Source organism: Kitasatospora sp. NPDC024654 (genome assembly GCF_055559155.1).
The window spans coordinates 152,978-205,199 of record NZ_JBVHLF010000001.1 but is presented as its reverse complement, the minus strand read 5'-3'; the positions used below and the strand labels follow the sequence as shown (position 1 = coordinate 205,199).

Below are 52,222 nucleotides of genomic sequence, written 5' to 3'. Positions count from 1 at the left end.
TCACGACCACACCCACCCCCCCCCCCCCCCCCCCCCCCCCCCCCCCCCCCCCCCCCCCCCCCCCCCCCCCCCCCCCCGGGGCCGGCGCGGTTCCGGGGCCGGCCGGACTCGCCGGCCGGGCTACGCGCCGCCGTGGTGGACGCTGAAGGCCGAGCGACGGGCCGCGCGGGCCACCGCCGGGTCCGGGTGCACCCCGGCCACCGCGGTGAGCACCGAGGTCGCCCGGGCGTGCCCCGACTGCCGGGCGCGGGCGAACAGCCGCACCGGGTCCCCCGCGCTCGCCCCCTCGACGTGGCCGACCAGCAGCTCGGTCTCCCCGTGGTCGAGCACCGCCGCGGCCGTGTCCACCCAGAGCCAGGCGGCGTCCTCGGCACTCAGCACGTCGGACGGGACGACCCCGCCCTCGTCCAACTGCTCGGCCAGCCAGAGCAGCGCGTACGGCCGCAGCACGGGCTCGTCCACGGCCGCCCGGACCGCCTGCTCGGCCGTCCCGCCGGCCACCCGCAGCGCCTCGAAGGCGAGCCCGCGCAGCAGCGCGTCCTCGCCGCGGGCGGCCTCCAGCAGCTCGGCCACCGCGCGGTCCACCGGACGGGCGGCGACCCAGGCCCGGTACTCGGCGCGGGCGGGGCCCGGGGAGTAGTTGGCGCAGGCGTCCAGCAGCTCCGGCGCGCTCTGCTCGATGTGGCCGGCGGCGGTCTGCGCGACCGTGCAGATGTCCTCCAGCTTGCCGCGCACCGCCCAGTGGCCGAGCGGGGACAGCTCGGCCGCGTCGGCCGCGCGGACCACCGCGCCGACCGCGGTCAGCCCGTCCAGCATCCAGTCGAGCACCGCGGCGATGTCCGAGGGCGCGGGCGGGGTGTCGATCTGCGGCTCGCGGCAGGTACCGCGGACGGCCGAGACGGCGGAGGCCGCGTGCGGGACGGGCGACAGGGTCGCGAAGCCCGTACCGGCCCCGTGCCGGCGCTCGTCCAGGCCGCGCCGGAGCAGCTCCATCAGCTCGCTCTCGGCGACCGGGCCGTCCACCAGATGGAGGAAGGAGAGCAGCTGCGGCGCCTGGTCGACCGCCTGGCCGGCGAGCACCGCGAAGACGCCGCGCAGCGCGGCCGGCGGGACCGGGGCGAGCAGCGTCCAGGCGTCGAAGAGCGCGGACCAGCCGCGCAGCACGGCCTCGTCGTCGTGCTCCCAGGCGTGCAGCCGCCAGCCCGGGGCGGCGCCGCCGTCGCGTGGCTCGACCAGGCCGACCAGGAGCGCCTGGCCCCAGGCCTTGGCCGCCGCGCCGACCGTCATGGCCAGCGCCCGGCCCGCGGCGCGGGCGTCCTCGGGGAGCAGCTCGCCGCGCTTGTCGACCGCGTCGAGTTCGCCGGCCCAGCGGGCGATCCGCACCGCGTCGCCGAGCATCCGGCGGGCCAGCGGGGCCAGCTCGGCGGGGACCGGCAGGCCGGCGGGCACCGGGACCCGGCCCCGGCCGGGCGCCGGCCGCGGGGTACGGCGGCGGGGGGCCCCGGGGCCGCCCGGCTGCGCGCTGTCGGCGCGGCGGGCCGCACCGGGAAGACGGGTCACCGTCGCGCCGGTACCCGTGGTCGGCGGGAGCGGGGCATCACGGTCGCGCGGATTCCGAGACGTCACGCCGTGCAGTCTTCCCCGTGTACGGGGCTTCTGTCACATCGAGTTCGGCGCGTCTTTCGACGCGCGGCGGCGGCCGGTGGGTGGAGATGGGGCAAGAGAGCCCAAACCGGGCCGGCGCGGCTGGGGTGACCTGTCCACGACACTAGCGGGGGGCACGGTACGTGGTCAAGGGGTGACCCACCGCGTGCGGGCCCGGCCCCGGATCACAGGATCGGCGTCAGGAAGCGGCGCAGCGCCTCCTCGTAGCCGCGCGGATCGGCGTTCCAGAGCGCGGCGTGGCCGGCGTCGGGGACGGTCCGCAGGTTGACCAGCAGCGGGCGGTTGCGGGCCAGCCGCTGGGCGGCGCGGTACGGGGCGATCGGGTCCTGCGGGCTGTGCATCAGCAGGGTGGGCAGCCGCAGCTCGGCGCCCTCGGCGAGCTGGGCGAAGTCGCCGGTGTCCACCCCCGTCCGGCCGGCGGCCGCCCAGATGCCGAGCTCGGCCACCGCGGCGGGCTTGCCGGCCCGGGTCGCCCGGTTCCGCACCGAGGCCGCCAGGTCGAGCACCGGGGAGTCCAGCACCAGGCCGGCCAGGTCGTCGCGGAAGTCCGAGCGGGCGGCGGTCTGCAGGACCATCGAGGCCCCCAGCGACCAGCCGTACAGCACGATCCGCCCGGCGCCGGCCTGCTTGGCGAACCGGATGGCGGCCTCGACGTCGTGCCACTCGGTCTCGCCGAAGTGGCCCAGCCCGTCGGGCGAGGGCGGCGCGCCCTGGTCGCCGCGGTAGCTGATCACCAGGGCCGGCAGGTTCAGCCGGTGCACGACCGGCAGGACGGGCAGCGCCTGCCGCCGGTCGGCCCGCGGTCCGTGCACGGCGATCACCCAGGTGCCGCGGACGGCCGGCAGGTACCAGGCGGGCAGCGGGCCCAGCTCGCCGTCGACCACCACGTCCATGGAGTCCAGGCCGCAGGACGAGACCGGGTCGCCGCGCAGCACCCGCGGGGTCAGTTCGACGTCCGCGCTGTCGGCCGGGCCGCGGCCGGCGGTGAACTCCAGCCGGCGGGTCACGGTCCGCTGGTCGCCGCGCAGCACCGGGCCGACCACCGCGTGGCCGCCGGCCCACTCCAGCGCGTACCGGCCGCGGCGCAGGCTCTCGGTGGTCCGGGTGAGGGTGACCTCGTCGGCGCTGATCGACCGCACCCGCAGCGGCGGCTCCCCGGCCGCGGCGGGCTCGCCCCCGGCCCCCGGCTTCAGCGCGAGGTCGGACACCCGCCGCCCGAGCAGCAACACGGCGGCCCCCGCCGCGACGACGACAGCGGTGCCAGCGGCGACGACGGTTCCCCTACGCATGGCGCTCCCCGGGTGGTGAGTGGGTGACGCTCCCCAGTTCATCCCGTGAGCCGTGCGCCGGCCACCGCAACACCGCCGTACGGGCAGCCTCCGCTACACCGGGAGGTCGGGGGCGGTGGTGGCGAGGAGGGCCCAGAAGCGGTGGTCGGCGGGGGCGGCGGGGGGCCGGGGCTCCTCCGGGGCGGTGCCGCCCCAGTGGGAGGGGACCCGGTGTTCGGCCTGGAGGGCGGCCAGGACGCTGGCGAGGGTCTCGCGCGGGGCCGGGACCAGGCGGGCGACCGGCTTCAGCTGGGGCTGCCAGCGGCCGGCGACGCACTGGCGCAGGCACTGTTCCAGCTCCTCCTCGGCACCGGTGATCCGGACCAGGTCGCGCAGCGTCAGACCGAGGGTCTCGGCGAGGGCGCGGGTCTCGTCGGCGTCGCCGGTCCAGCGTCCGGTGAGTTCGGCGTCGGCGTACGTCCGCCCGCCGACGCCGATCCGGGTGGCGGCCTGGTCCCGGCTCAGTTCGCGGGCGAGCCGGAAGTCGCGCAGCGAGGTCGGACGGACCCCCATCAGCTGTGCCACCGGGCACCAGAGCGCCCGGGCGAGTGCGATGAGCTCGGTCTCGCTGGGCCGGATCTCGCCGCTCTCCCAGCCGAGGACGTGAGCCGGCAGCAGCCGGACGCCGTGCGCGGCCATCGCCTCCGCCACCTGTTCGGGGGTCAGCCCGAGCCCGGCGCGGTGCGCCCGGGCGGCCTGCGGGGAGAACGGGACCGGGGTGGGGGCCGGGGGGCTGCCGCGTCGCATGGGACGACGGTAGGGGTGCGGTCGAGCCCGCCCCCAGTCGCCGAACGCACGAAGCCGGGGAGCGACCCCCGGCGGCGCCTTGGACGTATCACCAGCGCCGAGGCGGCGTCAGTGTCCGTTACTCGGAGGTACCGACGGTTCCGTCCGGTGTGATCAACCACTCCGGGGGCCCGGTTGACGGCCGGAACGGGCGCGTGATGGGATCCTTGGGCCAAACGGAGGCAAGCAGAGGAAGCCGGTGCGAGTCCGGCGCGGTCCCGCCACTGTCACCGGGGAGCGCGTTCGAACGATGGTCACGGTGTCCCGCCACAGGGGCGTTGGAAGGCCCGGGCGCGCGTCCGTACCCGGGAGCCAGGAGACTCTCGCCCCCGCGACGTCGAGCCAGGGCGCGGACCCTGAGTGAGGACACGCACAGCATGCAGCCTGCTCCCCGGCCGGCGCCGAGCGCCGTGGGGGTGCCGCTCCGTCAACCTCCCCGCGCCCGACGCCCGTACGCCACCGCGGCCGGCGGCTACGCGCTCGGCGCGGTCGCCGGTTACGCGGCCGACCTGCGGTTCGCCGACCCGCGCCGGGGTCACCCGGTGGCCGCCTTCGGCCGGGCCGCCGGCCGGCTGGAGCGCGCCCTCTGGCGCGACCACCGCGGCGCGGGGGCGCTGTACACCGCGCTCTGCGTGGGCGGTGTCACGGCCGCCGCGGTGACGGTGGAACGGCTGGTGGGACGGCGGGGCATCGCGGCGAGCGCCGCCACGGCGGCCGCCACCTGGACCGTGCTCGGCGGCACCTCGCTCACCCGCGAGGCCCGTACGATCGGCGCCGCCCTGCGCGCGGGCGACCTGACGGCGGCTCGGGAGCGCCTGCCGCACCTGTGCGGGCGCGACCCGAGCGCCCTGGACGAGCCGCAGCTGGCCCGCGCGGTGGTCGAGTCGGTGGCCGAGAACACCGCGGACGCCGTGGTCAACGCGCTGGTCTGGGGTGCCCTGGCGGGCAGCCCGGGCCTGCTGGCGTTCCGCGCGGTCAACACCCTGGACGCGATGGTGGGTCACAGGTCACCCCGGCACCGGCGCTTCGGCTGGGCCTCGGCGCGGCTGGACGACCTGGCCGGCTGGCCGGGCGCCCGGCTGACCGCGCTGCTCACGGTGGCCGCCGCGCCGCACCCGCGGACCGCCTGGCGGGTCTGGCGGCGGGACGGCTCGGCGCACCCGAGCCCGAACGCCGGCCAGGCCGAGTCGGCCTTCGCGGGCGCGCTCGGGGTCCGGCTCGGCGGCTCGTTGCGGTACGGGGAGAGGGTGGAGAACCGGCCGGTGCTGGGGGCGGAGCTGCGCCCGGTGGCCGTGGACGACATCGAGCGCGCCTGCCGGCTGTCGCGCCGGGTGGGCCTGTTGGCGCTGGCCGTGACGGTGGCCGGCCGCTGCGCGGGGCACCGGGTACGGGCGAGGGCGGCACGCGCCGCCGGGACGGGAGGTGGCAGCCGATGAGCAACGCACTGCTGGTCGCGGGGACCACGTCGGACGCTGGCAAGAGCGTGGTCACCGCCGGGATCTGCCGCTGGCTGGCCCGGCAGGGGGTGAGGGTCGCGCCGTTCAAGGCGCAGAACATGTCGCTCAACTCGATGGTCACCGCCGACGGCGCGGAGATCGGCCGGGCCCAGGTGATGCAGGCCGCCGCGGCCCGGGTGGAGCCCGAGGCGGCGATGAACCCGGTGCTGCTGAAGCCGGGCGCCGACGGCCGCAGCCAGGTGGTCCTGCTCGGCCACCCGATCGCGGAGGTCGGCGCGCTCGACTACCGCGAACGCAAACCCTTTCTGCTGGAAAGGGCCCTGGACTGCCTGGCCGACCTGCGCCGCCGCTTCGACGTGGTGATCTGCGAGGGCGCCGGCTCGCCCGCCGAGATCAACCTGCGCGACCGCGACATCGCCAACATGGGCCTGGCCCGGGCCGCCGACCTGCCGGTCGTGGTGGTCGGCGACATCGACCGCGGCGGGGTCTTCGCCGCGATGTACGGGACGCTGGCGCTGCTCTCCGCCGAGGACCAGCGGCTGGTGGCCGGCTGGCTGGTGAACAAGTTCCGCGGCGACGCCCGGCTGCTCGGGCCCGGCCTGGACATGCTGCACGAGCTGACCGGCCGTCCGGTGCTGGGCACCCTGCCGATGCTGGCCGGTCTCTGGCTGGACGCCGAGGACTCGCTCGACCTGTCCACCGCCGTCGAGCGCGCCGACGCCGCGGGCCCGTACGGGGCCGACGTGCTGCGGGTCGCCGTGCTGCGCTTCCCCCGGCTGTCCAACTTCACCGACCTGGACGCGCTCGCCCAGGAGCCCGGCGTGCTGGTTCGCTGGGCCACCCGTCCCGAGGAGCTGGCCGACGCGGACCTGGTGGTGCTGCCCGGCACCCGGGCCACCGTCGCCGACCTGGCCTGGCTGCGCGAGCGCGGCCTGGCGGCACCGCTGCGCGAGCGGGCGGCGGCCGGGCGGCCGGTGCTCGGGGTCTGCGGCGGCTACCAGATGCTGGCCCGGCGGATATCGGACGAGGTCGAGTCGAGGGCGGGCCGGGTCGAGGGACTCGGGCTGCTGCCGACCACGGTCGAGTTCGGGCCGGAGAAGGTGCTCGGCCGGCCGGCCGGCGAGGCCTTCGGCGAGCGGGTCGAGGGCTACGAGATCCACCACGGGGTGGTGACCGTCGAGGGCGGCGAGGCCTTCCTGGACGGCTGCCGCGACGGCGCGGTCTGGGGCACCACCTGGCACGGCGCGCTGGAGAACGACGGGTTCCGCCGGGCGCTGCTGCGCGAGGTCGCGGCGCTGGCCGGGCGGGCCTTCGTGCCGGCACCGGACACCTCGTTCGCCGCCGCCCGGGAGGCCCGGCTGGACCGGCTGGGCGACCTGATCGAGGAGCACGCCGACACCGCCGCGCTGTGGCGGCTGATCGAGGGCGGGGCCGGCGCCGGGCTGCCGTTCGTCCCGCCGGGGGCTCCGGCCACCCGCGTCCTGGAAGGTGACCTCCTGTGAGTGACGTCCGATACCCGTTCACCGCCATCGTCGGCATGGCCGACCTCCGGCTCGGGCTGCTGCTCAACGCCGTCTCGCCGGCGGTCGGCGGGGTGCTGGTGCGTGGCGAGAAGGGCACCGCGAAGTCGACCATGGTCCGCGCGCTGGCCGGGCTGCTGCCGTCGATCGCGGTGGTGACGGACTGCCGGTTCGCCTGCGACCCGGTCGCGCCGGACCCGCAGTGCCCGGACGGGCCGCACGAGGCTCCCGGTGTCGACCGGCCGGCCCGGCTGGTCGAGCTGCCGGTCGGCGTCACCGAGGACCGCATCGTCGGCTCGCTCGACCTCGAGCGCGCGCTCGCCGAGGGCGTCAAGGCCTACGAACCGGGCCTGCTCGCCCAGGCGCACCGCGGGGTGCTCTACATCGACGAGGTGAACCTGCTCCAGGACCACGTGGTGGACCTGCTGCTGGACGCCGCCGCGATGGGCCGCTCCTACGTCGAGCGCGAGGGCGTCTCGGTGCGGCACGCGGCGCGGTTCCTGCTGGTCGGCACGATGAACCCGGAGGAGGGCGAGCTGCGGCCGCAGCTGCTCGACCGGTTCGGGCTGACCGTGGAGATCGCGGCCACCCGGGACCCGGCGGAGCGGGCCGAGGTGGTCCGCCGCCGGCTCGCCTACGACGCCGACCCGGCCGGCTTCGCCGCCCGGTTCGCCGCCGAGGAGCGGGAGCTGGCCGAGCGGATCGGCGCCGCCCGGGCGCTGCTGCCCGCGGTCGGGCTGGGCGACGCGGCGCTGCGCCAGATCACCGCGGTCTGCGCGGCCTTCGAGGTGGACGGGCTGCGTGCGGACATCGTGATGGCCCGGACCGCGGTGGCGCTGGCCGCCTGGGCCGGACGGACGGCGGTGACCGAGGAGGACGTCCGACAGGCCGCCCGGCTGGCGCTGCCGCACCGGCGGCGGCGCAACCCGTTCGACGCGCCGGGACTGGACGAGGAGCAGCTGGACCGGACACTGGCCGAGCACACCGAGCAGCCGGACGAACCCGAGCCCGACGGGGACGGCCCGGACGGCGACGGGCCCGACGGCGACGGACCGGGGGAGGACGGCCCAGGGGACGGCGGTCCCGACGGCGGGGGCGGCGCGCCCGAGCCCGCCGGTCCCACGGCCCCGGACGCGGCCACCCCGGCCCCCGACAGCCCGCGGGACGTCCCCGCACCCCCCGCGCCGCGCCCCGCACCCGCCCGCGAGTCCGCTCCCGTCGCGGCCGGCGAGCCCTACCGCACCAAGCTGTTCAAGGTCCCCGGCACCGGCCGCGGCGCCCAGGGCCGCCGCTCTCCCGCCGAGACCGACGGCGGCCACACCATCCGCGCCCGCCGCCCGACCGGGCCGCTGACCCGGCTGCACCTCGCCGCCACCCTACGGGCCGCCGCCCCGCACCAGGTCGCCCGCGGCCGCGCCGGACGGGCCCTGCTGCTGCGCCACGACGACTTCCGTGAGCAGGTCCGCCAGGGCCGGGAGGCCAATCTGGTGCTCTTCGTGGTGGACGCCTCCGGCTCGATGGCCGCCCGGCAGCGGATGACCGCCGTCAAGGGCGCCGTGCTGTCGCTGCTGATGGACGCCTACCAGCGCCGCGACAAGATCGGCATGATCACCTTCCGCGGCCGGTCCGCCGAGCTGGCGCTGCCGCCGACCTCCTCGGTCGAGGTGGGCGCGGCCCGGCTGGAGCGGCTGCCCACCGGCGGACGGACCCCGCTGGCGGCCGGACTGCTGCGGGCCCACGAGGTGCTGCGGGTGGAGCGGTTGCGCGATCCGCTGCGCCGTCCGCTGCTGGTCGTGGTCACCGACGGCCGGGCCACCGGGGGTTCCGCCGCGCTGGCCGAGGCCGGACGGGCCGCCGGGCTGCTGGCCGCCCAGGGCACCGCGGCCGTGGTGCTGGACTGCGAGTCGGGACCGGTCCGGCTCGGCCTGGCCCGCACCCTGGCGGGCCAGCTGAACGCCTCCGCGGTCACCCTGGACGAGTTGCGCGCCGACGGCGTGACCGCCCTGGTGCACGCGCACCGCTCCGCCACCACCCACCGAAAGGCAGCGTGACCCGATGCCGCAGGGCAAGCCGGACGTCATCCCCGACGACGGCCTGACGACCCGTCAGCGCCGCACCCAGCCGATCACCGCCGTGCACACCGGCCCCGGCAAGGGCAAGTCCACCGCCGCCTTCGGGCTGGCGCTGCGGGCCTGGAACCAGGGCTGGCCGATCGGGGTGTTCCAGTTCGTCAAGTCGGCCAAGTGGAAGGTGGGCGAGGAGAACGCGCTGCGGGTGCTGGGCGCCTCGGGCCAGGGCGGCACGGTCGCCTGGCACAAGATGGGCGAGGGCTGGTCCTGGGTGCAGCGCGACATCGAGTCCAGCGAGGAGGCCGCGCGCGAGGGTTGGGCGCAGGTCAGGCGCGATCTCGCCGCCGAGACCTACCGGCTGTACGTGCTGGACGAGTTCACCTATCCGCTGCACTGGGGGTGGATCGACCTGGACGAGGTGCTGGAGGTGCTGCGCGAGCGCCCGGGCAACCAGCACGTGGTGGTCACCGGCCGCAACGCGCCCGAGCGGCTGCTCGAACTCGCCGATCTGGTCACCGAGATGACCAAGGTGAAGCACCCGATGGACGCCGGCCGCAAGGGCCAGCGCGGGATCGAGTGGTAGCCCGGTAGTCCGATGCGCATCCCCCGTCTCGTCATCGCCGCGCCCTCCTCGGGCGCGGGCAAGACCACCGTGGCCACCGGGCTGATGGCGGCGCTGTCCGCCCGCGGCCTGACCGTCTCGCCGCACAAGGTCGGCCCGGACTACATCGACCCGGGCTACCACGGCCTGGCCACCGGGCGCCCCGGGCGCAACCTGGACGCCTTCCTGTGCGGGCCGGAACGGATCGGCCCGCTCTTCGCGCACGGCGCGGCGGGGGCGGACCTGGCGGTGGTCGAGGGCGTCATGGGGATGTTCGACGGCGCCTCCGGGAAGGGGGAGTTGGCGTCCACCGCGCACGTCGCGAAGCTGCTGCGGGCACCGGTGGTGCTGGTGGTGGACGGCTCCTCGCAGTCCCGCTCGGTGGCCGCGCTGGTGCACGGGTTCGCCTCCTGGGACCCCGAGGTGCGCCTCGCCGGGGTGATCCTCAACCGGGTGGCCTCCGACCGGCACGAGCAACTGCTGCGCGAGGCACTGGAGGAGGGCTCGGGCGTGCCGGTGCTGGGTGCGGTGCGGCGCACGGCGGCGGTCGCCACGCCCGCGCGGCACCTGGGGCTGGTGCCGGTGGTCGAGCGCTCGGCGGAGGCACTGCGGGCCGTTCGCGACATGGGCGAACTCATCGCCGCCTCGGTCGACCTGGACGCCGTGCTGGCACTGGCCCGGTCGGCGCCGGACCTCGCCGAGGGGGCCTGGGAGCCCGCGTCCGAGGTCACCCCGGCGGCCGGCCCCCGACCGCGGATCGCGCTGGCCGCGGGGGCGGCGTTCTCCTTCTCGTACGCGGAGAACGCCGAACTGCTGGCGGCGGCCGGGGCGGAGGTGGTTCCCTTCGACCCACTGCGGGACACCACACTGCCCGGCTCGACGGCAGCCCTGGTCATCGGCGGGGGATTTCCCGAGGTCTACGCCGCCGAACTCAGCGCCAACGCCGAACTGCGGTCGGCGGTCGCCTCGTTGGCCGCCTCGGGTGCGCCGATCGCCGCCGAGTGCGCCGGACTGCTCTACCTGGCGCGGGAGTTGGACGGCCGCCCGATGTGCGGCGTACTGCCGGCCGAGGCCCGGATGACCGAGCGGCTCACCCTCGGCTACCGCGAGGCGGTCGCCCTGCACGACAGCCCGCTGGCGGCGGCCGGCACCCGGGTGCGCGGCCACGAGTTCCACCGCACCACCTGCGCCCCGACCGCCGGCCCGCTCCCCGCCTGGGGCTGGCGCACCCCCGCCGGCGCTCCGCACACCGAGGGCTTCACCACCCCGGCCGTGCACGCCTCCTACCTGCACCTGCACTGGGCGGGCGCCCCGCAACTGGCCGAGCGCCTGGTCGCCCGGGCCGCCGCGGGCCCGGGCGGGGGCCGGGGGACGCCCTGAGCGGACCACCCGGCCCCGGCCGCCCCGCCGCCCGTTCCACCTCAACGGCCGGCCGGCGTACCGCCGTTGACGTGCAGGATCTGCCCGGTCAGATGGCCGGCGGCCGGGGAGGCGAGATAGAGCGCCGTCCCCGCGATGTCCGCCGGTGTACCGGCACGCTTGTTGAGCGCGCTGGCGATGTTCGAGGCACGCCGCTCGGGGTCGAGACCGGTCCAGAAGAACTCGGTGTCCTCGACATAGCCGGGGGCGATCACATTGGCCGCGATCAGGTCCGGCCCCAACCGCTGGGCCAGTGTGAGGTTCCAGGCCTCCACGGCGGCCTTGGCCGCGCCGTACGAGCCGGAGCCGCCGCGGTGGGCCGCGATCGAGCCGAGGTTGATCACCGCGCCGCCGGGCACCAGCCGGTCGCGCAGGGCGCTGGTGACCAGGACGGCGGGGAGCAGCACCACCACACGCAGGCCCGGTTCGGCCTGGACGTCGCCACGCTCGACCTGCTGCGCACGCTGCGCCGCGCGGGGAGCCCGTACCGGCTGACCACCCGCGAGCCGGCGGACCGTTCGCTGATCACCGGCGGTGCCGTGACCCAGCGCGTCGACCGCGCCTGACGGGACGGCGGCAGGCCTTTCCCGGCGGGACCTTGCCCCCCGGGGAGCCGTTGGTGCGCGACCCCTTGTCAGTGCAATGTGACACGGCTAACTTGTGGCGCATCTTGTTTGATTCTGGGCTGACCTGATGGTTTTTCTGGCCCGTCCGGACCCCCACCCTCAGGAGTAAACATGCTCCCGCTACGCCGTTCGGGCTCCCGGGCCACCCGCGCCCTGCTCGCCCTGGCGCTCGCCCTCCCCGGGCTCGGCGCCGTCACCGTCCTGGACGCACCCGCCGCGCACGCCCTGGACAACGGCCTCGCCCTCACCCCACCGATGGGCTGGGACGACTGGAACAGCTTCGGCTGCAACGGCACCGAGGCCCTGGTCGAGGAGACCGCCGACTTCATGGCCTCCTCCGGCCTGCGCGACGCCGGCTACCAGTACGTCACGGTCGACGACTGCTGGATGTCCCGCAGCCGCGACGCCAACGGCAACCTCGTCCCCGACCCGCAGAAGTTCCCCGACGGCATGGCCGCCACCGCCGCGTACGTGCACAGCAAGGGCCTCAAGTTCGGCCTCTACGAGAGCCCCACCCTGCACACCTGCCAGGGGTTCCCGGGCAGCCTGGACCACGAGCAGCAGGACGCCCGGACCTTCGCCACCTGGGGCGTGGACTTCCTCAAGTACGACAACTGCCTGGCCAGCGACCCGTCCCAGCGGGTCGGCGACGAGAAGCTGCCGCTGGAGACCCGGGACGGCTGGATGCGCGACGCGCTCGCCGCCACCGGGCGCCCGGTCGTGCTCAGCCTCTCGCTGCAACCGCAGGCGCAGGGCGAGACCCCGTGGGTGTGGGGTAGGAGCGTCGCCAACATGTGGCGGATCGACGGCGACCGGGACAACTCCTTCGCCGGCCTGCTCCGGCTGGTCCACGACGACCTGGACAAGGCCCAGTACGCCGGCCCCGGCGGCTGGAACGACATCGACATGCTCGCCACCGGCAACGAGTCGAACCCGAACCCCGGCGAGTCGCTGACGTACGACCAGTCGAAGTCCGAGCTGTCGCTGGCCGCGGTGCTGGCCGCGCCGCTGATCTCCGGCGCCGACCTGCGCTCCGCCGCCACCGCCGCCGACCCCGGCGACCCGATCTCCTCGCAGTTCCTCGGCCTCTACCTGGACAAGGACGTGATCGCGGTCGACCAGGACGCGCTGGGCGTCCAGGGCACCGAGGTGTCCGATGACGGCGGGCTGGACGTGCTGCGCCGGCCACTGGCCAACGGCGACGTCGCGGTGGTGCTCTTCAACGAGAACAGCGCGCCGGCCACCATCTCCACCACCGCCTCCGCCGTCGGCCTGCCCGCCGACGCGGCCGGCTACCAGCTCAGCGACCTCTGGGCGCACACCGTCTCCACCAGTTCCGACGGCACGATCAGCGCCCAGGTGCCGGCCGGCGGCTCGGTGATGTACCGGGTCTCGGCGGCGCCGCTGACCGTCGCCCCGTCGCACGCGCTGGTCTCGCAGTCCTCCGGGCGCTGCCTGGACGCCTACGACAACCAGACCGCGCCCGGCACCAAGCTGGAGATCTGGGACTGCGACGGCGGTGCCAACCAGGCCTGGTCCGCCACCTCGGCCGGCGACCTGCGCGCCTACCAGGGCACCGAGTGCCTCGGCGCGGCGGGCGGCAGCTTCGCCTGGGGGACGAAGGCGGAGCTGGAACCGTGCGACGGCAGCGCCGGCCAGAAGTGGACGCTCAACCCCGACGGGACGATCACCACACCGAGCCAGTACGGGGTCTGCCTGGACGTCACCGGCGGCAACCTGCCGTCGGGGGACGTGAACGGCACGCAGGTGGAGGTCTACGGCTGCAACGGCGGCGCCAACCAGCGCTGGTCGCAGGAGTAGTCGCACGAGCGTTGGCCGGCCGGACCGAAGGCCGGACCGAGCCGGACCGCTGGACCGCTGGACGGCTCCGAGGACGGGCCAGCGGCCCGGCCTCGGAGCCGATTGACTCCCCCGGACGGGCGTGGTGGGATTCCCGGGCGCGGAGGGAGGAACCACATGGTCAGCGCCGGGAGCGACGTGCGGGTCGTGGTGGGGGTGGGAGCGAGCGGCGGTGTCGGCGCCGACGAACTCCTCGCACTGATCACCGCCGCGCTGGAGGAGGCCCGCCTGCCACTCTCCGCCGTCGCCCAGCTGGCCACCGTCGAGGCCCGGCTCGGCGAGCCCGGCCTGGTGGCCGCGGCGCGCAGCCTGGCGGTGCCCCTGGTCGGGCACCCGGCCGCGGCGCTGGCCGAGGTCGCGGTGCCGCACCCGTCGGCGGCGGTGCTGGCGGCCACCGGGACGGCGAGCGTCGCGGAGGCGGCGGCGCTGCTCGGCGGGCGGCGGCTGGTGCTGCCCAAGCGGAAGTCGGCCCGGGCCACGGTCGCACTGGGCACCGCCGTGGAGCCCGATCTGCGGCACCACGGCGACGCCGAGGTCCGCGCCCCCGGCCTGGTCGACCTGGCGGTGAACGTCCGCACCGGCACCCCGCCTGGCTGGTTGCGCGAACGGCTCGCCGCCTCGCTCGCCGACCTCGCCGCCTACCCCGAGCAGGGCGCCGCCCGGGCCGCGGTGGCCGCCCGGCACGGCCGTCCGGTGGCCGAGGTGCTGCTCACCTCCGGTGCGGCCGAGGCCTTCGTGCTGCTCGCCCGCACCCTGCGCCCGCGCCACGCGGTGGTCGTGCACCCGCAGTTCACCGAGCCCGAGGCGGCGCTGCGGGACGCCGGGGTCGAAGTACGGCGGGTGCTGCTCTCCCCCGCCGACGGCTTCCGGCTGCGCCCGGGCGCGGTCCCCGAGGAGGCCGACCTGGTGGTGATCGGCAACCCCACCAACCCGACCTCCGTCCTGCACCCGGTCGGCTCGCTGGCCGCGCTGGCCCGGCCCGGGCGCACCCTGGTGGTCGACGAGGCCTTCATGGACACCGTGCCGGGCGAACCGGAGTCGCTCGCCGGGCTACGTGAACTCCCGGGCCACGTCGTGGTGTTGCGCAGCCTGACGAAGACCTGGGGGCTGGCCGGACTGCGCATCGGCTACGTCCTCGGGCCGGCCGACCTGATCGCCGGCCTCGCCCGCGCCCAGCCGCTCTGGCCGGTCTCCACCCCCGCCCTGACCGCCGCCGAACTCTGCAGCGCCCCCGCCGCGCTGGCCGAGGCCGAGCGGGCCGCACGCACCACCGCCGCCCACCGCGCCCACCTGCTGGGCGGGTTGGCCGCCCTGCCGGCGGTCCGGGTGCACGGTGAGCCCGCCGCGTCGTTCGTGCTGATCGAACTCCCGGGTGCCACCGAAGTCCGCGCCCGTCTGCGCGACGGCGGCTTCGCCGTCCGCCGGGGCGACACCTTCCCCGGTCTGGGCCCGGACTGGCTGCGGATCGCCGTCCGTGACCCGGAGACGACCGACCGCTTCCTCGCGGCGCTGGCGACGGTCCTGCCCGCTGCCCGGAACCGGACCTGAGCCGGGGTGGTACCCGCCCCTGGTCGGGGCGGGTACCACCGCCGTGCTCAGGCGAGGACGGTCTGGACCGTTCCCGCGGCCACCGTTCGGCCGCCCTCGCGAACGGCGAAGCCGAGGCCGGGCTCCAGCGGGACGGGCTGGCCGAGGGTGACGGTCAGCTCGACCCTCTCGCCCGGCAGCGCCAACCCGACGCCCCCGGGCAGCTCGACGTCGCCGACCACGTCGCCCGTCCGCAGGTAGAACTGCGGGCGGTAGCCGCTGGTTTTCCGAGCGGCCCGAGAGCGCACCGGCAGTGTCGGCCGCAGCTGCCGGTCCGATCGCCCGACCGCACTCGCCGGACTGGTCGGTGCGGTCGGTGTCACCGTTCGACGGTGCGGTGACCTCCACGACCAGCAGGGTCTGGTCGGGCAGCAGCGGGCCCTCGGTCTTCGCCGCCAGCTCCGCGGGGACGACCGCGAGGTCGGGGAGGTAGTGGTTCTCGCTGCCGGGCGGATCGGGGTCACCCGACCCGGAGCGGCAGCCGAGCTGGCGCATCCGGGGGCCGATCTGCTCGCGGATCAGGTCGATGGCGTTCTCGTGGGCCCAGGTGCGAGGGACGCGCGTGATCACCCCTTCGACGATCTCGACGCGGTCACCCGCGATTCGTTCGACGGCGTACTTGAGAGCCAGCTCGGGATCCTCGACGTGCCGATAGCGGCTGGGGTTCGGTGACGTCACTCGTGGCCCCCGCGGAGGGATCGATGGCAGGCCGGATGCTCGTAGGCGAACGCTCCCCCGGACCGGGCCCGGGCGAGCGGCGGAGGGGCGCGCGACGCAGCGCTGCCCGCCGCCCCCTGGCGGGGGTGGCGGGCAGCGCGGGGGTCAGTCGCGAGGTCAGACCTGGCCGGCCTTCTCCAGGGCGGAGCAGCAGGTGTTGACCAGCAGGCGGGTCACCACGTAGGGGTCGACGTTGGCGTTCGGGCGGCGGTCCTCGATGTAGCCCTTCTTCTCCACCTCGACCTGCCACGGGATGCGGACCGAGGCACCGCGGTCGGAGACGCCGTAGGAGTAGACGTTCCACGGGGCGGTCTCGTGCAGGCCGGTGAGGCGGGACTCGATGCCGAAGCCGTACTGCTTGACGTGCTCCAGGACCTTCTCCTGGCTCTCACCGAGCGCCTCGCAGGCGGTGATGATCGCGTCGTAGCCCTCGCGCATCGCCTTGGTGGAGAAGTTGGTGTGCGCGCCGGCGCCGTTCCAGTCGCCGCGGACCGGCTTGGCGTCCAGGGTCGCGTCGATGCCGAACTCCTCGGCGGTGCGGTAGAGCAGGTAGCGGGCGACCCAGAGGTGGTCGGCGACGGTCAGCGCGTCGACCGGGCCGATCTGGAACTCCCACTGGCCGGGCATGACCTCGGCGTTGATCCCGCAGATCGCCAGGCCGGCGGCGAGGCAGCGGTCGAGGTGCAGCTCGACGATCTCGCGGCCGAAGACCTCCTCGGCGCCGACGCCGCAGTAGTAGCCGCCCTGCGGGGCCGGGAAGCCGCCCTCGGGGAAGCCGAGCGGGCGGGAGCCCTTGAAGAAGGTGTACTCCTGCTCGATGCCGAAGATCGACTCCTGGGCGGCGTACTTCTCGGCGATCGGGCGCAGCAGGGCGCGGGTGTTGGAGACGTGCGGGGTGCCGTCGGTCTCGTTGACCTCGCAGAGCACCAGGACGTTGTCGCCGCCGCGGATCGGGTCCGGGAACGAGGCGACCGGCACGAGCACCCGGTCCGAGGCGTGGCCCTCGGCCTGGCCGGTGGAGGAACCGTCGAAGCCCCAGGTCGGCAGCGTGTCAGCGGTGGCCAGGATCCGAGTCTTGGAGCGGAGCTTGGCGGTCGGCTGGGTGCCGTCGATCCAGATGTACTCGGCCTTGATAGCCACTGCGGTTACCTCGCAACACTTTGGGTGGTGGGTGCCCGCGTAGCGTCGCAAGCTGCCGTTTCCCCGTTGTTCCTCTTATGTAACCAGCGTGTGAACCGACTGTCCGAAGTGGCACCTTCACGCTCCGAGAGTGCCGGGACAGCGCCGGGGCCCGGCGGACGGTGCCGACGGGCCCCGCGTGGTCAGTGCCGGTGGGCCGCCGCGCGGCGTCGGCGGGTGAGCCAGAGGGCGCCACCGCCCGCAGCGAGCAGGGCCGCTCCGCCGGCGGCCAGCGGGACGGTGCCGCTGCTGCCGGTGAAGGCGAGCGCCGAGGTGTTGGCCGGGTGGGCCGAGGCGGAGGGGTCGGCGGGGCTGGTGGAGGAGGCCCCGGCGGCGGGGGCGGAGGTGTCCGCGACGGGCTGGCCGCTCGCCCCGGCGCCACCGGTCGTGCCGATGCCGCCCGAGCCCGAGCCCGCGCCCGAGCCCGCACCCGTGCCGCCGCCCGAACCACCGCTGCCCGAACCACCGCTGCCCGAGGTGGGCAGGGACGGGTCCGTCGCGCCCGGCTTGGCGCAGCTCACCCCGGCGACCGTGATGGTGCCGTCCACCTTGGCGACGTTCAGGCTGAGCGGGTTGACCGCGATGCTGACCTGCAGGGCCGAGGCCGCGGCGGTGGTCGAGGTGGTGGTGCGCCTGGAGAACTCGACGTCCACCGTGCCGACGCCCGGGACGGCGACGTGCGTCGGCCCGTACACGCTGAGCGTGATCGGGCGGCCCAGCACGGTCGCCTTGATCGGCGAGGTGACCGTCGCGGTGGGCGCGCCGTTCACCGGGCAGTCGGCCTCGGCGCTGAGCGCGTCCAGGCCGAGCAGCGTGGTGAGCGGCAGGCCGGGCGCGTGCAGCTCGGCGTTGACCAGCTGGACGGAGGCCTCGGCGCCCTGGGAGTCGACGTGGGTGAGGGACTTGCCGACGTCCGCGTGCAGCAGGTTGACCGGGCCGGGCTGGGCCACTCCGGCCACGTTCGCGGTGAGCATCGAGCCGTCCTGCTCGGCCGGCGACTGCACCTTGTTCAGCGCGACGTCCACCGGGACGTCCACCGCGTTGTTCAACAGGCCCACGTCCAGGGCGAGTTCGGCCGTGACAGCACTGGCGGAGCCGGTCGCGCCGGGGCCGCTGTCGGCGTGCGCCACGGTCGGCAACGGCAGCCCGAGCGCCACCGCGGTGGCCGCCGCGGCGACGGCCACCGCGGTGCGCGCGGAGGGCCGGAACGTGAGCATGGATGGAACGGATGACATGACGGGAAAACCCCCACAGAGAAACTGATGGCAGAGCGCACCGCGAAGCACCCCGCACCGGGCGGGGGCGTGACCCTCTGTCGCGCGCGGCGCAGGGCCGGGGAAGTGGCCTGCGCTCTCAACTGCCTTTATTCTCTTCGTACTTCTCTAGTCCCATGGGCAACTCCGGCCTCCTGTTCACTCGTTGGAGTGATAAGAGGCCGGAATCACTCTCAGTCGCTGCTCGGATGGGTGACCGCGCTGGTGTTCACGAAGAGCCCGGCGAAGGCGGCGACCGAGGAGGTCAGCGCGGGCACGGCGTCGACGTGCCGCGGATAGCAGAGGATCGCCACCCCGGCCGAGGCGGCGGCGAGCAGCGCGGCCACCCCGCAGGCGGTCCAGGCCCACGGGGAGAGCCGCGGACCGGGGTTGACCACCGCGCCGAGCATCGCGGCCACCAGTGCGGAGACGACCTGGGTGAGGTTGGGCAGGCCGCCGTCGCCGTCCCAGGCCAGCACGCCGAGGAAGACCATCAGCAGTGCGAAGCCGACCGCGGCCAGGACGGGGGCGGAGGTCGGGTGGGCGGCCGGTGCGGCGGCACCGACGGGGGCCACCGGAACTGCGGAAGGCGCCGAAGGTACGGGTGCCGCGGGTGCCGCGGGTGCCGTGCGGGCGCCGGGTTTCGGTGCCTGTTCGTCCGCCATCGTGGATGTCCCCTCGGTCAGGGCAGTCGCCAGTCCACCGGCTGGCCGCCCTGACGCGCCAGCAGCTCGTTCGCCCGGCTGAACGGCCGGGAGCCGAAGAACCCGCGGTCCGCGGACATCGGGCTCGGGTGCGCCGACTCGATCGCCGGCACCTGGCCGAGCAGCGGGCGCAGGTTGCGCGCGTCGCGCCCCCAGAGGATCGCCACCAGCGGCCCACCACGCGCCACCAGCGCCCGGATCGCCTGCTCGGTGACCTCCTCCCAGCCCTTGCCGCGGTGGGCGGCGGGCTTGCCGGGGGCGGTGGTCAGCGCGCGGTTGAGCAGCAGCACGCCCTGCCCGGTCCACGGCGTCAGATCGCCGTTGCCGGGCGGCGGGTAGCCGAGGTCCTGGCCGTACTCGCGGTAGATGTTGATCAGACTGCCGGGGATCGGCCGCACCTCGGGTGCGACCGAGAAGCTCAGGCCGACCGCGTGCCCGGGTGTCGGGTACGGGTCCTGACCCACGATCAGCACCCTGACCTCGTCGAACGGCTGCTGGAAGGCCCGCAGCACGTTGGGACCGGACGGCAGGTAGGTCCGGCCGGCGGCCAGCTCGGCCCGCAGGAAGTCGCCCATGGCGGCGATCCGCCCGGCGACCGGTTCCAGGGCCTTGGCCCAGCCGGGTTCGACGATCTCATGCAGGGGACGCGGTGCCATGCCGCCCAGCCTAGCGGCCCGGGCTCACCCGATCGGCCCCACCCGATCACCGACCACGGCTCACCCGATCGGCCGACCCCGGAGCACCACCAGCTTCGGATCGGCCAGCACCCGGACGTCGGCCCGCGGGTCCTCGGCGTACACCACCAGGTCGGCGGCGGCGCCCTCGGTCAGCCCGTCCCGGCCGAGCCACGCCCGGGCGCCCCAACTCGCCGCCGAAAGCGCCTCGTTGGGCGACAGGCCGGCCTTGACCAGCTCGGCCACCTCCTCGGCGACCAGCCCGTGCGGGAGGGAGCCGCCGGCGTCGGTGCCGACGAAGATCGGCACGCCGGCGTCGTGCGCGGCGCCCACGGTGTCGTAGCGGCGCTCGTGCAGCCGGCGCATGTGGGCCGACCAGGCCGGGAACCTGACCTCACCGCCGTCGGCCAGCTTCGGGAAGGTGGCGATGTTGACCAGGGTCGGCACGATCGCCACCCCGCGCTCGGCGAAGGTCGGGATCAGCTCCTCGGTGAGGCCGGTGGCGTGCTCGACGCAGTCGATCCCGGCGGCCAGCAGGTCGGGCAGCGAGGTGGTGGCGAAGCAGTGCGCGGTGACCCGGGCCCCTTCGGCGTGCGCGGCGGCGATCGCCCCGCGCAGCGCGTCGGCGGGCCAGCAGGAGGCCAGGTCACCGAGGTCGCGGTCGATCCAGTCACCGACCAGCTTGACCCAGCCGTCACCGCGCCGGGCCTCCTGGACCACGTACCGGGTCAGCGCGTCCGGCTCGATCTCGTGCGCGTAGTTGCGGATGTAGCGGCGGGTGCGTGCGATGTGCCGGCCGGCCCGGATGATCCGCGGCAGGTCCTCGCGCTCGTCGATCCAGCGGGTGTCGGCGGGCGAGCCGGCGTCCCGGATCAGCAGGGTGCCGGCGTCGCGGTCGGTGACCGCCTGCTTCTCGCTGGTGGCCGGGTCCACCGCGCCGTGCGCGTCCAGGCCGACGTGGCAGTGCGCGTCGACCAGGCCGGGCAGCACCCAGCCGGCGACGGTCCGCACGTCCCGCGCGCCGGCGGGCCGCTCGAAGGTCACCCGGCCGTCGACCACCCAGAGTTCGTCCCGGACGTCCTCGGGTCCGACCAGCACCCGACCCGTGATGTGCAGCACCGCGCCATCGCTCATGCCAGAAACTGTACCGACGCGCGGCACCCCGCCCGGCGCTGGTCCGTGGTCCGCTGTTCGCTCGCCCGCCAGCTGTGGGTCGGGCGCTGGCCACCGGGCTTCGGCAGGGTCCCTGGTGAGCAAAGTTGGCTATACAACTCTCCCTCCAGACCTACTCAGAAGGGCGATCACATGGAGCTGTCCCCGTACTGGCTGCGTGACAACTGCCCCTGCCCGGACTGCCGCGACCCGCGCAACGGCCAGAAGCTGTTCCAGATCACCGACCTGCCCGAGGGACTCGCGATCAGCGCGAGCACCGAGCGGGAGGAGCACCTGGAGGTGCTCTGGAACGACGGCCACCGCTCCCGCTACCCGCTGGCCTGGCTGGCCGCCCCGGCCGAGGGCGACCACCGCACCGAGGCGGACAAGCGGCTCTGGGTCGCGGCCGACTTCGCCTCCGGGATCCCGGAGGCCGACTGGGCCGACTACCTCGCCGACCTGGCCGAACGGGCCGCCGTGCTGCGCGCGGTGCGCCGGTTCGGCTTCGCGGTGCTGCGCGCGGTGCCCACCGAGGAGCGCCAGGTGCTGCGGGTCGCGGAGACCTTCGGCTACGTCCGGCGGACCAACTACGGCGAGCTCTTCGACGTCCGGGTCGAACCCGACCCCAACAACCTGGCCTTCACCAGCGTCGCGATCGCCCCGCACACCGACAACCCGTACCGCGACCCGGTGCCCACCCTGCAGCTGCTGCACTGCCTGGAGAACGCGGCGGTCGGCGGCGACTCCGGCCTGGTGGACGGCTTCCGCGCGGCGGACCTGCTGCGCGCCGAGGCGCCGGACGCCTTCGCCGTGCTCACCCGGACCCCGGTGCCGTTCGGCTTCCGCGACCGCGGCACCGAGCTGCGCGCCGACCGGCCGCTGATCGACGTCGACCCGCTCGGCCGGATCCGCGAGGTGCGGTTCAACAACCGCTCGACCGGGACCCTGCGGCTGCCCGCCGCCGAACTCGACGCCTTCTACGCCGCCTACCGGCGGTTCGCCGCCCTCACCCTGCGCCCGGAGCTCCAGCTGGAGTTCCGGCTCGACCCGGGCGACTGCCTGGTCTTCGACAACACCCGCCTGCTGCACGCCCGGACCGCCTTCGAACAGGACGGCCACCGCCATCTCCAGGGCTGCTACGCCGACCTGGACTCGCTGGCCTCCACGCTCGCCGTGCTGGAGCGCCGGGTCACCGTGCTGGACACCCTGCAGGACCTCTTCGAGGGCGAGGGCGCCGGCGAGTACCTGGGCGAGGCGGTCAGCATGGCCGAGCACATGCTGCAGGCCGGCGTGCTGGCCGAACGGGCCGGCGCCCCGGACGAGTTGGTCGCTGCCGCGCTGCTGCACGACGTCGGCCACTTCCACGGCGCGGTCACCGGACGGGAGTTGATGACCGGAACGGACAACCGGCACAGCCACACCGGTGCGGACTGGCTGACCCAGTGGTTCGGGCCGGAGGTCACCGAGCCGATCCGGCAACACGTCGCCGCCAAGCGCTACCTCTGCGCGGTGGAACCCGGTTACCGGGAGAGCCTGTCGGAGGCCTCCGCGTACACCCTCCAGGTGCAGGGCGGCCCGATGACCGCCCAGCAGGCCGCCGACTTCGCCCAACTTCGGGGTTCCGCCGAGGCGGTGGCGGTCCGGCGGTGGGACGAGCAGGCCAAGGCGGCCGACGTCCGCACCCCGGACTTCGCCCACTTCCGGCCGCTGCTGGCCCGACTGCTGGCCCGGTGAACCCGACGGTCGTCAGTCCTCTTCCCGCGCGTGCCGCGAGAGCGCCGAGGTGGCGAGCGAGTTGTGCACGCTGAAGGCCACCGTGCCGGGGAGGTAGCGGTCCTGCGACCACTCCACCGGGCGGCCGGTCGGGTCGGTGGTGCGCCGCCGCTCACGCAGCAGCGGCGCACCGCGCCGGCAGCCCAGCAGCTTGGCGTCCTCGGCGTTGGCGCTCACCACGTCGATGGTGTGGTCGGCGTCGGTGAACAGGATGCCGTGCTCCCGCAGCTGCTCGGTGTGCGAGACCACGTCCGGCGGCAACTGGGCCACCAGCGCGCCGACGTGGAACGGGTAGACGGTCCGCTCGACCATCACCGGGGTGCCCGAGAGGGTGCGCAGCCGGAGCGTCACGTACACCTCGGCGCCCGGCTCCAGTCGCAGCTGCTCGCACTCGGCGGCGTCGGCCGGGCGGCGGACCAGCGACTCCAGTCGGCCGCCCGGTTCCTCGCCCATCGAGCGCGCCCAGTGGGTGAAGCTCAGCAGCTCGGAGAAGCTCTGCACCCGGGCGTTGCCCAGCACCACCCGGCGGGTGCCGCGGCGCGAGGTGACCAGGCCGTCCGCGCGCAGCACGGCCAGCGCCTGCCGCACGGTGCCGCGTGACACGCCGTAGCGCTCGGCCAGCGCGCCCTCGGCGGGCAGCCGGCCGGCCTCGCCGTACGCGCCGGTCGTGATCGCCTCGCGCAGGTCGGCGGCGACCCGCCGGTACAGCGCACCGCCGTCCGCCGCGGCACCGGCGGGCGTGGCACCGCCCGCCCCGGGGGCGTCGTTCTCCGTCAAGGTGGTTCCCACCGGTCCCTCCCACGTCGGGTGTCCTGCGCGCGGATCGGAGCCGAGGACGCTCCGACCATAGCGGCTCCCCGCGAACGGTTCGCGCACCACATGGGCCGGTTTCCACCATCCGGACTCGACCGTTCCCGCAGCCGACCCCTGTTCTGGGCCGCCCGTTAACCTCCGCGTCACCAAGGTCCGGCGTACTTGCACCCGTCGGACGAAGTTGGCTGACCAACTTGGCCAATCCGCTCCGACCACACCCCACCTCAGACGGTTCCCCCGCACCTTGCCCGTGCGACCCTGCCGCACCTCGATCCAGGAGATCCTCCCGTGACCGTGCACCGTGCCCGCACTGCCGCCATGGCGGCCGTGCTGACCGCCGCCGCGCTCTCCCTCACCGCCTGCGGTTCCGCAAGCTCCTCCTCCAGCTCCAGCGGCTCGGGCGGCAGCAGCGCCGCCACCGCCACCTCCGCGGCCGCCTTCGGCGGCATGGACGCGCTGGTCGCCGCCGCGAAGAAGGAGGGGAACCTGCACGTCATCACCCTCCCCCGGGACTGGGCCAACTACGGCGCCCTGATGGACGGCTTCACGGCGAAGTACGGCATCAAGATCGAGGACGAGAACCCGGACGGTTCCAGCCAGGACGAGATCAACGCGATCACCTCGCGCAAGGGCCAGGACCGCGCCCCCGACGTGGTGGACCTCGGCAGCGCCTTCGCGATCAGCGCCTCCGCGCAGGGCCTGCTGGCCCCCTACAAGGTCGCCGACTTCGACCAGATCCCGGCCTCCATGAAGGACGCCACCAACGCCACGTACTACAACGACTACGGCGGCTACATGTCGATCGGCTGCGACGCCAAGAAGGTCGCGGTCTGCCCGAAGACCTTCGCCGACCTGCTGAACCCCATGTACAAGGGCATGGTCGCGCTGAACGGCGACCCGACCAAGGCCGGTGCCGCCTTCGGCGCCGTCTACGCGGCCGCGCTCGCCAACGGCGGTTCGCTGGACAACATCCAGCCCGGCATCGACTTCTTCGGCAAGCTGAAGCAGATCGGCAACTTCAACCCGGTCGAGACCACCCCGGCGACCATCCAGAAGGGCGAGACCCCGATCTCGGTCGACTGGTCCTACCTGAACGCCGGCTACACCGACCAGTTCGCCTCGCAGGGCATCCAGTGGCAGGTGTCGATCCCCTCGGACGGCAGCTACGCCCAGTACTACAACCAGGCGATCAACAAGTACGCGCCGCACCCGGCCGCCGCCCGGCTGTGGGAGGAGTACCTCTACAGCGCCGAGGGCCAGAACGGCTTCCTCAAGGGCTACGCCACCCCGGCCCTGTACGACAGCATGAAGACCGCCGGCACCCTGGACCCGACCCTGGTCGCCAAGCTGCCGGTCGTCACCAAGCCGTTCACCACCTTCCCGACCGAGGCCCAGACGGACGCGGCGAAGAAGGTCGTGACCGAGAACTGGGCCAAGGCGATCGGCGGCTGACGAACACCATGAACGACGCGGCTCCCACCCCGGTGCCGTCCCCCGTCGCCACTGGGACCCTCAGTGGCGGCGCGGGGGCCGTCAGCACCGCGCTCCCCTCCCCCACTCCGGCCGGTCCGGCCGGCCAGACCGGCCGGAGCGCCGCCAAGCGGCCCGGCCGCGGCCGGCGCGGCGGTGCCTGGCTGGCCACCGTCCCGCTGCTGGTCTTCTTCGCGATCGGCTTCGGTCTGCCGGCCATCGCGATCGCCATCGGCGCGTTCACCACCTCCAGCGACGCGCCCGGCGGCGGTGGCGCCTTCACCACCGCCAACCTCACCGACTCGCTCCAGGGTGCCTACCTGACGGCCCTGCTCGGCAGCGTCAAGCTCTCCGCGCTGACCGCCCTGATCGGCACCGTGATCGGCCTGCCGCTCGCCCAGGCGGTGGTCACCTCCCGCTTCCGGCTGTTCCGCGAGGCGGTGCTCTCCGGCTCCGGCGTGCTGGCCAACTTCGGCGGCGTGCCGCTGGCCTTCATGTTCGTCGCCACCCTCGGCAACGCCGGTGAGGTGACCCAGAAGTTCCACCTCACCCAGCACGGCTGGAGCCTGTACACCTTCACCGGGCTCTCGGTGGTCTACCTGTACTTCCTGGTCCCGCTGATGATCCTGACCATCACCCCGGCCCTGGAGGGCCTGCGGGTGCAGTGGCGCGAGGCCGCCGCCAACAACGGCGCCACCACGCTGCAGTACTGGCGCCACGTCGCGCTGCCGATCCTGCTGCCCTCGCTGCTGGGCGGCTTCGTGCTGCTGTTCGGCTCGGCCTTCGCCGCCTACGCCACCGCCGCCGCGATGGTGGGCGCCTCGGTGCCGCTGATCAGCATGCAGATCGCCAACGCGCTCTCCGGCAACGTGCTGGTCGGCCAGGGCAACCTGGCCCTCGCGCTCGGTCTCGACATGATCGTGGTCGCCTGCCTGGTCATGGCGATCTACCTCCCCCTCCAGCGCCGGAGTGCCAAGTGGCTCAGCTGACCTCCCGCCCGACCACCCGGTCCCGGTTCGGCCGGCCGCGCCTGGGGCGCGGCGCGGTCCTGCTGGTCGGCGCCGTCTACTTCCTGGTGCCGCTGGCCGCCTCGGTGCTGTTCAGCGTCGACAACCCGATGACGCACACGATCAGCCTGCGCGCCTACACCCAGCTGCTGGGTGCCCCGGGCTTCCTGCCCGCGCTGCAGCTCAGCCTGGAGCTGGCCGTCGCCACCGTGGCGGTGCTGCTGCTCCTGCTGGTGCCGGCGATGATCGCGGTCAAGCTCGGTGCGCCCCGGCTGGGCCCGGTGATCGAGTTCGTCTGCTCGATGCCGCTGGTCGTCCCGGTGGTCGCGCTGACCACCGGCATCATCGGGGTGCTTCGCTGGGGTCCGGACTACCTGATGAACACGCCGTTCTTCCAGACCCTGAACGCGATCCAGAACCCCAGCTTCCCGATCGTGCTGGTGATCGCCTACGTGCTGATGGCGCTGCCGTTCGCCTACCGGTCGATCGACGCCGGGCTGCGCGGGGTGGACGTCAAGACGCTCGTCGAGGCCGCCCGCAGCTGCGGCGCGAGCTTCCCGCGCGCGGTCTTCTCGGTGGTCGTGCCCAACCTGCGCACCGCGCTGCTGAACGCCTCGGTGCTCACCGTCGCCCTGGTGCTCGGCGAGTTCACCACCGCCTCGATCCTCGGCTTCACGCCGTTCTCGGTGTGGATCAGCTCCAACGGCAAGAACGACGGCCAGATGTCGGTCGCGGTCTCTATCCTGAGCCTGCTGATCGTCTGGATCGTCCTGCTGCTCATGTCGGCCGCCGGCCGCGAGCGGCACAGCCGCAAGACCGGCTGATCCCCCAACGTTTCACCCCCATCCAGGAGTTCACCGCCATGACCACCTCCCAGCTCACCGCCCCGGCCGGCGGCTCGCCGCTCCACCCGGGCAGCGCGACCGTCGAATTCCGTTCGCTGCGGCGGACGTTCGGCAGCACCACGGCGCTCGACGGCCTCGACCTGACCGTGCGACCGGGCGAGCTGCTCGCCCTGCTCGGCCCGTCCGGCTGCGGCAAGACCACCGCGCTGCGGATCCTGGCCGGCTTCGAGACGCACGACTCGGGTGAGGTCCTGGTCGACGGGGAGGACGTCACCCGGACCCCGGCGCACAAGCGCGACGCGGGCATGGTGTTCCAGTCCTACAGCCTCTTCCCGCACCTCAGCGCCGTCGACAATGTCGCGTTCGGGCTGCGGATGCGCGGCCAGGGCAAGGCCGAACGGCGCACCCGCGCGCTGGAGTTGCTGGAGCTGGTCGGCCTCGGACAGCGCGCCGAGCACTTCCCGCACCAGATGTCCGGCGGCCAGCAGCAGCGCGTCGCGCTGGCCCGCGCGCTGGCCCTGCAGCCGCGGGTGCTGCTGCTCGACGAGCCGCTCTCCGCGCTGGACGCCAAGGTCCGGCTCACCCTGCGCGAGGAGATCCGGCGACTGCAGCAGGAGCTCGGCATCACCACCCTGTTCGTGACGCACGACCAGGAGGAGGCGCTGTCGATGGCCGACCGGGTCGCGGTGCTGCGGGCCGGGCGCCTGGAGCAGTGCGCCACGCCGTCCGAGCTCTACGCCCGCCCGGCCACCGCGTTCGTCGCGGAGTTCGTCGGCACGATGAGCCGGATCCCGGCCGTCCGCGCCGCCGAGGGCGTCGAGGTGCTCGGCCGCCGGCACGCGGTGGACGGCGAGCTGCCGGCCGACGGCGCGCTGGACGTGCTGGTCCGCCCGGAGAACGTCGGCCTGACCCCCGGCGGCTCCGCCGTGGTCACCGGCGCCAGCTTCCTCGGCGCGGTGACCCGGCTCACCGTCACCCTCCCCGACGGCACCCAGGTCAAGGCCGACCTGCCGACCGACGAGGCCGCCCTGCTGCCGGTCGGCGGCACGGCCGAGGTCACCCTGCCCGACCGTCCGGTCCTGGTGGACCGCCGCGTCACGGCCGGGCAGTGATACGGCTGATGACCTTTCCCATCCTCCCCTCCGCCGTCCTGTTCGACATGGACGGCACCCTGGTCGACACCGAGCACCTGTGGTGGCAGGCCACCGCCGAGGTGGCGGCCGAACTCGGCTACCAGCTGGGCGAGTCGGACCTCCCCGAGGTGCTCGGGCAGGCCGTCGAACACACCGCGGCGCACCTGGACCGGGTGGTGCCGGGCTCCCCGGGCACCGGCGAACTCGCCGACCGGCTGGGCGAGTTGTTCCTCTCCCGGGTCGCCACCCAGGTGGTGCCGCGACCCGGCGCGCTCGACCTGCTGAGCGCGCTGCGGGACGCCGCGGTGCCCACCGCGCTGGTCTCCGCCTCGCCGCGCGAGGTGGTCGACCTGGTGCTGGGCACCCTGGGCCGCGAGTGGTTCACGGTGACGCTGGCCGCCGAGGACACCGCACGCACCAAGCCCGAGCCCGACCCGTACCTGGCCGCCGCCGCCCGCCTCGGCCTGGACCCGGCGGTGTGCGTCGCGGTCGAGGACACCCCGACCGGCGTCGCCTCCGCCCACGCGGCCGGGTGCGCCGTGCTCGCGGTGCCGTCCACCGTGCCGATCGCCGCGGCGCCGCGGGTGACGCTGCTGGACAGCCTGGTCCACGCGGACCTGACGCTGCTGGGCAGCCTCACCCTCGCCGACCCGACCCTCGCCGGCCCAGCAGAATAGCCACCATGCCCTATCTCCTGCTCGCCCTCGCCATCGCAAGTGAGGTCTGCGCCACCAGCTGCCTCAAACTGACCGACGGATTCAGCCGGCTGTGGCCGAGCGTGGGGGTGGGGATCGGCTACGTGCTGTCCTTCCTGCTGCTCGGCCAGGCCCTGAAGCACATCCCGGTCTCGGTCGCCTACGCGGTCTGGTCCGGCGCGGGCACGGCGGCGGTCGCCGCGATAGGCGTCGCCGCGTTCGGCGAGCACCTGGGCAAACCGCAGCTGATCGGGATAGCGCTGATCATCGCGGGCGTGATCCTGCTGAACCTGCGCTCCTCGCACTGAGACCCCGTTGCCCGGTGAGCCGGCCCCCGCACGCCCGCGGGGGCCGGCTCACGGCGTCGTACCGGCTCACCGCGGTGCACCAGCCGATGACGCGGGCCACCGGTTCGGGCCGCCAATCGACGCACGCCACCTCGGCGCCACCGGGGTGCCGGGCGTAGCGGTAGCGCCCGGATCGCCCGCGGGCCCGGGACCGGTCGCTCAGGCGAAGCGGGAGCTGGGGACCGGGCCGGCGGAGCGGACGCGGTCGCGGGGGCCGGTGAGCCAGCTGCCACGGACCCGGGCGGCGAACGAGGTGAGCAGCTCGTCGGGGTCGGCGGGGGTACCGCCGTCGCCGGGATCCGGCTCGACGGAGGCGGTGGAGATCGCCTCGGCGAGGTCCTCGGGAGAGCGGTCGTCCGCCGGCTTCGGGTCGGCGGTGAAGGGCGGGCCGGGCTCCCACGGCGCGATCACGGTCTGCACCAACAGGGTGGAGACGTCGGCCGGGACGACCGGGGGCGCGGTCCAGCACGTCGCGTGCTCGTACAGGACCTCGCCCGGGGCGCGGTCGCGCAGCCGGCCGACCAGCTCCTGGTCGCAGGCGTTGAGGTCGTAGGCGACGACCAGCGCGTCCGGGGTACCGGGACGGTAGGGCACGGCGGGCAGGCCGAGCAGCCGGGCCGCGGCCAGGCCCAGGGCCCGGCTGCCGCGGTCCGGGAGCAGCCCGACCGAGGTGGGCCGGCGGCCGGCGGCCGTCAGCACCGCGCGCAGCCGCTCCAGGCCGTACCGGCACGAGTCGAAGCTGTCCTGGAGGAAGGCCCAGCGACCGGTCATGCCCTGCTGGAAGCCGAACGGCGACAGGGTGGTGAGCAGGCCACCGGTGAGCGTGAAGTGCCAGCCGCGCAAGTCGGTCCGGTCGACCGGGGCGGCGTCCGTCGCGCGCGCGAGGATGCGGCGGATCCGGTCGGCGGCCGGCGCCCAGTTCTCGTCGGGTGCGGTGAGGGTGCCGAAGACCTGCCGGGCGAGGTCCAGCCGGCCGTTCATCAGCGCGTTGTGGACCAGGAGATAGCGGTCCGGCCAGTCGGCCGTCCGGCTCTCGTGCTCCTGGAGGAGGTCGACGGCGTCGGCGTGCCGTTCCCCGTCCTCCAGCGCGACGGCCAGCTCCAGCAGCGTCTGCCGCCCGGGGCGCAGCGCGAGGGACGCCCGGAGGGCCGGGACGGCAAGGTAGGGGACGCCGCGCTCGACGCAGGCGTACCCGAACTCGTAGAGCCGCGTGGCGTCCTCGGGGTGGGCGGCGAGCGCGGCCGAGGCCTCGGCCAGGTCGTCGAAGCCGGCTCCCCGGGCGAGCTTCTCCACCAGCGGCGCGACCTCGGCGGACGGCAGGGCGTCCGCCGCGATCCGCAGGGTCCGCATCGCGCCCTGCGGATCGCCGGCGTCGAAGAGCTCCCAGGCCCTGGCCAGCTCGGTGTTCATGGTTTCCCCCTCCTGGGACGGTCGCGAGCACCGCGTGTCAGGTGATCATGGAGGGCCGTCCGGGGCGCCGGCAAGCCGGTTTCCCGGGGAGGACCGACCGGTCCATGGACGCCGCCCACCATCCGCCGGTCGGTCCGAGCACTACTCCCGTTCCGCCGCGCTGCGTTCGACGCGGAACTCGTTGCCCTCGGGGTCGAGGAGCAGGGCCCAGCCGGTGCCGTCGGGGCGGCGGTGGTCGGTGTGGAGGGTGGCGCCGAGGGTGAGCAGGCGGTCGACCTCGGCCTCGCGGGGGGTGGTCGGTGGGCTGGAGGTCGAGGTGGAGGCGGTTCTTGACGGCCTTGCCCTCGGGGACGGGGATGAAGAGCAGTCGTGGGCCGCCGCTGCCGGGTGGTGGGGTGACGGCGAACTCGGGGGTGGTGGGGTCGTCGTCGTCCACGTCGACCGGCCAGCCGGTGACCTCGGACCAGAAGCCGGCCAGGGCGCGCGGGTCGTGGCAGTCGAAGGTGATGCTGCGGAGGAGGGAGGTCATGGTGGGCTCCAGGGTTACCTGGGGGTGAAGGTCCTTGACCATCCTGGCGGCCGTCACCCACCGGCGGCCCGGTTTGGCCGATTTCCGCCCTTCCGTCATATCGAGTTCATGTGCGATCCGTCGCGGAAGTTGGCCAGTCCATTGCAGAGTTGTCCAGCCAACTGACCCTCACTCAGCCCCACCGGCGGACAGGACACCCGTGGCCACAGGCAGCTCGATCTCCCTGAGCACCCCGACCACTCCCACCGAAGGCGACAAGCTCACCTTCCAGTGGACCACCGACGCACCGGACCCCAAGAACTGGATCGGCATCTACGACGGCACCCGCCAGCCGGGCAACGGGTCCTCCCTCCTCTGGCAGTACACCCCGGGCACCTCCGGCAGCCTCACCCTGGACACCTCGGCGCTCACCGGCGGCCCGTACACCGCGTACCTGCTGGCCAAGGACGGCTACGGCATCCTCGCCCAGACCGCGCCGTTCAGCTTCACCCCCAGGCCCGCGATCGTCCCGCCGCACAGCGCGGTGGACGCGCTGACCGCCACCCCGGTCGCGCCCGGCGCTGCGGTCAGCGTGAAGCTCGCCGGCCTGTGGTGCCGCCCGGCCGGCAACCCGGCGGGCAGCCCGAGCTTCCGCCGGGCGCCGGGCATCGGCGACTCCTGGCTGTCGGTCAGCGCGGACGGCACGGTCACGGGCACCGCGCCGGGACGCCCGCTGAACCGCCCGGCGCTGATCGCGGTCGCCGTCAAGGACAGCACCGGCGCCACCGACACCGTCACGGTCCAGATCCCGGTGGTCGACCCGGCGAAGGCCAAGCCGCGCCTCAAGGTGGCGAGTTGGAACCTCTGGGACGCCGGCACCCACACCACCGACGGCTTCGAGAAGCAGCTGCGGGTGATCCTCACCCAGGGCTGGGACGTGGTCGGTCTGCAGGAGACGGCCGGCACCAACGCCCAGGCGCTGGCCACCGCGCTCGGCTGGTACGCCTACCAGAGCCCGGGCAGCGTCGGCCTGCTGAGCCGCTACCCGCTCACGGACGTGACGCCGGCGACGGCCGCGCTGCCCGCCGCCGGAGCCACCGTGCAGCTGCCGGGCGGCCACCCGGTCCGGGTCTGGACGGCCCACCTGGACGAGAACTCCTACGGCCCGTACGCCGTCCAGGACGGCCAGAGCGCCGCCCAGGTGACCGCCGGCGAGACCGCCTCGGTCCGTTACCAGCAGGCACGGCGGCTGCTCTCGGCGATGGCGGCCGACCTGGTCGGCGTCGTCCCGGTGGTGCTGGCCGCCGAGCTCTCCTCCCCCTCGCACCTGGACTGGACGCCCGCCACCGCCGCCTCGCACGACGGCGCCGTGCTCGCCTGGCCGGTCACGGTGGCCGTGGAGGCCGCCGGCCTGACCGACGCGTTCCGCGAGGACCACCCGGATCCGGCCGAGCTCCCGGGCAACACCTGGTCGCCGACCCGCAAACAGCGCGGTGCCAAGCCCGAGCCACAGGACCGGATCGACTACGTCCAGTACGCCGGCCGCCTCTCGATGCAGGAGGCGCACACCATCGCCACCGGCTGGCCCGCGCCCGATCCGAACACCGCCGGCAACGGCTGGCCCTCGGACACCGCCGCCGCCGTCGCCACCTTCGCGCTCTGAAAGGTCCCGCCATGTCCGAGCTCAACCGCCGTACCCTGATGGGCGCCGCGGCCGCGGTCGGTGCCGCCGCCGTGGTCGGCCTGCCCACCGCGGCCCAGGCCGCCGCCCCCGCCACCGCGCAGCCCGACAGCCGGTCCAGGACCAAGCACAAGGGCGACATATCCGACGTCAAGCACGTGGTGATCCTGATGCAGGAGAACCGCAGCTTCGACCACTACTTCGGCACCCTCAACGGCGTCCGCGGCTTCGACGACAAGCAGGCGCTGCGGTTCCCGGGCGGCGACAGCGTGTTCCGCCAGCCGGACGCCGGCCGCAGCGACGGTGGCGTGATGCTGCCGTACCGGATGGACACCAGCAGGTACAACGCGCAGAACGCCGCCGGCCTGGCCCACGACTGGGCGACCAGCCACCAGGCGATCAACGACGGCGCGCTGAACAAGTGGGTGGCCGCCAAGGGCGAGCGCACCATGGGCTACTTCACCCGCGACGACATCCCCTACCAGTACGCGCTGGCCGACGCGTTCACCCTGTGCGACGCGTACTTCTGCTCACTGGCCGGCCCCACCGACCCCAACCGGCTCTACCTGTGGACCGGCACCTCCGGCCCGGGCGTGGACGGCACCACCGGCCCGTGGATCGACAACACCCCGGTCACCCAGAACCCGGTGGCCGACTGGACCACCTACGCCGAGCGGCTGGAGGCGGCCGGGATCAGCTGGCGGGTCTACCACAACCCGAGCGAGGACGACCGCACCGGCGACTACGACGACAACGCCCTGTCGTACTTCAAGCAGTTCCACGAGTTCCCCACCGACGACCCGCGTTACGTCAACGCGATGACCAAGTTCGACCTCACCGCCTTCGACCAGCACTGCAAGGACGGCAGCCTGCCCACGGTCTCCTGGCTGGTCGCTCCCTACCTGTTCTGCGAACACCCCAACGCCAGCCCGGACTACGGCGCCTGGTGGGTCAACTCCGCGCTGCAGTCGCTGATGTCGAACCCGGACGTCTGGGAGCACACCGTGTTCCTGGTGATGTACGACGAGAACGACGGCTACTTCGACCACGTGGTCCCGCCCACCCCGGAGCCGGGCACCGCCCACGAGTTCACCCAGGGCCGGGCGATCGGCCTGGGCAACCGGGTACCGCTCTGGGTGGCCTCGCCCTGGTCGCGCGGCGGCTGGGTCAACTCGCAGGTGTTCGACCACACCTCGGTGCTGCGCTTCCTGGAGGTGGTGACCGGCGTGCACGAGCCCAACATCTCCGACTGGCGGCGCACCGTCTGCGGCGACCTCACCAGCTGCTTCGACTTCCGCAAGCCGGACTACTCGATTCCCCGACTGCCTGACACCAACGCGCTGATGGCCAAGGCGGACGCGGCCGCCTCGCTGCCGCCGGTCGCGCTGCCGGCGCTCGGCGCCCAGTCGATGCCGAGCCAGGAGCGCGGCACCCGCCCGCACCGCCCGCTGCCGTACCGCCCGTGGGCCGACGTCGACGTGGACCGGGAGACCGGGAAGGTCACCTGCACGATGACCAACTTCGGCACGGTGGGCTTCAGCTTCACCGTCTACCCGAACATCGTGCAGCCGTTCGCGGGCACCCCGTTCACCGTCGCGGCGGGGAAGAGCGCGAGCTACGTCTGGGACGCCTCGACCACCGACGGCCGGTACGACTTCACCGTGCACGGCGCGGACGGCTTCGTGACCCGGTTCGCCGGGACGGTGATCCGCGCGGAGCAGGAGGACGTGCCCGTCCCGATCGTCTCCGCCGACCTGCGCGACCCCAAGCTGATCCGCCTGGAGTGCACCAACGACGGTGAGGGGGCGGTGAGTTTCACCGCCACCGCGAACGACTTCGGCGGCGGCCCGAAGACCGTCTGGGTGGACGCCGGCCGGACCGCGACCATCGACTGGCCGCTCGACGGCGACGGACGCTACGACGTCACGGTCACCGCCGGCACCGGGACGCGGTTCGCCCAGCGGTACGCGGGGACCGCGCACCAGGTCTGACATCGCACGTCGGGCACCCGTGAGAGCTCGGACGACCGGGCTCTCACGGGTTCGTGGTGCCCCCCGGCACCACGTGTCACGTGGACGCGCTACGAGACCTGGCCCGCCGCCGCCCGGTCCGCGGCGGCCTGGGCGTGCGCGGTGTACTTGCCCGTGAAGACGAACGGGACCACGAAGGCGAGCACCTGCACGGCGGTGAGCGCCGTGGCGTTGGAGTGGGCGCAGCCGACGATCAGGGCGCAACCGGTCGCCGAGGCGGCGAAGGCGGCGGCCCACACGCTGGTCAGGACCTTGTTGACGTGGATGAAGCGCGGCGCGTTCCAGAACTCCTCGGGAACCTGGGTGCGCGCGATGGCGAGCGTGAAGGGCCGGCCGACGGCGAGCGAGCCGAACGCCACGACCGCCAGCGTCCCGTTGGACAGGGCGCAGAGCCACCGGTGCAGACCCGACGTCGGATCGGCCACCGCGATCACGGCCATCACCACGAAGAAGACGCAGGTGGCGCTGGACAGCAGGTCGGCGCCGTGTTGGCGCACCTGGTTGACGAGCAGGACGACGGCGATGGCCGCCGCCGCGCACATCCCCAGCCGCCAGTTGAAGGCGCTCAGCGCCGCGTAGCAGATCCAGGGCGCGAAGCCGCGGACGTAGTTCACCTGAGTGATCTCCTTCGGAGACGTACGACATTCCAAACTTGGACGGTCATAGAATGACCGGTCAGAGCGAATCTGTCCAGGCTGACCTGTCGACTTGGTAGTAGAGTGAACGCATGAGCCTGCGCCACGCCGTCCTGGGCCTACTGGCCGAGACCCCCAGCAGCGGATACGACCTGCTCAAGCGGTTCGAGACCTCGCTCGCCATGGTCTGGCCCGCGAAACAGAGCCAGGTCTACGGCGAGCTCGCCAGACTCAGCGAGGCCGGCCTGATCGAGGTCACCGGCACCGGCGCCCGCAACCGCCGCGAGTACGGCATCACCGACACCGGGCGGGCCGAGCTGCAACGGTGGCTGACCGAGTCCGGCGGCGACAGCGCCTACCGCAGCGCCGCCCTCCTGCGCGTCTTCTTCCTGTGGACACTGCCTCGCGAGGAAGGTGCCGCCTACCTGAAGGAGTTCGCCCGCCGCAACCAGGACCGGCACACCTTCCTGGAGAGCCTGCGCGACGGGGCGGAGTGGGCCGGCGACCCGGCCCAGGTCTGCGAGTGGCTGGCCCTGGAGTTCGGGATCCGCAGCTCCCAGACGGCCGGGCAGTGGGCGGACTGGGCGGCCGGGAAGCTGACCGAGCACCTGTAGGCCGAGCGGGATCGTCGACGAGCACGGCCGCCCCGCCGCGGGACCGGCCGGCGGGGGTTTGCGGTGCCGGGCCGGAAACAAAACCCGCGACACCTCGGACGATCGTCTGTAGGCTCCCCGCCGTGATCCAGGACGGTGAGTCGATGCGGGGCGGCCTCTCGGTGGTGCGCCGTGAAGGCGAGACCATCCGCCGGCCCTGGCGCGTGTGGACCCCCGCGGTGCACGAACTGCTCCGCCACCTGGAACGGGTCGGATTCCCCGGCGCGCCGCGCGTCCTGGGCACCGGCCCCGACGGGGGCGAGGAGGTGGTGTCGCTGTTGCACGGCGAGGTCGGGCTGTACCCGTGGCCGCGAGCACTCCTCGCGGACGAGGGCGTGACCGCGCTCGGACGGTGGCTGCGCGACTACCACGAGGCGGTACGCGACTTCCGGCCCTCGCCGCGGGCCGTGTGGTGCGACGGCGGCGCCCACTGGCGTCCCGGTCTGATCATGCGTCATGGAGACCTCACCAGCTGGAACTCGGTCTGGGCGGACGACCGGCTGGTGGGTTTCATCGACTGGGATCTGGCCGTTCCCGGCGAGGCCCTGGAGGATCTCGCGCAACTGGCCTGGTACGGCGTGCCGCTACGGCTTCCCGAGCGCCAGCGCAGGGTCGGCTACGGCGAGGCCGGCGCACCGCTCGCGCGACGGCTCCAACTGCTGTGCGCCGCCTACGGCGCGGACCCGGCCGACGTCCTCGACGCGCTGGCGCGGCTGCAACGTGACGAGGCCGAGCGGATCGCGCGCCTGGGCGTACTCGGCGAGGACCCCTGGGCCTCGTTCCTGCGGCAGGACTTCGTCCCGGAGATCGAGGAGGAACGCGCCTGGGCACTGGCGCGGCGCGAGGAGCTCCTCGGCCACGTGTAGCGGTCCGTCGAGTCACGAGTTCGTGGTCCGACAGCGCACGGCGACCGGACGCGACGCCCTCGACCCACGACGCCCGCTGACCGTCCTCGGCCTCACGTGATCACGAACCGGACGTCACGCGACTCCACCGAAGCCTTGGCTGCGGGGGCTTGGAGCATCTCTTGATCACGGAAGTGGCACCTGATGAGAGGGGGCGGGATCAGCCGTCGTAGTCCGCGTCGGTGTTGTTGGAGAGACTGCCTTGAAGCAGCGGGGCGGGGCTCAGCTGCCAGGCGCCGGTCTGCGGGTTCCGGCGGTACTCCTGGACCAGGTAGCTCAGTGCGTCCGGTACGTCTTCGAATCCGAACTGATCGCCGTTGCCCAGCATCTGCACCTCGAACCGCAGGACCCTCCCCTCTTCGAGCACCATGCGCTTGACGTGGCTCTCGACGTCCCGCTCGAACCGCTGGTTGAGGCTGTTGCTCATGGGGACGAGATTGCGCGGTTCAGCGGGGCCGTGGAGATGGTGGTTGAGGAGGTGGCCGCGAATGGCGCCGAGTCCCCAGGCACCGCCCTCCGGTTCGAAGCCTGTCTGCCCGGCTGGTGGCAGCAGGGTGAGCGGGTTGGCGACCATCGAGCTGCCCATCTCGACGGCGACTGTGCGGCCGTCCTCGTCGACGTCGTAGAAGGCGCCGGTCGTGAACGTGACGGCCGTGCGGGGCAGATCGGCGAGTGAGGAGGCGCCGTGATGCTGGGTTTCGTACGTGCTGACGGCCCGGTGTGCCGTCTCCAGTACTTCGCTGACCACCTGTCCGTACTCTCTGGTCCAGGGGAACCTCAACTGGTTCCACAGGGTGGCGAGTCCGGGGTCGTGATTTTTCTCATCGGCGTGGTCGAAGTCGAGTGGATCGTTCGGTGCGGGAGCGTCCCCCGTCTGGTCGATCAGGTAATTCACGTTTCCGTTCTGATCGATCTCAACCTTCTGCTCGTAGCCGTCGAGCCTCCTCGTGCCGTCGTCCTCGAGCTCGATGACGTGACAAGTGATCCCCGCAGGAAGGGGATTCGCGGGGTCGCCTTCCACCTTGACCGAGTAGTGGAAGGTGCCACGATCGTTGTAGACCATTTTCTTGAGGGGTTCCTCGACCACACGGCTGTGCATGGTGTTGAGCCGCTTCGAGAATGGCGCGAGGTTCTGCGGGCTGGCCGGGCCGTGGAGGTGTGCGTTGAGGAGGTGCCCTTCCACCGCTCCACCGAGTCCGGCATAGGTGCCGGCGGTCGCGTCGGAACCAGCGGCGCCTCTCAATGTCAGTGGGTGGGCCACCACAGACGTGCCGCGGGGCACTCCCCCCGCCATCACAACTGGGCCGAACTGAACCTGGGTCTCCGGAACGTTCTCGATCTCCCCGAACCTGTTGCTGAGTGCCTGCTGCACCTCGCCCATGCCACTGCTCCAGCCGTTCGACAGCTTCTGGTAGGTCAGCAGGATCTGGTGGACGTCCACCGCGGTGAGCTGCTGCGGCTGCTGCACGGAGCTGCGCAGGGTGGCCCAGTCCCGCAGCGGAGTGGTGTCGTTGGGGGCGGGGTCGTGGCCTCGCAGGAGCTCGATGCCTGGGGCTCGTTGCACCGCGGCTGTACCGGTGCTGGGGGCACGCTGGACGTGGCTGGCGTGCCCCGCGTCCTCGGCCTGCTCGGAGATGGGGCCGGAGGGGGCGGTCACGGGACCGGACATGACCCGCTGGGCGTTCGCTTCGGCTGCGCGTTCGAAGCTGTCGGAGGGGTCGGAGACCTGAAGCCCGTCGCCGTTGTCGGTTCCGGTGACGGGGCCTTGGCGTTGTTGGATGACGTGGGTGAGTTCGTGGGCGAGGGTGTGCTTGTCGCCTCCGCCGTTGCCGATGACGACGTGATTGCCGGAAGTGTAGGCCCGGGCACCGAGTTCAGCGGCGGAGCGCTGGGCGGTGGCGCCGGTGTGGAGGCGGACGTCGGAGAAGTCCGCGCCGAGGCGGGCTTCCATCTCGTGGCGGAGCGGTGTGTCCAGGGGCTTGCCCGAGCCGCGCAGGACGTCGTGGGCGGCGGAGCGTTGGACGGGGGCCGGCTGGGCCTGGTCATGGCCGCAGCCGGAGCCGTGCTGGTGCTGGGCCTGCTGGATCAGGTGGGTCACCGCGGTGTTCCCGACGGTGCGTTGCAGGGACAGGAGCATCGCGGGTGTCAGGTGCCCCGCCGGAGCGGGGTTTTGGGCCGCTGGTGCGGCGACACGACCAGGTGGTGAGACCGGCTGCTGTTCGGCGGGGCGGTCCGGGTCGTGCGCGCGCATGGTGGGCCTTTCTCGGCCGGCAAGGGGATAAGGTTCACGTCTACCGCCGGGCACGAGTGTGCGAGAAGGTCCGCCAGGACAGGCGAAAGGGCAGAAACCGGTGTCGTCGTCTTCTGGTTGCCCTTGACGATCACGATGTAGTGGGCCTTGCGACCGAGGAGGTACTCGGCGTGCTTTCCCACGTCACGCCCAGCCGCACCGGGCGAGGACGCCTGACGGGTCGTATCCATCCGCGTAGACGATGCTTGACCAGCCAGGTTCATCACACTTACGGTTCGGGGCACCACGAAGCCGCCGCACCGGCCGACGGCGATCCACGCCGTCCCGGACCGGCAGAAGGAGAGCCATCACCCCATGCCTACGCGCACTCTGACGCCCGGTTGGCGACAACTGGCCACCCTCACCGCCGGCGTGGTCGCCGGTGCGGTGGTGGCCGGAGGGGGATTCGCGGCGGCGGACGCCTCCGCGCCCCGGACCGACCGTCAGATCACCAACATGACCGACGAGGTGGCCAAGATCAAGGCGTACTACGGTGACACCGTCGACGCCAACGGCGAGCACTGGCCTTCCGCGACCAGCAACTACGCCCTTCAGGTCCGGGGCATCGAGTCCCAGGCCGAGAAGTACCTGACCCAGCAGAGTCGGCACAACCACGCCGAGAAGAAGGCGATCGTCCTCGACGTGGACGACACCTCGCTGTCCACGTACAACTACGAGTTGGAGACGACCTTCGTCTACAACCCGGTCAGCAACGCGCAGTACATCGCCACCAAGACCATGCCCGCCGTCTTCGGCATGAACCAGATGGCGACCTGGGCCCAGCAGCAGGGCTACACGATCTTCTACATCACCGGGCGTTCCGAGTCCCAGCGGGCCGCCACGGAGGCCAACCTCGCGGCGGTCGGCTTCCCCACCGCGGGCGACGCGAACCTCTTCATGAAGAACCCGACCACGCCCCCGCCGTACCTGAGCTGCGGCGCGACCTGCACCACCGACGAGTACAAGGCCGGTACCCGGGCCCATATCGAGAGCCTCGGCTACCACATCGTGGCCAACTTCGGCGACCAGTACAGCGACCTGTCCGGCGGCCACGCGCAGAAGGGCTTCAAGCTGCCCAACCCGATGTACTACCTGCCGTAACCGTCCCCGACGATCCGCGCCCGCCGTCAACCCGTGGCGGGCGCGGGCGCGGCCCGGGGGACGTCGCGCATGCGGCGGAGCTGATCGACGAGGGGCGTGGACCATGACCGACCACTGCTGCGAGGCGATGACGAACCGGGTGAACTGGTCCTGCGACCAGCACGACGACCCCTTCACCTGCCCGGACGCACTGATCCGCTTCAGCGCCAGGTTCCAGGAGTACGGGCTGATCATCCATGACGGCGGCGCGTCGAGCGTCGGGATCGACTTCTGCCCCTGGTGCGGACAGCGGCTCCCCGCGTCCCAGCGGGACCGCTGGTTCGACGAGCTGGAGCGTCGCGGGATCGATCCGTGGGGGGACGAGGTCCCTGCCGAGTTCCAGGACGGGGGCTGGCTCAATCCGCCACGCCGGGGGTGATGGCAGCCGTTGATCCACTTCTGCGGCCGGCTCCGGAAGCTGTCGTCGAAGTCCCACGCTCGCGACGGGGGTGGGACGAATGCGGGTCAGTCGCCCTGACCGGCGCTTCCCATCGGGCCGACCTTCACCGGGGAGCCGGAGCCGTCCGTGACGGGCGGCGTGCTGGCGCCCGGCCGGCTGAGGGTGACCGACTTCGTCTCGTCCGGCGGGGTCACCACCAGCCCGGTGACACCGACGCCCGAGCCGCCCGACGTGTTGGCCGTCATGCCCCCAGTGTGCTCACCCCGCCGAGCGGGCCGGCTGCCTCAGCGGGCCGCTCGCCATCGCTGTGCCTGTGCCATGAAGGCGGCGACGATCTCGGACTTCTCGGCGACGTAGCGGGCACGCTCGGTGGAGTACCGGCTGGCCGGAGCTTGCTTGATGCGGCCGTAACGACCGGCGGCGTCGCTGTCGGACACGAGGTAGTCACGAAACAGTCGGTACCGCTCGGGAACGGGGGAACTGGCCGCCAGGACGTGCAGATGGTGGGTCCGCTTGCCGCCCTCGACCTTTCGGAAGAAGAGGTGCTGCTCGTCATCGGCGAACGAGCCGGGACGGTACTCGTAGCCGAGCCGACTCAGAGCAGCCTGCCGGTCGAGTACCACGCCGACGTCGTCGACGACCACGAGCACGTCGATGGTCGGTTTGGCGCACAGACCAGGCACGCTGGTTGAACCGACGTGTTCGATGGCAAGCGCTTCGGGTAGCACCTGGGCCAGCAGAGCCCGCTCCGCGGCGAACTGCTCGGGCCATGCCGGGTTGTAGTCGACCACCTCGACCGTCCTGACCGCACCCGCGCTGTTCTCCACTCCGCCACCCTCTCACCTCGACCTGGACGCACCGGCGGTCCCAGCCCACTCACGCGATCGGACCGACCGCCGCTGAGGCATGTGAGACCACGGCAGCTTCACCCGAGTCGGGACGGTAGCAGTCCGGGACGGGCCGGATCACCTGAGACGACGAGCGGGTGCTCACCCGTCAGAGGGTCGGGAACGCGCCCGCCTTGACCCCGGCGACGAACGACGCCCAGGCGCCCGCCGGGAGCACCAGGGCGGGTCCCTCGGGGTCCTTCGAGTCACGGACGGGGACGACACCGGAGAAGTTGGGGGCCACCTCAACGCAGGAGCCGCCGTTGGTGCTGTAGCTCGACTTCACCCAGCTTGCGGCGCTCAACTCGACATCCATGCTGGAGATCCTTTCGGTGAAGCCCGCCGGCTTGCCGACTCTGTGAAACCCACCATCGTCCGGTCTCGCGTCGTCAGCAAGACCGCGCACATGGCGACCGCAACGGCCCGCCTGCGGATGGGCAGTGAACAGCCCCGGAAGACGAGAGCCTTACCGGGGCTGCAAGTTGGACTTCACAGGCTCGTCAGAGGGTCGAGAACGCGCCCGCCTTGACCCCGGCGACGAACGACGCCCAAGCACCCGCCGGGAGCACCAGGGCAGGCCCCTCGGGGTCCTTCGAGTCACGGACGGGGACGACACCGGGGAAGTTGGGGGCGACCTCAACGCACGTTCCGCCGTTACCGCTGTAGCTCGACTTGAACCAGGAAGCGCCGGACAGGTCTAGATTGGTCATGGGCTCAGTTCCTTTCTTGCGTTGCAAATCAGGTCAAGGGATGCAGCCTTCGATGGCGCTTCCACCTGTAGCTGATGGTAGGCCCTCTCCCATGCCCTAACAGTCTCGTCCTCCCTCACCACGTAGCCCTGTTGAACCGATTCGGTGTACCCGATCACTGACCGGTCGGCGAAGGTGAGCAGCGTCATGACAGCTCTGAACGGAACGTCCTCTGTCAGGCCATGCGGCACGATTTGAATGATCACATGGGGCCGACTCACCATGTCGGCCAAGTGATCAAGCTGAGTCCGCATGACAGCCGCACCCCCGATCGGCCGACGGATGCAGCTCTCATCCATGATCGCGTGAACGAGGGGCGGCACCCTCTTCCTGAGTAGCCGTTGCCGCGTGGCGAGGAACCTCACTCGCTCTTCTGCCTGTTGGGGTGTAGTACGCCCTCGTTCAACCGCCGCCGCTTCGAGTGCGGTGGCGTACTCCGGCGCCTGAAGAAGTCCCGGGATCACGTTCGGTTCGAAGATCCTGATCTCAGTGGCGCGTGCCTCCTGGGCAGCGTGCTCGGGGAAGCCTTCGAGAAACCCTTTGCGCCTGAGCCCCAACCACATCAGTTCGAGCGTCTGTCCTGTCCCTAAGGCAGCGTCAGCTGACTTTGCGAACTTCAGTGATGGAGACTTGCGCGCGACTTCCACGTTCGAGATGTAGCTACCCGAGTACTCCATAACGTCACCAAGCTCATCCTGTGACCATCCCCGAGCCTCACGTGACGTGCGGAGTTGTGAGCCGAAGCCGGCCAGCGGTGACGACTGAGGATCAAGCTTCTTGCGGTTCAATGATCAACTCCAACTATGCTTTTTCCATAGCGTAGTTGCATGGTTTCCCAATCGTACGGGACTCTGAACCCCCCTCCGGCAGCTCACCAGCCACCGAAGGGCGAGAGAACCTCGTACTGGCATCCATGAGGAGGTGAACTCCACCATTGGAAGGTCGAATTGAGACCGAAGATCAGCGCATGGCACGCGAGCTGCGCGCCCTGGCCCGATCCGCAATCCGGCAGCTCGAAGACGCATTCGAGCTGGCCGAACTGCCGCCGCTCCCGGGCCTCGGACGAATCACCCTGCTTCCCGAAGGCATTCACGTCGAACTGGGCGGTTGCAACGTTCGGACGGTTCAGGCGCTCACTGACTTCGTCCTGGAGCACGCCCGCTGCCTGGGCCGCATCCAACGCGGCCGGACCGTGCCCTCTGGGCTGGCCCAACTGCCCCATCTGTCAAGCAACATGAGGTCGATCAGTGGCCAAGAGCATGCTGACCATCCGGGTCTACCGGATCACCGCCGAGGGCGAGCAGCGCGAACTGACCAGTGACCGCGTCCGCCTGGCCGAACCGTACCGGAGCCGGCACAGCCACCAGGACACCCCGTGCGCATGCCTGCGCTGCGTCGCCCATCTGGGCACCGACGCTCCCGAACACCCCCCAGCTGACGAGGAGTTGCCCGATGCCCGCTAAACCCCTGCCGCCGCCCGGCAGCAGCCTCGGCCGCCCGTACGACCGCGCGGAGGCGCTGGCCAACCTTCGCGCCCTCGGTCGACAGCTCAGTCACCAGGTGAGCACCGGAACGGGTGCGGGCGCCACCGAACTGGACGCCACGCTGAGCGTGATGCGGGCCGTGCACGACCGGATCACGGCCGAGCTGGGCCACAGATCCGCACCCGCCCCGGCACCGCGCACCACCCGGGACCGTGCGCACTCCAGGAGGCCGCCCGCCCGCCGGATCGCCGGGCAGGCCGTCCTCGTCCACCCCGACGGCGAGCACTTCGTCCTCCTCGACATGGCGCACCGGCCGTGCCGTTGGCTCCCCGGTGGCCACGCCGCCCCGGACGAGCCGCCACACCGGGCCGCCCGCCGGCTGGTGGGCGCGCAGCTCGGCCTCTCGCTCCCGATCACGGGGACGGACCTCGCGTTGGTCGACTACTCGGCGGCCGACCCCGCCAAGGATGCCCGCGAGGGGTACAACTTCGTCTTTGTCCGGCAACTCACCCGGAACCAGGCGGACTTGGCGCGCCCGCTGCGGGACGCCGGCCCCGACCTGCGCGGCTTCGACTGGGTCACCCCGAAGGACCTCTCCAGCGTCTGCGAGGGGTACCACGTCCGCCGGGTCACGAAGGCCCTCGGCTGGTTCACCGACGGCGGCCCGGCGCCCCTCCTGACAGCGGGCGTACCGGCCGAGTGACGCCGTGCCACCGGTTCACTCGGTTCCCACGAGGGTCCAGCCGCGCAGGCTCTCGCGGGCCCGCCGCAGCTCCGGGTGGTCGGCGGGCAGCGTCTCCGCCAGATCGGCCAGCAGCGGGCCGAGCAGCTCCAGGCAGGCCTGCCGGCCCGCCGCCTCGCCGACCACCCAGGCGTGCGCGTGCCGCAGCCGCAGGGTGTCCGGATCGGTCGGGCCCAGCGCCCGCCGGGCGTCCACGACGATCGCGGCGAGCAGCTCGGCGGCCTGCGCCTTGCGCCCGTCCCGCGCCGCGTCGGCCACCCGGTAGGCGAACCGGGCGCGCTCCAGCAGCCCGCCCCGGGTCAGCGCGGTGCCGTGCGCCACGTTCCGGGCGATCGCCAACTCGCCACCACTGTCCACCAGGCGGTGGCACGGGTTGGGCGGCTGGGTGTGCCGGGACATCCCCTCCGGGACGCTCTCCAGGGCCAGTGCGACCCACCGGTGCAGCAGCGGCAGGTCCAGGTACTCCGGGCCGTCGGGCACCCCGTGACGCAACAGGCCGGTGAGTTCGGCGGTGAAGGCCGTGGTCCGGCTCCCGGGCGGGACCAGCGCCTTGCGGGTCCGGCTGGCGGCGGTGAGCAGGTTGACGTCCGCCGCCGCCGGGAGGTCCAGCGCCAGCCCGCCGAAGCAGCAGTCCAGCCAGGCGGCCCGGTGCCGGGCCGTGGTCGCGGTGCCGCCGACCAGCTCCAGCACGGCCTGCGCGGAGAGCGCGGTGCGCGGCACGTGGTCGGGGTGGGCGTCGGTGCCGGGCAGCGCCAGGTGCAGCCGGCCGGCGCCGTCCTTCACGCCGTGCCCGACGTAATGGAAGAGCAGCAGGCCGGCGGTGTCGGCGGCGGCCACGGCGAGCGGGCGCAGCACGTCCGCCGGGGAGCGCGGGTCCACGATCCGGGTCACCCGGTCCCGGCGCAGCGGCCCGGTCGGGCCGGTCAGCGCGTCCGCCAGCTCGTCGACGGACGGCTGTGCCTCCGGCAGGCCGGGCAGGCCCGGGTCGGTGAAGCTGCCGACGCCGACCAGCACCGCCCGGGACAGCTCCGGATCGGGTCGCAGCGGTGGCCAGTTCACCGGCTGCCCGCAGGTGTCACGTGGTGGTGCGCGCGGGTCGCTCTGCCGTTGCTCACGATCTCCCCCAATGATGATCAGTCAGCTTCGGTGAGCATCGTGGCACAGTCGGTCACCGGCCGCCAGCGGTCGGCCAGGCGTCCTCGTACGGCCGTTCGTCACGAGTTCGTACGCCATCCGGACTACCCTGGACTGCATATGCAAGTCACCGATATATGTAGGACCATGACTGATCGTTCGATGCAGGAGCCCACCCTGCTCCTGCTCACCGCACTGGCCGATGCGCCCCGGCACGGGTACGCACTGCTCCAGGAGGTCGCCACGATCTCCGGGGGCCGAGTGAAACTGCGTACCGGGACGCTCTACGGAGCGCTGGACCGCCTGCTCAAACAGGGACTGGTCCGGGTGGACAGCGAGGAGGTGGTGGACGGCCGAGCCCGCCGGACCTACGCGCTCAGCGACAGCGGGCGCGAGGTGCTGACCGCCGAGGCGGACCGGCTGCGAGCGATCGCCGCCGAAGCCGAGCGCCGGCTCTCCACCCCCGCCCGCAGCCCGAAGCTGCGCACCGGGTTCGCCTCGTGAGCGGGCGCGGGTTGAAGCTGGCGCTGCTGCTCCACCCGGCCGCCTATCGGCGGGAGCGGGGTTGAGGAGTTGGCCGCGGTGTTCGCGGACACCACCGCCGACGTGGGGCGCTGGGCCACCGCGCGCGAGGTGGTCGACCTGGCCGGGCACGGAGTGCGGCTGCGGCTCGGGACCAGCTCCGACGGGGTGCTCGCGCAGTTGGCGGCACTGGCCGCACCGTTCGCGGCGACGGCGGCGGTGGCCGGCGGACTCGCGTCGCAGCTGAGAGACCTGGCGAGCTGGCAGCGACACGGGATGCTGACCCAGGTCCTGGGGGCGGAGTACGGCAGCTTCGACATCGCCTTCCTGGCCGGCCAGTGTGGCCTGCTGCTCTCACTGGTGGCCGCCGTCGCGGCCGTGTTCGGGCGCTGGGCGACTGCCCGGCTGTCCGGTCTGGTCGGCCTGCTGCTGACGCTGACCTGCGTGATCAACCAGGAGATGGCCGCTGTGGGGTGGGCTGACCTGTGGGCCTTTCGGCTGGTCCACGAGGTCGCCCTCCCGTGCGGGCCGCAGGCACTGTGGGTGCTGATCCTGCTGGCCGCACCGCGCGACCTGCTCGGGCCGGCTACCCGCCGGCGCACCTGGAGCGCCTTGGCGGGAGCGCTGGTGGGCGGCCTCCTGCTCAACACCGCGCTCGGGCTGGGGCCGGTGACGTCGCTGAACTACGGCACCGCCAGCATGGCGCTGGCTCTGGCGCTCGGCGCGGCGGAACTCGCGCTGCTCGCCGTGGCCGGGCCCGCCGGGCTGCGCGGCCGGTACGGTCCGGCCGCCGCAGCGCTGGCCGGGTCTCCCGTCGCCTTCCTGATGCTCTTCATGACCATCGGCCAGGTGTGGAAGGTCGGCGGCCACGCCACGGCCGTGGCGCTGCTCGGCGCGGCCGTCCTGCTCGCGGTGGCACTGTGCCGCTGGCTGCCGAGGATCCGCGACCGTCAGCCGCCCACGTCCGGCTGACGCCCCTCGGCGCCATCTCCGCGGATCGCCGCCACTGCCACGGCCTGCCCGTGTTCGTCGTCCTGAGCACCGCCGTGCCGTCCCACTTCCCGTTGCCACTCACCGGTGGGTGCGACAGCGGGAAGTGGGGGAGCGACAACCCGGGCGGAGCGAAGCGGGCGCGGCACCGCCGGTCGCCCGGAGGCCGATGCCCCACGGCCGGCTGGAGCAACGGCATCGCGGTCGCAACCGCCCGGGGCCCGCCCGGTGTCCGTGCCGTCAGCCGGCCAGCAGCGCCGGCAGCTCCGCGATCGAGCCCAGCACGTGGGTCGCGCCGTCCGCCCGCAGCCGCTCGGCGTCGTGCGCGCCGGTCAGCACGCCGGCCACCACCGAGGCGCCGGCCCGGGTGCCGGTCAGCATGTCGTAGCCGGTGTCGCCGGCGACGGCCATCTCGCGCACCGAGTCGGTCCCGGTGCGCAGCAGCGCGGTGAGCGCCAGGTCGGGGAACGGACGGCCGCGGCCCGCGTCGGCCGGGCAGAGCGTCAGGTCGGCGATGTCCTGCCAGCCCAGCGCCTTGAGGATCCGGTCCTGGGTGCCCCGCGAGAAGCCGGTGGTGAGCACCACCTTGCGGCCCTGGCCGCGGAGTTCGGCGATGGCCTCGGCCGCGCCCGGGATCGGCGCGCAGTGCCCGGCGTCCACCAGGTCGTGGTAGGCCTGCTCGAAGGCGATGTTGGCCCGCTGGGCCTTCTCCTCGGCGCCGAACAGGTGGCGGAAGACCGAGATCTTGGACTCGCCCATGGTGGCCCGGACGTGCTCCAGCATCCGCTGGTGCTCCGGGCTGCCGGCCTCGACCCCGAGCGCGCCGGCGGCGGCCTGGAAGGCCTGCTCGACCAGGCCGTCGTCGGCGACCGTGGTGCCGGCCATGTCCAGGACGACCAGGCGGATGTCAGTGCTCCGGAGATCAGTGCTGATGGCGTTCATTGCTCAGGGGTCCTTACAGGTTGAGAAGGTTCGCGGTGGTCTCGGCGATCGCCGGCGAGCAGGTCATGCCGCGTCCGCCCGGGCCGGTGACCAGCCAGACGCCGTCGCGCACCCGCTCGCGGTGCACCACCCGGGTGGTGTCGACGCACTGCGCGTACACCCCGGCCCAGCGGCGGCGGATCCGCGGCAGCGGGCGGCCGAGCAGCTCCTCGGCCACGCCGGCCAGGTGCTCGTACGGCTCCTCGACCACGTCGAAGGAGAACGGGTGCTCGTACTCGTGGGTGTCGCCGATGGTCAGCCCGCCGTCCTCGCGCTGGACCATCAGCAGCTGCATCTTGTGCTCGGCGGCCACCGGCGGCTGCGGCTGGGCGGCGCGCAGCGCGTCCAGCGCGGTGCCGGCGAAGGCGGGGTAGTAGCGGAAGCTGTCGCCGTCGGCCACCGCGGTGGTCAGCGGCTCGTCCAGCGGGTCGGTCTGCATCATCTGCAGCCGCACCCGGCGGACCGGGAGTTCGGGGGCCAGCTCGCGGACCAGGCCGCCCAGCCAGGCGCCGGTGCAGAGCACCACGACGTCGCCGGTGTGCACGTCGCCGTGATCGTCGCGCACCGCGTGCTCGCCGATCACCTCGCGCACCTCGCGGCCGGGCAGGAAGGTGTACCGGCCGCTCGCCAACAGCGCCTCGCGCAGCGCGGGCTGGGCGGTGCGCGGCTCGACGGCGCCGTCCCGCTCGCACCAGAGCGCGCCGAGCAGCTTGCCGCGCAGCGCCGGGTTGACCGTCCGGGTCTCCGCCGCGTCGAGCAGCCGGAAGCCGCGTGCCTCGGCGTCGTCCATCGTCAACGCCTGCTCGACGACGGCGAGTTCGGCCTCGGTGCGGATCACGGTCAGCGAGCCGGAGGGCCGGAAGCCGAGCGCCGGCACCCGGGCGCCGATGCCCTCCCACAGCTCCCGGGCGCGCAGCGCGGTGGCCAGCTCCTCGCCGCTCGACCGCCCGCTGACCCAGACCAGGCCGAAGTTGCGGACCGACGCCCCGCGCGCCTCCGCCTCGCGCTCGATGTGGACGACTTCGTGGCCGCGCTCGACGGCCTGCCAGGCGTGCATGGTGCCGAGCACGCCTGCTCCTACGACGATGACTCTCATGGCGACCAGACTGCTCGGCCGGGGTGTCGCGCAGGTGTCCGAGTGGCGACGACCGGGCCAACAATCGCCAAGTTGTACAGACAACATCTCGAAAAGACCTGGACAGGTCGGCCTACCTGCACACCCGAGCCCGCAGGTAGTTGCGACGGCCGAAGTGCGGCTCGTCCACCGCGGTCAGCTCCTCGACCTGGAACCGGTAGAGCGCCGCCGCACCCCCGCCGGCCAGGTACTGCGCCCTCGTGTCGGCGTCCCGGGCGAAGACCGGGTAGCGGCCCTGGTAGGCCGTCAGCGCCTCCCGCGCCTGCCGCCCCCGGGCCTCGCCGGCCCGGCCGAGCAGCTGGACCCCGCGCAGTTGCTCGCCGAAGACCGGCGGCGGCAGGAAGACGGTGGCCGCCGCCCGGGCCTCCTCGGCCAGGTGCAGGCTGTGCCGGGTGGAGCGCTCGCTGACGAAGTAGAGGCAGAGGTCGTCGTCGAAGGCGAAGAAGGCGAGGTTGGCGTGCGGGCCGTGCTCGGGCCCCGCGGTGGCCAGGGTGAGCACCATGGACTCGGCCAGCAGGCCTTCGACGCCCTTGCGGAGCTCCTCGGCGGGCCAGTCGCCCTGGATGATGTCGAGCCGGTACGGCATGTGCGTCCCTTCCACCGGCCGTGCGCGGCACGGCACACCTGCGGAACAACGGAGCAGGACCGCGGCGCGAGGCGGGGTGGCGCACACCCCCGACGGGCGGGGGCGCGGACGTGCCGCGGCGGAACAGCGGAGCCGGGCCCCGCCCGTGGGCCTTCGGGCCCAGGCGAAACCCGGCTCTCATGCTGCTCCCGTGCGGCCCGGCCGCACAAGGTCACCGCACCTGCGGTCGCACCGCCCCCACCGGCCCGGTGCCCAGGAACGGCGCCAGCGCCCCGGCGCGCGCCCTGGCCACCCAGGGCTCGGCCCGCCCGGCGGCGATCGCCAGCGGGATCCCGATCACCGTGCCGACCAGCGCGCCGACCAGCACGTCGTGCGGGTAGTGCACGCCGACCCAGACCCGCGAGGCGGCCATCAGCACCGCCGCGACCAGCACGCCCCAGCCCAGCCGGCGGTAAGCGAAGAGCAGCGCGACGGCCGCCGCGAAGGCGATCACCGAGTGGTTGCTCGGGAAGGACCAGTCGTTGGCCGCCGGGCACGGGTCCAGCGGCACGCTGCCGGCGATCTGCCGGCACGGCCGGACCTCGTCGACCATGCTCTTGAGCACCGAGTTGACGGCGTAGGCGGCGACCACGATCAGCGGCGAGGCCAGCACCCGGGCCATCACCACCGAGTCGTCCCGCCGGGCCCGCCACCAGGCCCACAGCATGAAGACCGCGAACAGGCCGAGCCCGAAGTTCGACCAGGCCTTCACCAGCTCGTCGAACCAGCTCGGCGCGCTGGCGGCCCAGTGCGTCACGGTGGTGTACAGGCCGCCGTCGATCTTGCTGCCGTCGTAGGCGAGCAGGGTGTTCGTCACGCCGCACCCCCGCCGACCCGGGCGGTCCTGCGGGCGCGGAGGATTTCCAGCGCAATCGGGATCATGGAGACAACTACTACCAGACCAATGATGGGCAACAGATAAGTGTCGATATCGGGAACACTCGACCCCAGGCCGTAGCCGGCCAGCACCACACCCACCGCCCAGGCCGTGCCGCCCAGCACCTGCCAGAGCGCGAAGGTCCGCGCCGGCACGTCCAGCGCCCCGGCCAGCGGGTTGAGCACGGTCCGCACCACCGGGACGAACCGGGCCAGCACGATCGCCCGGCCGTGCCCGTACTGCGCCAGCAGCTGCTCGGCCCGCTCGACGCCCCGCAACAGGCTCCTGCGCCTCGTTCGACGCAGCAGCGCCCGGCCACCGCGCCGGCCGATGAGGAAGCCGACCTGGGCGCCGGCCAACGCGCCGGCCAGGGCCGCCGCGATCACCTGCCAGAGCACCAGGTGCGGGCCGCTGTGCGCGCCGGAGACGCAGAGCAGGCCGGCGGTGAACAGCAGGGAGTCGCCGGGCAGGAAGAAGCCGACCAGCAGGCCGGTCTCGGCGAACATGACGACGGCGATCCCCAGGGCGCCGAAGGCGGCGAGCAGCGACGAGGCGTCGAGCACGTTCACGGCGAGCAGGGTGGACGGAGAAGGCAAGCTGGCGGACCTCCCATACTGTTCGAGGCAGCCCTGAGCGGACCGCCTCGACCGTCTACAGTAATGTAGACGGTCTACGACACTGTAGACGACGACTGGAGGCCACGTCGCATGCCCGAGTTGCCAGCCGCGCGCCGCCCGTCCGGAGAGCTGGAGGCCCAGGTGCTCGCCGCGCTCTGGGCCGCCGATCAGCCGCTCACCCCGCAGGACGTCCAGCTGGCCCTCGGCGACGGGCTGGCTCGCACCACGATCGCCACGATCCTGGCCCGGCTGCACGACAAGGGCACCGTCGAACGCACCAGAGCCGGCCGCGCCTACGCCTACACCCCCACCGTGCAGGACCCGGCCGGCCTGGCCGCCCGCCGGATGCGCACCGAGCTGGACCGCGAGCAGGACCGCTCCACCGTGCTCGCCCGGTTCGTCTCCGACCTCTCCGACGACGACGAGCGGCTGCTGCGCGAGCTGCTCGGCGACGGACCGGATCAGCAGCGCGGCGGCGGCAGCGGCCGATGATCCTCGCCGTCTGGGCCCCGCTGCTGGTTCCGCTGCTCGCCGCGCCGGCCGCCCGGCTGCTCGCCGACGCGCTGCCGCCGCGCGCCGCCGTCTGGGTGCTCGCCGCCACCGCGGTGACCCTGGCCGGCGCCACCACCGCCTCACTCGGCCTGCTCACCGCCGCCGGCCTGCTGCGCCTGCCACCGGTGGCCGCGCTCGGGCACCTCTCGCTGCCCTGGCTCGACCGCTCCACCCAGGGCGCCACGCTGCTCGCCGTGCCGGCCACGTTGGCGCTGGTCGCGATCTGCGTGCTGGCCGTGCGCACCGCGCGCCGCCAGCACGCCGACCTGCGCCGGGCCCGGACCGCTGCCGGGGTGCCCACGCCGCCCCCGCCGCGGCCGCGCGACTGGTTCGCGGGTCAGCGGCGCACGGGCCCGCCCGCCCACCCGCTCGCGGTGCTGGACGACGAGCACGCCGACGCCTACGCGCTGCCCGGCCGGCCCGGCCGGATCGTGGTCACCGCCGGGATGCTGCGGGCGCTCTCCGGCCCCGAGCGGGCCGCCCTGCTCGCCCACGAGCGGGCCCACCTGACCGGCCGGCACCACCTCTTCCTGGCCGTGGCCGAGTACGCCGGCGTGATCCACCCGGCGCTCCGCGGACTGCGCGCGCCGCTCGG

At 73.3% G+C, this 52,222-nt stretch carries 51 protein-coding genes, 4 pseudogenes and 1 riboswitch (1 of these 56 only partly in view); of the genes and pseudogenes, 27 read left to right on the top strand and 28 right to left on the bottom strand.

Features of this window, described 5'->3' with window-relative positions; genetic code table 11:
* Positions 1-120 precede the first annotated feature (120 nt).
* The 3 genes from ACZ38L_RS00905 to ACZ38L_RS00895 form a co-directional block, all read right to left on the bottom strand.
* Positions 121-1,560 carry a hypothetical protein gene (locus ACZ38L_RS00905; protein ID WP_465687903.1) on the bottom strand — a complete coding sequence of 480 codons (1,440 nt, stop codon included), beginning with the start codon at positions 1,558-1,560 and terminating at the stop codon, positions 121-123.
* Between the two features lie 269 nt (positions 1,561-1,829).
* The gene (locus ACZ38L_RS00900; protein WP_465687901.1) at positions 1,830-2,954 is read right to left on the bottom strand and encodes an alpha/beta hydrolase; all 1,125 of its coding nucleotides are present in this window, start codon (positions 2,952-2,954) and stop codon (positions 1,830-1,832) included.
* 93 nt (positions 2,955-3,047) lie between these two features.
* The gene (locus tag ACZ38L_RS00895) at positions 3,048-3,740 is read right to left on the bottom strand and encodes a helix-turn-helix domain-containing protein (RefSeq protein ID WP_465687899.1); all 693 of its coding nucleotides are present in this window, start codon (positions 3,738-3,740) and stop codon (positions 3,048-3,050) included.
* 229 nt (positions 3,741-3,969) lie between these two features.
* Positions 3,970-4,101, top strand: a riboswitch (cobalamin riboswitch).
* A gap of 55 nt (positions 4,102-4,156) precedes the next feature.
* Here ACZ38L_RS00895 and ACZ38L_RS00890 point away from each other — a divergent pair.
* The 5 genes from ACZ38L_RS00890 to ACZ38L_RS00870 are packed head-to-tail and all read left to right on the top strand — an operon-like array spanning position 4,157 to position 10,806.
* Positions 4,157-5,215 carry a cobalamin biosynthesis protein gene (locus ACZ38L_RS00890; protein WP_465687897.1) on the top strand — a complete coding sequence of 353 codons (1,059 nt, stop codon included), beginning with the start codon at positions 4,157-4,159 and terminating at the stop codon, positions 5,213-5,215.
* Positions 5,212-6,738 carry a cobyric acid synthase gene (locus tag ACZ38L_RS00885; RefSeq protein ID WP_465687895.1) on the top strand — a complete coding sequence of 509 codons (1,527 nt, stop codon included), beginning with the start codon at positions 5,212-5,214 and terminating at the stop codon, positions 6,736-6,738. Before ACZ38L_RS00890 ends, ACZ38L_RS00885 begins: the two co-directional genes overlap by 4 nt.
* Positions 6,739-6,773: 35 nt before the next feature.
* A complete protein-coding gene (locus ACZ38L_RS00880; RefSeq protein ID WP_465688021.1) occupies positions 6,774-8,807 on the top strand; it encodes a putative cobaltochelatase in 2,034 nt (677 codons plus the stop codon).
* Between the two features lie 4 nt (positions 8,808-8,811).
* Entirely contained in the window at positions 8,812-9,408 is a 597-nt protein-coding gene (gene cobO / locus ACZ38L_RS00875; protein WP_465687893.1) for a cob(I)yrinic acid a,c-diamide adenosyltransferase, read from the top strand.
* A 12-nt stretch (positions 9,409-9,420) separates the two neighbouring features.
* A complete protein-coding gene (locus ACZ38L_RS00870) occupies positions 9,421-10,806 on the top strand; it encodes a cobyrinate a,c-diamide synthase (RefSeq protein ID WP_465687891.1) in 1,386 nt (461 codons plus the stop codon).
* A gap of 41 nt (positions 10,807-10,847) precedes the next feature.
* On the opposite strand, the gene ACZ38L_RS00865 is transcribed toward ACZ38L_RS00870, so the two are convergent.
* Positions 10,848-11,189, bottom strand: a complete 342-nt coding sequence (locus tag ACZ38L_RS00865; RefSeq protein ID WP_465687889.1) for an SDR family NAD(P)-dependent oxidoreductase — start codon at positions 11,187-11,189, stop codon at positions 10,848-10,850.
* Between ACZ38L_RS00865 and ACZ38L_RS00860 the strand changes: the two genes are divergently transcribed.
* From ACZ38L_RS00860 to cobC, 3 genes are all read left to right on the top strand, one after another.
* A complete protein-coding gene (locus tag ACZ38L_RS00860) occupies positions 11,160-11,411 on the top strand; it encodes a hypothetical protein (protein ID WP_465687887.1) in 252 nt (83 codons plus the stop codon). The genes ACZ38L_RS00865 and ACZ38L_RS00860 overlap by 30 nt on opposite strands.
* 171 nt (positions 11,412-11,582) lie before the next feature.
* The gene (locus ACZ38L_RS00855) at positions 11,583-13,292 is read left to right on the top strand and encodes a glycoside hydrolase family 27 protein (RefSeq protein WP_465687885.1); all 1,710 of its coding nucleotides are present in this window, start codon (positions 11,583-11,585) and stop codon (positions 13,290-13,292) included.
* A gap of 156 nt (positions 13,293-13,448) precedes the next feature.
* Positions 13,449-14,879, top strand: a complete 1,431-nt coding sequence (cobC, locus tag ACZ38L_RS00850) for an Rv2231c family pyridoxal phosphate-dependent protein CobC (RefSeq protein ID WP_465687883.1) — start codon at positions 13,449-13,451, stop codon at positions 14,877-14,879.
* 47 nt (positions 14,880-14,926) lie between these two features.
* Here cobC and ACZ38L_RS00845 read toward each other — a convergent pair.
* The 7 genes and pseudogenes from ACZ38L_RS00845 to ACZ38L_RS00815 form a co-directional block, all read right to left on the bottom strand.
* Positions 14,927-15,139: pseudogene (locus ACZ38L_RS00845) on the bottom strand (EF-Tu C-terminal domain-related protein); the annotation flags it as partial.
* A 136-nt stretch (positions 15,140-15,275) separates the two neighbouring features.
* Positions 15,276-15,488: pseudogene (locus ACZ38L_RS00840) on the bottom strand (Uma2 family endonuclease); the annotation flags it as partial.
* Between the two features lie 264 nt (positions 15,489-15,752).
* Positions 15,753-16,775, bottom strand: coding sequence for a glutamine synthetase (gene glnII / locus ACZ38L_RS00835; protein ID WP_396560268.1), 1,023 nt, complete (start codon positions 16,773-16,775; stop codon positions 15,753-15,755).
* Between the two features lie 182 nt (positions 16,776-16,957).
* Complete coding sequence (locus ACZ38L_RS00830) at positions 16,958-18,031, bottom strand: SCO1860 family LAETG-anchored protein (protein ID WP_465687881.1); 1,074 nt, start codon at positions 18,029-18,031, stop codon at positions 16,958-16,960.
* 230 nt (positions 18,032-18,261) lie between these two features.
* Complete coding sequence (locus ACZ38L_RS00825) at positions 18,262-18,642, bottom strand: hypothetical protein (protein ID WP_465687879.1); 381 nt, start codon at positions 18,640-18,642, stop codon at positions 18,262-18,264.
* A 107-nt stretch (positions 18,643-18,749) separates the two neighbouring features.
* Positions 18,750-19,427 (bottom strand): uracil-DNA glycosylase, encoded by a 678-nt coding sequence (locus ACZ38L_RS00820; RefSeq protein ID WP_465687877.1) that lies wholly within the window; start codon positions 19,425-19,427, stop codon positions 18,750-18,752.
* 60 nt (positions 19,428-19,487) lie between these two features.
* Positions 19,488-20,579 carry an amidohydrolase family protein gene (locus ACZ38L_RS00815; RefSeq protein WP_465687875.1) on the bottom strand — a complete coding sequence of 364 codons (1,092 nt, stop codon included), beginning with the start codon at positions 20,577-20,579 and terminating at the stop codon, positions 19,488-19,490.
* Here ACZ38L_RS00815 and tmpA point away from each other — a divergent pair.
* On the top strand, positions 20,556-22,331 hold the full coding sequence (tmpA, locus tag ACZ38L_RS00810; RefSeq protein ID WP_465687873.1) for a 2-trimethylaminoethylphosphonate dioxygenase: 1,776 nt from the start codon (positions 20,556-20,558) through the stop codon (positions 22,329-22,331). The two genes, ACZ38L_RS00815 and tmpA, sit on opposite strands and share 24 nt — an antisense overlap.
* Positions 22,332-22,343: 12 nt before the next feature.
* Here the strand turns inward: tmpA and ACZ38L_RS00805 are convergent, their stop codons facing one another.
* Positions 22,344-23,078 (bottom strand): GntR family transcriptional regulator, encoded by a 735-nt coding sequence (locus ACZ38L_RS00805; RefSeq protein WP_396560707.1) that lies wholly within the window; start codon positions 23,076-23,078, stop codon positions 22,344-22,346.
* Positions 23,079-23,501: 423 nt separating this feature from the next.
* Here ACZ38L_RS00805 and ACZ38L_RS00800 point away from each other — a divergent pair, with 423 nt between their 5' ends.
* Genes ACZ38L_RS00800 through ACZ38L_RS00775 form a run of 6 tightly spaced genes read left to right on the top strand, consistent with a single transcriptional unit; the run spans position 23,502 to position 28,641 of the window.
* Complete coding sequence (locus ACZ38L_RS00800; RefSeq protein ID WP_465688019.1) at positions 23,502-24,635, top strand: ABC transporter substrate-binding protein; 1,134 nt, start codon at positions 23,502-23,504, stop codon at positions 24,633-24,635.
* 8 nt (positions 24,636-24,643) lie between these two features.
* Positions 24,644-25,642, top strand: coding sequence for an ABC transporter permease (locus tag ACZ38L_RS00795; RefSeq protein ID WP_465687871.1), 999 nt, complete (start codon positions 24,644-24,646; stop codon positions 25,640-25,642).
* Entirely contained in the window at positions 25,630-26,484 is an 855-nt protein-coding gene (locus tag ACZ38L_RS00790) for an ABC transporter permease (RefSeq protein WP_396560254.1), read from the top strand. Before ACZ38L_RS00795 ends, ACZ38L_RS00790 begins: the two co-directional genes overlap by 13 nt.
* 38 nt (positions 26,485-26,522) lie before the next feature.
* On the top strand, positions 26,523-27,617 hold the full coding sequence (locus ACZ38L_RS00785) for an ABC transporter ATP-binding protein (RefSeq protein ID WP_465687869.1): 1,095 nt from the start codon (positions 26,523-26,525) through the stop codon (positions 27,615-27,617).
* 8 nt (positions 27,618-27,625) lie between these two features.
* Positions 27,626-28,315 (top strand): HAD family hydrolase, encoded by a 690-nt coding sequence (locus ACZ38L_RS00780; RefSeq protein WP_465687868.1) that lies wholly within the window; start codon positions 27,626-27,628, stop codon positions 28,313-28,315.
* 5 nt (positions 28,316-28,320) lie between these two features.
* Positions 28,321-28,641, top strand: a complete 321-nt coding sequence (locus ACZ38L_RS00775) for a DMT family transporter (protein ID WP_465687867.1) — start codon at positions 28,321-28,323, stop codon at positions 28,639-28,641.
* Positions 28,642-28,839: 198 nt separating this feature from the next.
* Here ACZ38L_RS00775 and ACZ38L_RS00770 read toward each other — a convergent pair whose 3' ends face one another.
* Together ACZ38L_RS00770 and ACZ38L_RS00765 are read right to left on the bottom strand one after the other, a co-directional pair.
* Complete coding sequence (locus ACZ38L_RS00770) at positions 28,840-30,090, bottom strand: tetratricopeptide repeat protein (RefSeq protein WP_465687866.1); 1,251 nt, start codon at positions 30,088-30,090, stop codon at positions 28,840-28,842.
* 141 nt (positions 30,091-30,231) lie between these two features.
* Positions 30,232-30,619 (bottom strand): annotated as a pseudogene (locus ACZ38L_RS00765) (VOC family protein).
* A 199-nt stretch (positions 30,620-30,818) separates the two neighbouring features.
* Here ACZ38L_RS00765 and ACZ38L_RS00760 point away from each other — a divergent pair.
* The gene (locus ACZ38L_RS00760; RefSeq protein WP_465687864.1) at positions 30,819-32,261 is read left to right on the top strand and encodes an endonuclease/exonuclease/phosphatase family protein; all 1,443 of its coding nucleotides are present in this window, start codon (positions 30,819-30,821) and stop codon (positions 32,259-32,261) included.
* An 11-nt stretch (positions 32,262-32,272) separates the two neighbouring features.
* Complete coding sequence (locus tag ACZ38L_RS00755) at positions 32,273-34,270, top strand: phosphocholine-specific phospholipase C (RefSeq protein WP_465687862.1); 1,998 nt, start codon at positions 32,273-32,275, stop codon at positions 34,268-34,270.
* 89 nt (positions 34,271-34,359) lie between these two features.
* Here ACZ38L_RS00755 and ACZ38L_RS00750 read toward each other — a convergent pair whose 3' ends face one another.
* Positions 34,360-34,923 carry a hypothetical protein gene (locus ACZ38L_RS00750; protein WP_465687860.1) on the bottom strand — a complete coding sequence of 188 codons (564 nt, stop codon included), beginning with the start codon at positions 34,921-34,923 and terminating at the stop codon, positions 34,360-34,362.
* A gap of 113 nt (positions 34,924-35,036) precedes the next feature.
* On the opposite strand from ACZ38L_RS00750, the gene ACZ38L_RS00745 reads away from it, so the two are divergent.
* A complete protein-coding gene (locus ACZ38L_RS00745) occupies positions 35,037-35,558 on the top strand; it encodes a PadR family transcriptional regulator (protein ID WP_465687858.1) in 522 nt (173 codons plus the stop codon).
* 122 nt (positions 35,559-35,680) lie between these two features.
* Positions 35,681-36,463 (top strand): phosphotransferase, encoded by a 783-nt coding sequence (locus ACZ38L_RS00740; protein WP_465687856.1) that lies wholly within the window; start codon positions 35,681-35,683, stop codon positions 36,461-36,463.
* Between the two features lie 199 nt (positions 36,464-36,662).
* Here the strand turns inward: ACZ38L_RS00740 and ACZ38L_RS00735 are convergent, their stop codons facing one another.
* Entirely contained in the window at positions 36,663-38,639 is a 1,977-nt protein-coding gene (locus tag ACZ38L_RS00735) for an eCIS core domain-containing protein (RefSeq protein ID WP_465687854.1), read from the bottom strand.
* Positions 38,640-39,107: 468 nt separating this feature from the next.
* Here ACZ38L_RS00735 and ACZ38L_RS00730 point away from each other — a divergent pair, with 468 nt between their 5' ends.
* Both ACZ38L_RS00730 and ACZ38L_RS00725 read left to right on the top strand, forming a co-directional pair.
* Entirely contained in the window at positions 39,108-39,893 is a 786-nt protein-coding gene (locus ACZ38L_RS00730; RefSeq protein ID WP_465687852.1) for an HAD family acid phosphatase, read from the top strand.
* Positions 39,894-39,996: 103 nt separating this feature from the next.
* Positions 39,997-40,311 carry a DUF6980 family protein gene (locus ACZ38L_RS00725; protein WP_465687850.1) on the top strand — a complete coding sequence of 105 codons (315 nt, stop codon included), beginning with the start codon at positions 39,997-39,999 and terminating at the stop codon, positions 40,309-40,311.
* Between the two features lie 86 nt (positions 40,312-40,397).
* Here ACZ38L_RS00725 and ACZ38L_RS00720 read toward each other — a convergent pair.
* The 6 genes and pseudogenes from ACZ38L_RS00720 to ACZ38L_RS00695 all read right to left on the bottom strand — a co-directional run.
* Positions 40,398-40,568: pseudogene (locus ACZ38L_RS00720) on the bottom strand (DUF4232 domain-containing protein); the annotation flags it as partial.
* A 48-nt stretch (positions 40,569-40,616) separates the two neighbouring features.
* Positions 40,617-41,159 carry a GrpB family protein gene (locus tag ACZ38L_RS00715; protein WP_465687848.1) on the bottom strand — a complete coding sequence of 181 codons (543 nt, stop codon included), beginning with the start codon at positions 41,157-41,159 and terminating at the stop codon, positions 40,617-40,619.
* Between the two features lie 169 nt (positions 41,160-41,328).
* Entirely contained in the window at positions 41,329-41,535 is a 207-nt protein-coding gene (locus ACZ38L_RS00710; RefSeq protein ID WP_465687846.1) for a DUF397 domain-containing protein, read from the bottom strand.
* A 184-nt stretch (positions 41,536-41,719) separates the two neighbouring features.
* Positions 41,720-41,929 carry a DUF397 domain-containing protein gene (locus ACZ38L_RS00705; RefSeq protein ID WP_465687844.1) on the bottom strand — a complete coding sequence of 70 codons (210 nt, stop codon included), beginning with the start codon at positions 41,927-41,929 and terminating at the stop codon, positions 41,720-41,722.
* Entirely contained in the window at positions 41,926-42,756 is an 831-nt protein-coding gene (locus tag ACZ38L_RS00700) for a helix-turn-helix domain-containing protein (RefSeq protein WP_465687842.1), read from the bottom strand. The genes ACZ38L_RS00705 and ACZ38L_RS00700 overlap by 4 nt, the downstream gene beginning before the upstream one ends.
* Before the next feature lie 83 nt (positions 42,757-42,839).
* Positions 42,840-43,124, bottom strand: a complete 285-nt coding sequence (locus ACZ38L_RS00695) for a hypothetical protein (protein ID WP_465687840.1) — start codon at positions 43,122-43,124, stop codon at positions 42,840-42,842.
* A 91-nt stretch (positions 43,125-43,215) separates the two neighbouring features.
* Here ACZ38L_RS00695 and ACZ38L_RS00690 point away from each other — a divergent pair, with 91 nt between their 5' ends.
* Together ACZ38L_RS00690 and ACZ38L_RS00685 are read left to right on the top strand one after the other, a co-directional pair.
* Positions 43,216-43,431, top strand: coding sequence for a hypothetical protein (locus tag ACZ38L_RS00690; protein ID WP_465687838.1), 216 nt, complete (start codon positions 43,216-43,218; stop codon positions 43,429-43,431).
* Entirely contained in the window at positions 43,421-44,155 is a 735-nt protein-coding gene (locus ACZ38L_RS00685; protein WP_465687836.1) for an NUDIX domain-containing protein, read from the top strand. Before ACZ38L_RS00690 ends, ACZ38L_RS00685 begins: the two co-directional genes overlap by 11 nt.
* Positions 44,156-44,170: 15 nt before the next feature.
* Here the strand turns inward: ACZ38L_RS00685 and ACZ38L_RS00680 are convergent, their stop codons facing one another.
* The gene (locus ACZ38L_RS00680; RefSeq protein WP_465687834.1) at positions 44,171-45,253 is read right to left on the bottom strand and encodes a caspase, EACC1-associated type; all 1,083 of its coding nucleotides are present in this window, start codon (positions 45,251-45,253) and stop codon (positions 44,171-44,173) included.
* 222 nt (positions 45,254-45,475) lie between these two features.
* On the opposite strand from ACZ38L_RS00680, the gene ACZ38L_RS00675 reads away from it, so the two are divergent.
* Together ACZ38L_RS00675 and ACZ38L_RS00670 are read left to right on the top strand one after the other, a co-directional pair.
* Positions 45,476-45,832: a PadR family transcriptional regulator gene (locus tag ACZ38L_RS00675; RefSeq protein WP_465687832.1), complete on the top strand. Its 357-nt coding sequence runs from the start codon at positions 45,476-45,478 to the stop codon at positions 45,830-45,832.
* A gap of 78 nt (positions 45,833-45,910) precedes the next feature.
* Entirely contained in the window at positions 45,911-46,822 is a 912-nt protein-coding gene (locus tag ACZ38L_RS00670) for a hypothetical protein (RefSeq protein ID WP_465687830.1), read from the top strand.
* A gap of 258 nt (positions 46,823-47,080) precedes the next feature.
* Here the strand turns inward: ACZ38L_RS00670 and ACZ38L_RS00665 are convergent, their stop codons facing one another.
* From ACZ38L_RS00665 to ACZ38L_RS00645, 5 genes are all read right to left on the bottom strand, one after another.
* Positions 47,081-47,782: a phosphonatase-like hydrolase gene (locus ACZ38L_RS00665; RefSeq protein ID WP_465687828.1), complete on the bottom strand. Its 702-nt coding sequence runs from the start codon at positions 47,780-47,782 to the stop codon at positions 47,081-47,083.
* A gap of 13 nt (positions 47,783-47,795) precedes the next feature.
* The gene (locus ACZ38L_RS00660) at positions 47,796-48,917 is read right to left on the bottom strand and encodes a TIGR03364 family FAD-dependent oxidoreductase (protein ID WP_465687826.1); all 1,122 of its coding nucleotides are present in this window, start codon (positions 48,915-48,917) and stop codon (positions 47,796-47,798) included.
* 112 nt (positions 48,918-49,029) lie between these two features.
* Positions 49,030-49,542: a pyridoxamine 5'-phosphate oxidase family protein gene (locus ACZ38L_RS00655; RefSeq protein ID WP_465687824.1), complete on the bottom strand. Its 513-nt coding sequence runs from the start codon at positions 49,540-49,542 to the stop codon at positions 49,030-49,032.
* Positions 49,543-49,753: 211 nt separating this feature from the next.
* Positions 49,754-50,398 carry a phosphatase PAP2 family protein gene (locus tag ACZ38L_RS00650; RefSeq protein WP_465687822.1) on the bottom strand — a complete coding sequence of 215 codons (645 nt, stop codon included), beginning with the start codon at positions 50,396-50,398 and terminating at the stop codon, positions 49,754-49,756.
* A complete protein-coding gene (locus tag ACZ38L_RS00645) occupies positions 50,395-51,054 on the bottom strand; it encodes a DedA family protein (protein ID WP_465687820.1) in 660 nt (219 codons plus the stop codon). The genes ACZ38L_RS00650 and ACZ38L_RS00645 overlap by 4 nt, the downstream gene beginning before the upstream one ends.
* Before the next feature lie 111 nt (positions 51,055-51,165).
* Here ACZ38L_RS00645 and ACZ38L_RS00640 point away from each other — a divergent pair, with 111 nt between their 5' ends.
* Positions 51,166-51,567 carry a BlaI/MecI/CopY family transcriptional regulator gene (locus tag ACZ38L_RS00640; RefSeq protein WP_465687818.1) on the top strand — a complete coding sequence of 134 codons (402 nt, stop codon included), beginning with the start codon at positions 51,166-51,168 and terminating at the stop codon, positions 51,565-51,567.
* A protein-coding gene (locus ACZ38L_RS00635; RefSeq protein WP_465687816.1) for a M56 family metallopeptidase crosses the window boundary here: on the top strand, positions 51,564-52,222 show its 5' portion. It continues 328 nt past the right edge of the window; the window shows 659 of its 987 coding nt (coding positions 1-659); it begins with the start codon at positions 51,564-51,566; its stop codon lies off the right edge, out of view. The genes ACZ38L_RS00640 and ACZ38L_RS00635 overlap by 4 nt, the downstream gene beginning before the upstream one ends.

Bases quoted from the DNA above. Each gene is read 5' to 3' on its own strand.
- ACZ38L_RS00900 (WP_465687901.1), bottom strand. From the start codon at position 2,954: ATGCGTAGGGGAACCGTCGTCGCCGCTGGCACCGCTGTCGTCGTCGCG.
- ACZ38L_RS00895 (WP_465687899.1), bottom strand. From the start codon at position 3,740: ATGCGACGCGGCAGCCCCCCGGCCCCCACCCCGGTCCCGTTCTCCCCG.
- ACZ38L_RS00890 (WP_465687897.1), top strand. From the start codon at position 4,157: ATGCAGCCTGCTCCCCGGCCGGCGCCGAGCGCCGTGGGGGTGCCGCTC.
- ACZ38L_RS00885 (WP_465687895.1), top strand. From the start codon at position 5,212: ATGAGCAACGCACTGCTGGTCGCGGGGACCACGTCGGACGCTGGCAAG.
- ACZ38L_RS00880 (WP_465688021.1), top strand. From the start codon at position 6,774: ATGGCCGACCTCCGGCTCGGGCTGCTGCTCAACGCCGTCTCGCCGGCG.
- cobO (WP_465687893.1), top strand. From the start codon at position 8,812: ATGCCGCAGGGCAAGCCGGACGTCATCCCCGACGACGGCCTGACGACC.
- ACZ38L_RS00870 (WP_465687891.1), top strand. From the start codon at position 9,421: ATGCGCATCCCCCGTCTCGTCATCGCCGCGCCCTCCTCGGGCGCGGGC.
- ACZ38L_RS00855 (WP_465687885.1), top strand. From the start codon at position 11,583: ATGCTCCCGCTACGCCGTTCGGGCTCCCGGGCCACCCGCGCCCTGCTC.
- cobC (WP_465687883.1), top strand. From the start codon at position 13,449: ATGGTCAGCGCCGGGAGCGACGTGCGGGTCGTGGTGGGGGTGGGAGCG.
- ACZ38L_RS00830 (WP_465687881.1), bottom strand. From the start codon at position 18,031: ATGCTCACGTTCCGGCCCTCCGCGCGCACCGCGGTGGCCGTCGCCGCG.
- ACZ38L_RS00820 (WP_465687877.1), bottom strand. From the start codon at position 19,427: ATGGCACCGCGTCCCCTGCATGAGATCGTCGAACCCGGCTGGGCCAAG.
- ACZ38L_RS00815 (WP_465687875.1), bottom strand. From the start codon at position 20,579: ATGAGCGATGGCGCGGTGCTGCACATCACGGGTCGGGTGCTGGTCGGA.
- ACZ38L_RS00800 (WP_465688019.1), top strand. From the start codon at position 23,502: ATGGCGGCCGTGCTGACCGCCGCCGCGCTCTCCCTCACCGCCTGCGGT.
- ACZ38L_RS00795 (WP_465687871.1), top strand. From the start codon at position 24,644: ATGAACGACGCGGCTCCCACCCCGGTGCCGTCCCCCGTCGCCACTGGG.
- ACZ38L_RS00785 (WP_465687869.1), top strand. From the start codon at position 26,523: ATGACCACCTCCCAGCTCACCGCCCCGGCCGGCGGCTCGCCGCTCCAC.
- ACZ38L_RS00780 (WP_465687868.1), top strand. From the start codon at position 27,626: ATGACCTTTCCCATCCTCCCCTCCGCCGTCCTGTTCGACATGGACGGC.
- ACZ38L_RS00775 (WP_465687867.1), top strand. From the start codon at position 28,321: ATGCCCTATCTCCTGCTCGCCCTCGCCATCGCAAGTGAGGTCTGCGCC.
- ACZ38L_RS00770 (WP_465687866.1), bottom strand. From the start codon at position 30,090: ATGAACACCGAGCTGGCCAGGGCCTGGGAGCTCTTCGACGCCGGCGAT.
- ACZ38L_RS00755 (WP_465687862.1), top strand. From the start codon at position 32,273: ATGTCCGAGCTCAACCGCCGTACCCTGATGGGCGCCGCGGCCGCGGTC.
- ACZ38L_RS00745 (WP_465687858.1), top strand. From the start codon at position 35,037: ATGAGCCTGCGCCACGCCGTCCTGGGCCTACTGGCCGAGACCCCCAGC.
- ACZ38L_RS00735 (WP_465687854.1), bottom strand. From the start codon at position 38,639: ATGCTCCTGTCCCTGCAACGCACCGTCGGGAACACCGCGGTGACCCAC.
- ACZ38L_RS00730 (WP_465687852.1), top strand. From the start codon at position 39,108: ATGCCTACGCGCACTCTGACGCCCGGTTGGCGACAACTGGCCACCCTC.
- ACZ38L_RS00725 (WP_465687850.1), top strand. From the start codon at position 39,997: ATGACCGACCACTGCTGCGAGGCGATGACGAACCGGGTGAACTGGTCC.
- ACZ38L_RS00710 (WP_465687846.1), bottom strand. From the start codon at position 41,535: ATGGATGTCGAGTTGAGCGCCGCAAGCTGGGTGAAGTCGAGCTACAGC.
- ACZ38L_RS00705 (WP_465687844.1), bottom strand. From the start codon at position 41,929: ATGACCAATCTAGACCTGTCCGGCGCTTCCTGGTTCAAGTCGAGCTAC.
- ACZ38L_RS00685 (WP_465687836.1), top strand. From the start codon at position 43,421: ATGCCCGCTAAACCCCTGCCGCCGCCCGGCAGCAGCCTCGGCCGCCCG.
- ACZ38L_RS00675 (WP_465687832.1), top strand. From the start codon at position 45,476: ATGACTGATCGTTCGATGCAGGAGCCCACCCTGCTCCTGCTCACCGCA.
- ACZ38L_RS00665 (WP_465687828.1), bottom strand. From the start codon at position 47,782: ATGAACGCCATCAGCACTGATCTCCGGAGCACTGACATCCGCCTGGTC.
- ACZ38L_RS00660 (WP_465687826.1), bottom strand. From the start codon at position 48,917: ATGAGAGTCATCGTCGTAGGAGCAGGCGTGCTCGGCACCATGCACGCC.
- ACZ38L_RS00655 (WP_465687824.1), bottom strand. From the start codon at position 49,542: ATGCCGTACCGGCTCGACATCATCCAGGGCGACTGGCCCGCCGAGGAG.
- ACZ38L_RS00640 (WP_465687818.1), top strand. From the start codon at position 51,166: ATGCCCGAGTTGCCAGCCGCGCGCCGCCCGTCCGGAGAGCTGGAGGCC.